This window comes from Methylobacterium sp. A49B, assembly GCF_053346215.1.
This window is the reverse complement of record NZ_JBKFBO010000100.1, coordinates 55,778-110,670: the sequence shown is the minus strand read 5'-3', so window position 1 is coordinate 110,670 and position 54,893 is coordinate 55,778. Positions and strand designations below refer to the sequence as shown.

Annotated in this window: 51 protein-coding genes (1 of these 51 cut by a window edge); 28 read left to right on the top strand and 23 right to left on the bottom strand. The window is 71.3% G+C overall.

All coding sequences use genetic code 11. The annotated features are described in order from the left end of the window. Window positions 1–1,236: the 5' portion of an MFS transporter gene (locus ACLBX9_RS17315; protein ID WP_447719821.1), read on the bottom strand. Its footprint begins 69 nt before the window's first position; the window shows 1,236 of its 1,305 coding nt (coding positions 1–1,236); its start codon is at window positions 1,234–1,236; its stop codon lies off the left edge, out of view. A gap of 142 nt (window positions 1,237–1,378) precedes the next feature. Further along, complete coding sequence (locus tag ACLBX9_RS17310; protein ID WP_447719896.1) at window positions 1,379–1,864, bottom strand: hypothetical protein; 486 nt, start codon at window positions 1,862–1,864, stop codon at window positions 1,379–1,381. A 211-nt stretch (window positions 1,865–2,075) separates the two neighbouring features. On the opposite strand from ACLBX9_RS17310, the gene ACLBX9_RS17305 reads away from it, so the two are divergent. Continuing rightward, on the top strand, window positions 2,076–2,837 hold the full coding sequence (locus ACLBX9_RS17305) for a phosphodiester glycosidase family protein (RefSeq protein ID WP_447719820.1): 762 nt from the start codon (window positions 2,076–2,078) through the stop codon (window positions 2,835–2,837). A gap of 9 nt (window positions 2,838–2,846) precedes the next feature. On the opposite strand, the gene ACLBX9_RS17300 is transcribed toward ACLBX9_RS17305, so the two are convergent. Continuing rightward, the gene (locus tag ACLBX9_RS17300; protein ID WP_447719819.1) at window positions 2,847–3,977 is read right to left on the bottom strand and encodes an NADH:flavin oxidoreductase/NADH oxidase; all 1,131 of its coding nucleotides are present in this window, start codon (window positions 3,975–3,977) and stop codon (window positions 2,847–2,849) included. Between the two features lie 198 nt (window positions 3,978–4,175). On the opposite strand from ACLBX9_RS17300, the gene ACLBX9_RS17295 reads away from it, so the two are divergent. Then, window positions 4,176–4,646, top strand: coding sequence for a hypothetical protein (locus ACLBX9_RS17295; RefSeq protein WP_051072284.1), 471 nt, complete (start codon window positions 4,176–4,178; stop codon window positions 4,644–4,646). A gap of 186 nt (window positions 4,647–4,832) precedes the next feature. Here ACLBX9_RS17295 and ACLBX9_RS17290 read toward each other — a convergent pair whose 3' ends face one another. From ACLBX9_RS17290 to ACLBX9_RS17275, 4 genes are all read right to left on the bottom strand, one after another. Then, window positions 4,833–6,116, bottom strand: a complete 1,284-nt coding sequence (locus tag ACLBX9_RS17290; protein WP_447719818.1) for an extracellular catalytic domain type 1 short-chain-length polyhydroxyalkanoate depolymerase — start codon at window positions 6,114–6,116, stop codon at window positions 4,833–4,835. Window positions 6,117–6,171: 55 nt separating this feature from the next. Next, on the bottom strand, window positions 6,172–6,591 hold the full coding sequence (locus ACLBX9_RS17285) for a CopG family transcriptional regulator (RefSeq protein ID WP_447719817.1): 420 nt from the start codon (window positions 6,589–6,591) through the stop codon (window positions 6,172–6,174). 291 nt (window positions 6,592–6,882) lie between these two features. Beyond that, complete coding sequence (locus tag ACLBX9_RS17280; RefSeq protein ID WP_447719816.1) at window positions 6,883–8,811, bottom strand: propionyl-CoA synthetase; 1,929 nt, start codon at window positions 8,809–8,811, stop codon at window positions 6,883–6,885. Between the two features lie 217 nt (window positions 8,812–9,028). After that, window positions 9,029–9,211, bottom strand: coding sequence for a YdcH family protein (locus ACLBX9_RS17275; RefSeq protein WP_010686300.1), 183 nt, complete (start codon window positions 9,209–9,211; stop codon window positions 9,029–9,031). 131 nt (window positions 9,212–9,342) lie between these two features. On the opposite strand from ACLBX9_RS17275, the gene ACLBX9_RS17270 reads away from it, so the two are divergent. The 4 genes from ACLBX9_RS17270 to ACLBX9_RS17255 all read left to right on the top strand — a co-directional run bounded on the left by ACLBX9_RS17270 (window position 9,343) and on the right by ACLBX9_RS17255 (window position 12,519). Then, window positions 9,343–9,603, top strand: a complete 261-nt coding sequence (locus tag ACLBX9_RS17270; protein WP_010686301.1) for a YdcH family protein — start codon at window positions 9,343–9,345, stop codon at window positions 9,601–9,603. Window positions 9,604–9,681: 78 nt separating this feature from the next. Beyond that, window positions 9,682–10,179, top strand: coding sequence for a 5-(carboxyamino)imidazole ribonucleotide mutase (gene purE / locus ACLBX9_RS17265; protein ID WP_010686302.1), 498 nt, complete (start codon window positions 9,682–9,684; stop codon window positions 10,177–10,179). 16 nt (window positions 10,180–10,195) lie between these two features. After that, the gene (locus tag ACLBX9_RS17260; RefSeq protein WP_447719815.1) at window positions 10,196–11,293 is read left to right on the top strand and encodes a 5-(carboxyamino)imidazole ribonucleotide synthase; all 1,098 of its coding nucleotides are present in this window, start codon (window positions 10,196–10,198) and stop codon (window positions 11,291–11,293) included. Between the two features lie 353 nt (window positions 11,294–11,646). Next, entirely contained in the window at window positions 11,647–12,519 is an 873-nt protein-coding gene (locus ACLBX9_RS17255) for a tetratricopeptide repeat protein (protein ID WP_010686304.1), read from the top strand. Window positions 12,520–13,049: 530 nt separating this feature from the next. Here the strand turns inward: ACLBX9_RS17255 and ACLBX9_RS17250 are convergent. From ACLBX9_RS17250 to ACLBX9_RS17235, 4 genes are all read right to left on the bottom strand, one after another. Continuing rightward, the gene (locus ACLBX9_RS17250; protein ID WP_010686305.1) at window positions 13,050–13,772 is read right to left on the bottom strand and encodes an NUDIX hydrolase; all 723 of its coding nucleotides are present in this window, start codon (window positions 13,770–13,772) and stop codon (window positions 13,050–13,052) included. Continuing rightward, window positions 13,765–14,649, bottom strand: a complete 885-nt coding sequence (locus ACLBX9_RS17245) for a PhzF family phenazine biosynthesis protein (protein ID WP_447719814.1) — start codon at window positions 14,647–14,649, stop codon at window positions 13,765–13,767. Before ACLBX9_RS17245 ends, ACLBX9_RS17250 begins: the two co-directional genes overlap by 8 nt. 244 nt (window positions 14,650–14,893) lie before the next feature. Beyond that, window positions 14,894–16,279 carry a hypothetical protein gene (locus tag ACLBX9_RS17240; RefSeq protein WP_447719813.1) on the bottom strand — a complete coding sequence of 462 codons (1,386 nt, stop codon included), beginning with the start codon at window positions 16,277–16,279 and terminating at the stop codon, window positions 14,894–14,896. Between the two features lie 14 nt (window positions 16,280–16,293). Continuing rightward, window positions 16,294–17,310 carry a tetratricopeptide repeat protein gene (locus ACLBX9_RS17235; protein WP_447719812.1) on the bottom strand — a complete coding sequence of 339 codons (1,017 nt, stop codon included), beginning with the start codon at window positions 17,308–17,310 and terminating at the stop codon, window positions 16,294–16,296. Between the two features lie 27 nt (window positions 17,311–17,337). On the opposite strand from ACLBX9_RS17235, the gene ACLBX9_RS17230 reads away from it, so the two are divergent. After that, a complete protein-coding gene (locus ACLBX9_RS17230; RefSeq protein ID WP_447719811.1) occupies window positions 17,338–17,793 on the top strand; it encodes a hypothetical protein in 456 nt (151 codons plus the stop codon). Window positions 17,794–17,998: 205 nt separating this feature from the next. On the opposite strand, the gene pdxY is transcribed toward ACLBX9_RS17230, so the two are convergent. Continuing rightward, window positions 17,999–18,847, bottom strand: coding sequence for a pyridoxal kinase PdxY (gene pdxY, locus ACLBX9_RS17225; protein WP_447719810.1), 849 nt, complete (start codon window positions 18,845–18,847; stop codon window positions 17,999–18,001). 125 nt (window positions 18,848–18,972) lie between these two features. Here pdxY and ACLBX9_RS17220 point away from each other — a divergent pair, with 125 nt between their 5' ends. The 4 genes from ACLBX9_RS17220 to ACLBX9_RS17205 all read left to right on the top strand — a co-directional run bounded on the left by ACLBX9_RS17220 (window position 18,973) and on the right by ACLBX9_RS17205 (window position 22,713). After that, window positions 18,973–19,494, top strand: a complete 522-nt coding sequence (locus tag ACLBX9_RS17220) for a DedA family protein (protein ID WP_447719809.1) — start codon at window positions 18,973–18,975, stop codon at window positions 19,492–19,494. A gap of 16 nt (window positions 19,495–19,510) precedes the next feature. Continuing rightward, a complete protein-coding gene (locus tag ACLBX9_RS17215; RefSeq protein WP_447719808.1) occupies window positions 19,511–20,287 on the top strand; it encodes a cobalamin-binding protein in 777 nt (258 codons plus the stop codon). A gap of 104 nt (window positions 20,288–20,391) precedes the next feature. Further along, window positions 20,392–20,904, top strand: coding sequence for an MmcB family DNA repair protein (locus tag ACLBX9_RS17210; RefSeq protein ID WP_447719807.1), 513 nt, complete (start codon window positions 20,392–20,394; stop codon window positions 20,902–20,904). Window positions 20,905–21,108: 204 nt separating this feature from the next. Beyond that, window positions 21,109–22,713 (top strand): Na+/H+ antiporter, encoded by a 1,605-nt coding sequence (locus ACLBX9_RS17205; RefSeq protein ID WP_010686311.1) that lies wholly within the window; start codon window positions 21,109–21,111, stop codon window positions 22,711–22,713. A 15-nt stretch (window positions 22,714–22,728) separates the two neighbouring features. Here the strand turns inward: ACLBX9_RS17205 and ACLBX9_RS17200 are convergent, their stop codons facing one another. Together ACLBX9_RS17200 and ACLBX9_RS17195 are read right to left on the bottom strand one after the other, a co-directional pair. Then, window positions 22,729–23,007: a hypothetical protein gene (locus ACLBX9_RS17200; RefSeq protein WP_010686312.1), complete on the bottom strand. Its 279-nt coding sequence runs from the start codon at window positions 23,005–23,007 to the stop codon at window positions 22,729–22,731. 147 nt (window positions 23,008–23,154) lie between these two features. Next, the gene (locus tag ACLBX9_RS17195; protein ID WP_010686313.1) at window positions 23,155–23,613 is read right to left on the bottom strand and encodes a GNAT family N-acetyltransferase; all 459 of its coding nucleotides are present in this window, start codon (window positions 23,611–23,613) and stop codon (window positions 23,155–23,157) included. Between the two features lie 146 nt (window positions 23,614–23,759). On the opposite strand from ACLBX9_RS17195, the gene ACLBX9_RS17190 reads away from it, so the two are divergent. The 4 genes from ACLBX9_RS17190 to ACLBX9_RS17175 all read left to right on the top strand — a co-directional run bounded on the left by ACLBX9_RS17190 (window position 23,760) and on the right by ACLBX9_RS17175 (window position 29,619). Then, entirely contained in the window at window positions 23,760–24,668 is a 909-nt protein-coding gene (locus ACLBX9_RS17190) for a glycine--tRNA ligase subunit alpha (RefSeq protein ID WP_447719806.1), read from the top strand. 232 nt (window positions 24,669–24,900) lie between these two features. Then, complete coding sequence (locus tag ACLBX9_RS17185) at window positions 24,901–25,344, top strand: hypothetical protein (RefSeq protein WP_010686315.1); 444 nt, start codon at window positions 24,901–24,903, stop codon at window positions 25,342–25,344. Window positions 25,345–25,395: 51 nt separating this feature from the next. After that, the gene (gene glyS, locus ACLBX9_RS17180; protein ID WP_447719805.1) at window positions 25,396–27,579 is read left to right on the top strand and encodes a glycine--tRNA ligase subunit beta; all 2,184 of its coding nucleotides are present in this window, start codon (window positions 25,396–25,398) and stop codon (window positions 27,577–27,579) included. Window positions 27,580–27,831: 252 nt separating this feature from the next. Further along, entirely contained in the window at window positions 27,832–29,619 is a 1,788-nt protein-coding gene (locus tag ACLBX9_RS17175) for a methanol/ethanol family PQQ-dependent dehydrogenase (protein WP_447719804.1), read from the top strand. Here the strand turns inward: ACLBX9_RS17175 and ACLBX9_RS17170 are convergent. Further along, window positions 29,573–30,502 (bottom strand): LysR family transcriptional regulator, encoded by a 930-nt coding sequence (locus ACLBX9_RS17170; RefSeq protein ID WP_447719803.1) that lies wholly within the window; start codon window positions 30,500–30,502, stop codon window positions 29,573–29,575. The genes ACLBX9_RS17175 and ACLBX9_RS17170 overlap by 47 nt on opposite strands. A 92-nt stretch (window positions 30,503–30,594) precedes the next feature. On the opposite strand from ACLBX9_RS17170, the gene ACLBX9_RS17165 reads away from it, so the two are divergent. Then, a complete protein-coding gene (locus tag ACLBX9_RS17165; protein ID WP_447719802.1) occupies window positions 30,595–31,464 on the top strand; it encodes an aldo/keto reductase family oxidoreductase in 870 nt (289 codons plus the stop codon). 158 nt (window positions 31,465–31,622) lie between these two features. Here the strand turns inward: ACLBX9_RS17165 and ACLBX9_RS17160 are convergent, their stop codons facing one another. From ACLBX9_RS17160 to ACLBX9_RS17135, 6 genes are all read right to left on the bottom strand, one after another. Continuing rightward, window positions 31,623–32,852 (bottom strand): ABC transporter substrate-binding protein, encoded by a 1,230-nt coding sequence (locus ACLBX9_RS17160; RefSeq protein WP_447719801.1) that lies wholly within the window; start codon window positions 32,850–32,852, stop codon window positions 31,623–31,625. Between the two features lie 306 nt (window positions 32,853–33,158). Next, complete coding sequence (locus ACLBX9_RS17155; RefSeq protein ID WP_447719800.1) at window positions 33,159–34,043, bottom strand: 3-keto-5-aminohexanoate cleavage protein; 885 nt, start codon at window positions 34,041–34,043, stop codon at window positions 33,159–33,161. A gap of 18 nt (window positions 34,044–34,061) precedes the next feature. Further along, complete coding sequence (locus tag ACLBX9_RS17150) at window positions 34,062–34,820, bottom strand: SDR family NAD(P)-dependent oxidoreductase (protein WP_447719799.1); 759 nt, start codon at window positions 34,818–34,820, stop codon at window positions 34,062–34,064. Next, a complete protein-coding gene (locus ACLBX9_RS17145; RefSeq protein ID WP_447719798.1) occupies window positions 34,817–35,767 on the bottom strand; it encodes a 3-hydroxyacyl-CoA dehydrogenase family protein in 951 nt (316 codons plus the stop codon). The genes ACLBX9_RS17150 and ACLBX9_RS17145 overlap by 4 nt, the downstream gene beginning before the upstream one ends. Before the next feature lie 185 nt (window positions 35,768–35,952). Beyond that, window positions 35,953–36,978, bottom strand: coding sequence for a cyclase family protein (locus tag ACLBX9_RS17140; protein WP_447719797.1), 1,026 nt, complete (start codon window positions 36,976–36,978; stop codon window positions 35,953–35,955). 201 nt (window positions 36,979–37,179) lie between these two features. Then, the gene (locus tag ACLBX9_RS17135; protein WP_447719796.1) at window positions 37,180–38,151 is read right to left on the bottom strand and encodes a transporter; all 972 of its coding nucleotides are present in this window, start codon (window positions 38,149–38,151) and stop codon (window positions 37,180–37,182) included. 319 nt (window positions 38,152–38,470) lie between these two features. Between ACLBX9_RS17135 and ACLBX9_RS17130 the strand changes: the two genes are divergently transcribed. The 9 genes from ACLBX9_RS17130 to ACLBX9_RS17090 all read left to right on the top strand — a co-directional run bounded on the left by ACLBX9_RS17130 (window position 38,471) and on the right by ACLBX9_RS17090 (window position 49,199). Next, window positions 38,471–39,760 (top strand): ABC transporter substrate-binding protein, encoded by a 1,290-nt coding sequence (locus tag ACLBX9_RS17130; RefSeq protein ID WP_010686326.1) that lies wholly within the window; start codon window positions 38,471–38,473, stop codon window positions 39,758–39,760. Window positions 39,761–39,778: 18 nt separating this feature from the next. After that, complete coding sequence (locus tag ACLBX9_RS17125; RefSeq protein WP_010686327.1) at window positions 39,779–40,654, top strand: branched-chain amino acid ABC transporter permease; 876 nt, start codon at window positions 39,779–39,781, stop codon at window positions 40,652–40,654. Window positions 40,655–40,859: 205 nt separating this feature from the next. Next, a complete protein-coding gene (locus ACLBX9_RS17120; protein WP_010686328.1) occupies window positions 40,860–41,780 on the top strand; it encodes a branched-chain amino acid ABC transporter permease in 921 nt (306 codons plus the stop codon). Then, a complete protein-coding gene (locus ACLBX9_RS17115) occupies window positions 41,777–43,282 on the top strand; it encodes an ATP-binding cassette domain-containing protein (RefSeq protein WP_447719795.1) in 1,506 nt (501 codons plus the stop codon). Before ACLBX9_RS17120 ends, ACLBX9_RS17115 begins: the two co-directional genes overlap by 4 nt. Before the next feature lie 189 nt (window positions 43,283–43,471). After that, on the top strand, window positions 43,472–44,707 hold the full coding sequence (locus ACLBX9_RS17110) for an acyl-CoA dehydrogenase family protein (RefSeq protein ID WP_447719794.1): 1,236 nt from the start codon (window positions 43,472–43,474) through the stop codon (window positions 44,705–44,707). After that, window positions 44,704–45,762 (top strand): phosphotransferase family protein, encoded by a 1,059-nt coding sequence (locus tag ACLBX9_RS17105; protein ID WP_447719793.1) that lies wholly within the window; start codon window positions 44,704–44,706, stop codon window positions 45,760–45,762. The genes ACLBX9_RS17110 and ACLBX9_RS17105 overlap by 4 nt, the downstream gene beginning before the upstream one ends. Window positions 45,763–45,764: 2 nt before the next feature. After that, window positions 45,765–46,559, top strand: a complete 795-nt coding sequence (locus ACLBX9_RS17100; RefSeq protein WP_447719792.1) for an SDR family NAD(P)-dependent oxidoreductase — start codon at window positions 45,765–45,767, stop codon at window positions 46,557–46,559. 100 nt (window positions 46,560–46,659) lie between these two features. Beyond that, window positions 46,660–47,430: an SDR family NAD(P)-dependent oxidoreductase gene (locus ACLBX9_RS17095; RefSeq protein ID WP_447719791.1), complete on the top strand. Its 771-nt coding sequence runs from the start codon at window positions 46,660–46,662 to the stop codon at window positions 47,428–47,430. Beyond that, the gene (locus tag ACLBX9_RS17090) at window positions 47,427–49,199 is read left to right on the top strand and encodes a class I adenylate-forming enzyme family protein (RefSeq protein WP_447719790.1); all 1,773 of its coding nucleotides are present in this window, start codon (window positions 47,427–47,429) and stop codon (window positions 49,197–49,199) included. The genes ACLBX9_RS17095 and ACLBX9_RS17090 overlap by 4 nt, the downstream gene beginning before the upstream one ends. On the opposite strand, the gene ACLBX9_RS17085 is transcribed toward ACLBX9_RS17090, so the two are convergent. Next, window positions 49,166–49,753, bottom strand: coding sequence for a hypothetical protein (locus ACLBX9_RS17085; RefSeq protein ID WP_010686335.1), 588 nt, complete (start codon window positions 49,751–49,753; stop codon window positions 49,166–49,168). The genes ACLBX9_RS17090 and ACLBX9_RS17085 overlap by 34 nt on opposite strands. Window positions 49,754–50,047: 294 nt before the next feature. On the opposite strand from ACLBX9_RS17085, the gene ACLBX9_RS17080 reads away from it, so the two are divergent. The 3 genes from ACLBX9_RS17080 (at window position 50,048) to ACLBX9_RS17070 (ending at window position 52,908) form a co-directional block, all read left to right on the top strand. After that, complete coding sequence (locus ACLBX9_RS17080) at window positions 50,048–50,293, top strand: ferredoxin (RefSeq protein ID WP_010686336.1); 246 nt, start codon at window positions 50,048–50,050, stop codon at window positions 50,291–50,293. Beyond that, the gene (locus ACLBX9_RS17075) at window positions 50,293–51,564 is read left to right on the top strand and encodes an NAD(P)/FAD-dependent oxidoreductase (protein WP_447719789.1); all 1,272 of its coding nucleotides are present in this window, start codon (window positions 50,293–50,295) and stop codon (window positions 51,562–51,564) included. The genes ACLBX9_RS17080 and ACLBX9_RS17075 overlap by 1 nt, the downstream gene beginning before the upstream one ends. A 90-nt stretch (window positions 51,565–51,654) precedes the next feature. Further along, a complete protein-coding gene (locus ACLBX9_RS17070) occupies window positions 51,655–52,908 on the top strand; it encodes a cytochrome P450 (RefSeq protein WP_447719788.1) in 1,254 nt (417 codons plus the stop codon). Between the two features lie 163 nt (window positions 52,909–53,071). On the opposite strand, the gene ACLBX9_RS17065 is transcribed toward ACLBX9_RS17070, so the two are convergent. After that, window positions 53,072–54,811, bottom strand: a complete 1,740-nt coding sequence (locus ACLBX9_RS17065) for a methyl-accepting chemotaxis protein (protein ID WP_447719787.1) — start codon at window positions 54,809–54,811, stop codon at window positions 53,072–53,074. Between the last annotated feature and the right edge of the window lie 82 nt (window positions 54,812–54,893).

Below are 54,893 nucleotides of genomic sequence, written 5' to 3'. Positions count from 1 at the left end.
GTAGGCGACGGCGGCGAAGATCGCGATGGCGGAGGCGAGGCCGGCGCGCTCCGCGAGGTAGCCGACGAGCGCCGGGAACAGGGCGCCGATGCCGCGTCCGAAATTGTAGCAGAACCCCTGCCCCGAGCCGCGCAGGCGCGTCGGGTACAGCTCGGTCAGGAAGGCGCCCATGCCGGAGAAGTAGCCGGAGGCGAAGAACCCCAGCGGGAAGCCCAGCACCCAGAGCACGCCATTCGAGAGCGGGATCTGCGTGTAGGCGACGATCACCGCGATGGCGCCGAGCGAGAAGATCAGGAACAGCGGACGGCGCCCGAGCCGGTCGGCGAGCCACGCCCCCACGAGGTAGCCGGTGAACGAGCCGATGATCAGCGCCGCGAGGTAGCCGGTGGAGGAGACGATCGACAGGTGGCGCTCGGTGGTGAGGAAACGCGGCACCCAGGTGGTGATCGCGTAGTAGCCGCCCTGGCACCCCGCCGCCGCCAGGGAGGCGAGCAGCGTGGTCTTGAGGATCGGCCCGGAGAAGATCTGCCAGATCTGCGGCCGGTCGCCGGAGGCCGCGGCGCGGGCGCGGCTCTCGGCGGCGACCTGCGGCTCCTCGACGTAGCGGCGCAGGTAGAAGATCAGCAGGGCCGGGAGCGCGCCCACGGCGAACATCCAGCGCCACGCCGTCTCGGGCGGCAGAATCGAGAACAGCACCGCCTGCGACAGGACTGCGAGCCCCCATCCGATCGCCCAGCCGGACTGCACGGAGCCGACGGCGCGGCCGCGATACTCGGCTCGGATGGTCTCGCCGATCAGCACGGCACCGGCCGCCCACTCGCCGCCGAAGCCGAGGCCGAGGATCGCCCGGGCGATCAGGAGCTGCTCGAAGTTCTGCACGAAGGCGCAGAGCAGGGAGAAGAGCGAGAACCACAGGATCGTGATCTGGAGGGTCAGCACCCGGCCGATCCGGTCGGCGATGAAGCCCGCGAGCCAGCCGCCGATCGCCGAGGCCAGCAGCGTCACGGTGGCGGCGAGCCCGGCCGTGCCGGAATCCACGTGCCACAGGGCCATGATCGTCCCGATCACCAGCGGGTAGATCATGAAGTCCATACCGTCGAGGCACCAGCCGGCCGCGCACGCCCAGAAGGTGTGCCGCTCCGATGGCGTCATCGATCGGTAGAAGGCGGTGAGGCTGGCATCGCGGATCTCGACCGCATCCACCCCGGAAGGCCCCTGCCCGGTTGCCGTGCTCATGACCGTCTCCCGCCGTTCGATACCAGTATCGGCGTCCTAGTCTGAGCTGTCCAACGCCGGGAAGGCGGCAGGCAAGGAAAAGGCCGCCCGGAGGCGGCCTCTCCCGTTCTTTCTCGCTGTCGGTCTTGCTGCCGGGCGCGGCTCAGTAGCAGCGCTCGACCAGGACCCGGCGGTATCCGTACGGCGTCCAGCGCACCCGCGGGACCGTGTAGCAGCCGCCGCCGTAGCCGTAGTCGCCGCCGTAATAGCCGACCGGGGCGTAGCCGCCCCCATACCCGTAGCCGTAGCCCGGGTAGCCGTAGCCGCCGTAGCCGCCGTAGAGGCCGCCGGCCGCGAGGCCCAGCCCGACGCCGAGACCCAGGCCGCCGAGGCCGTAGCCGTAGCCCCGGCCACCGTAGAAGCCCCGGCCGCCGTAGAAGCCCCGGCCGCCGTAGAACCCACCACCACGGAAGCCGGCGCCGCGGAAGCCGCCGCCGAATCCGCCGCCTCGGAAGCCGCCGAAGCCGCCGCCGTGGAAGCCACCACCATGGAAACCGCCGCCGCCGAAGCCGCGCGCGTCGGCGCTGGCCGGCGCCAGCGCCAGGGCACCTGCAGCCAGCAGGGCCGAGCCGAGCACTGCACCCTTCATCACGTCATCTCCGTGGAATACCGCCCTCTGGCTGTACAAACGTTCGAGCAGCCAAAACGGTCCAGTCTTGCTCCGCGGCGCGCCGCCGCTGGCGTGTGCGCAAGCTCCAGGCCGGCTTCGGACACGAAAATCGCCGCTTTCCCGGGCGAGACGCGCCGCCCACACCTCTCGGCGCCGCTGTCCGGCGCCTTCGAGCGGCACGGAACGAGTGATGACGATGCGTCCGGCTCACGCCCTGTTGATCGCGCTGCTCGCGCTGCCCCTGCCCGGCCGCGCCGAAGCAACCCCGGCCCCCCCGACCGCGCCCGAGACCTGCCGGGCCGTCCAGGCCCAGGGCGAGACGTTCACGGTCTGCGCGATCGACCTGCGGCGGCAACGGCTGCGCCTGTTCTGGCTCCAGGGCGACGGCCGGCCCTATGGGTCCCTCGGCACTCTGGCCGAGAAGCAGGGTGGCCGCCTGAGTTTCGCGATGAATGCCGGCATGTACGACAAGGATCAGGCGCCGGTGGGCCTCTACGTCGAGGACGGCCGCGAGATGCGGCACGTCTCCACGACGGACGGCCCGGGGAATTTCCATCTCAAGCCCAACGGCGTGTTCTGGGTGAAGGGCGACAAGGCCGGGGTGCTCGACACGACCCGCTACCTGCGCACGAAGGTCCGGCCGGACTACGCCACGCAGTCCGGCCCGATGCTGGTGATCGACGGCCAGATTCACCCGAAGATCTCGGCCGACGGGCCGAGCCAGAAGGTCCGCAACGGCGTCGGCGTGACGGCGGACGGGCACGTGGCGGTGTTCGCGATCTCCGAGCGGCCGGTGACGTTCGGGGCCTTCGCGCGGCTGTTCAAGGACGACCTCGGCTGCCGCAACGCCCTGTTCCTCGACGGCTCGGTGTCGAGCCTCTACGCGCCGGGGATCGGGCGCTCGGACATCAGCCGGCCGCTGGGACCGCTCATCGGGGCGATGGCCCGGTGAGGCATCGCCTCACCGCTGCCCGAACGCCGTGTCCTTGAACAGGTCCTTGTACTCCCGCGGCTGCGAGCGCCAGTACTGCTTCGGCGCCCGCACCCGGGCGCCGAGTTCGGCCGCCGCGTGCCAGGGCCAGCGCGGATCGTACAGCATCGCCCGCGCCAGCGAGATCGCGTCCGCCTTGCCCTCCTGCAGGATCGTCTCGGCCTGCCGCGCCTCGGTGATCAGGCCGACCGCGATCGTGGTCAGGCCGGTCTCGGCCTTGATCCGCTCGGCGTAGGGCACCTGATAGCCTGGTCCGAGCTTGATCGCCTGCTTGGGTGAGACGCCGCCCGTGGAGACGTGGATCGCCGGCGAGCCCGCGCGCTTCAAGGCCTTGGCCAGCTCGACCGTCTCGTCCAGGTCCCACCCGTCCTCGACCCAGTCGGTGGCCGAGACGCGCAGCCAGACGGGGCTGCCCGCGGGGACGACGTCGCGCACCGCGTCGTAGACCTCCAGCGGGAAGCGCATGCGGTTCTCGAGGCTGCCGCCGTACTGGTCCGTGCGCTTGTTGGCGATCGGCGACAGGAACTGGTGCAGCAGGTAGCCGTGGGCGCCGTGCAGTTCCACCGCCTCGATGCCCAGCCGCACGGCGCGCTTGGCCGTGGCGACAAACTGGTCGCGGACGCGCTTCAGGTCGGCGGCGTCGAGGGCGTGGGGCGGGACCTCCCCCTCCCCGTGGGGCACGGCCGAGGGCGCCTCGGTGCGCCAGCCGTAGGCGTGCTCCGGCGGGATCTGCTGGCCGCCGGCCCAGGGCGCGTCGCTCGAGGCCTTGCGGCCGGCATGGGCGATCTGGATGCAGACCGGCACCGGCGCGTACTCGCGCACCGCGTCGAGCACGCGGGCCAACGCCCGCTCGCAGCCGTCGTTGTAGAGCCCGAGGTCCCAGGCGGTGATCCGCGCCTCGGGAGAGGCCGCGGTGGCCTCCAGGGTGAGCAGGCCGGCCCCCGACATGGCGAGCTGGCCGAGGTGCATCATGTGCCAGTCGGTGGCCTCGCCGTCCCGGGCCGAATACTGGCACATCGGCGCGATCAGAATGCGGTTCTCCAGAGTGAGCCCATCGAGCGTCATTGGCTCGAACAGGCGTGCGGTATTCGGCGATGTCATGGACGGCTCCGGCATGCTGCCGCCACTCTGGCGCAGGATCGCCCGGCCCGCCAGCCTGCCCGGCCGTGACGTGCGGCAGGTCAGCCCTGCGATCGCGGCGCGGGAACTTGCGGTGGCAGCCGGCCGTTTTTCGCGCTGTCGCCGCATCGCGGCATCCGACGCGAACCACCTGAGGGGGTGAGATCGCCCGAGGTCCTGATGATGCTCACGAGACTGGCCGCCCCGTTCCTTCTCGCCGCCGGCTGTGCCGCTTTCGCGGCACCGTCCCACGCGCAGCCCGCCGCCTTTGGCGGGCCCAAGATGCTGATCCACGGCAATTACTGTGGGCCGGGCAACAACGCCCCACTGCCGCCGATCGACGCCCTCGACGCGGCCTGCGCCCGCCACGACGCCTGCACGCCGCAGGGCGGCCTGCCCTCCCAAGCCTGCAACCTGCGCCTGCAGCGGGAGGCCGAGCAGATCTCGCGCGACCCGCGCCAGCCCCGGAACGTCCGTTCGCTGGCCGGCCTCGTGGCCGCCACCGCGACCCTGATCCCCTCCGAGCCCGATGCGCAGAGCATGCCGGCTTCGGTGACGACGAACCCGGCGCCGGGAGGCTACGCACCGGCCCTCGACCGGTCGGCCCCCGCCGACATGGACGAGGATACCGACGAGCCGGATGCGGAGTGAGCAGGGCCTGACATCGTCCTGAGGTGCCGGAGCGCAGCGCAGGCCTCGAAGGAGCCCTCCTCCGAGGCCCGCTGATGCGGTCAGCTCAGGATGAGGCGTCAGGATGGGAATCACCGGAACGCCGTCCCGCGGGGTTTCGTCGTGCACCGCGCGGGCCGTATTGCCGCCCATCCTGCTTTCACACCCTCAGGCTTCTGTCGCCGGAGCCGCTCCCTGCGCCAGGAAGAAGTCGATCAGCGCGCGGCTGGCGTCCGGGCCGCGGGGATCGGTGTAGGAGCCTTCCGGGTCTCCGCCCGACCACGCGTGCCCGGCCCCGTGCAGGACCCACTGCTCCAGCACCGGCCGGCCCGACGCGTCCGCGCGGACTGTCCGGGTATAGGCCATGCCGCCCGGGCTCGTGCCCCGGGTGACCGTCTCGGCGAGGCCCGAGTCCGGCGCGGCCTGGGCCGCGACCCGGTCGCCGTTGACGGGATGCACGGTGCGATCGCCGTCGCCGTGGAACACGATGGTCGGGACCGCCCGCCGGTTCCGCTCCGGCGCCGCGCCCTGCCCCTTCATGGCCGCGAAGGCGCCGGGCAGGTCCCGGGCCGCCCCGCAGGCCAGCCCGGAATGGACGCCGACGGCTGCGAACAGGTCCGGATAGGTCGCCGCCAGGATCGCCGCCGCCGCGCCGCCGGCCGAGAGCCCGGCCGCGTAGACCCGGCCGGGATCGGCGGAGAAGTCCGCGACGACTGCCCGGGCGATCCCGGCGATCAGCGCCGGCTCGCCACCCTCGCGAACCTGATCATCGGCCGCGTACCAGTTCCAGCAGCGCTGCACATGCGCCGATTGCGGCTGCTCCGGGTAGGCGACCAGGAAGCCCTGCTCCTCGGCGAGGGCATTCATCCGCGTGCCGGCGGCGAAATCGTCGGGGTTCTGCGTGCAGCCGTGCAGCATCACGACGACGGGCTGGCCAGGGCCCCGGTCGCCGCTCGGCACGTAGACCTTGTAGCGCCGGCTGCCGGCCGCGTTCGAAAACACCCGCTCCTCGAACCGCGCCCCAGGCGGGACCGCAACGGTCGCGCGCCGCGCCGGAGCGGTCTTCGGCAGATGCGTCCGCAGGGCGCGCATCATCGCCGACAGGTCCGGTGCTCCGCTGTCCGGGGTCGCCGCGTCGGGACCGTCGTCCCGGCCCGGCGCCGTCCAGGCGCCGCCGGCCGCCCTCGGCGCCTCCATGTCGAGGGTCGGTCCATCGTGGCCGCCGGTCTCCGACCGACCGCCAGTGCTGCGACGCGCCTCGGTCCACCGCGTGAAGGCAGCTTCCTGCGCCTGACGGAACCGCGCCATCGCGTCCCGCATCCCGGCCGCGCGGTCGCCTGCTCCGGCCCCCCGTGCCTTCTGCGCCGCCGCGAAGGCGCGCGGATCGAGGTGCGGCATTCCGAGCGCGGAGAGGTCGAGCTTCGACGGGTCGATGTGGGGGAAGCGGAACATGGAAAATCCTTGTGCAAGGTGTCGGGGCGGATGGCGCGGCCGGCGCGCGGATTGATCAGACGGTGCGGTCGGCCAGAGCGGCCTTGACGGCGGGGCTTGCCTGGAAGGCCCCCAGCACCTCCACGGAGGCGATGGCGGCCCGCGCCAGCTCCGGGGTGACGTCGGCGGCGATCGTGGCGAGGCCGAGGACCTGGATGTGCAGCGGCGTGCCGGCATCCCGGGCCGCCTCCAGCTCCGCCCGCGAGTAGTGCGACAGCCCGAGGCGGAGCTGGCGCCGCGCCACCGATTGCCGGACGGCCTCCTCCTGGCGGTCCAGCTGGTTGCGCACGGCCGTGCGGATGAAGTCGGCCCGGTTGGCGTAGAAGCCGTCGCGGACCATCAGGTCCACGCGCCCGAGATCGACGAAGCCGAGATTGATCGTGATCTTCTCGCTGTCCGGCACCTTGGGCCGGAGGTCACGCACGTTGTCGGTCATCCCAGCGCTCCGGACCATCCCGTTGGATGGTCTGGAGATGGTGATGGGAATGTCGAACGCAAGGGCCGTTCGCGCGCGCCGCCCTGTCCCGGGCGCACGGAACGTCAGCGGGACGCGGCCCGGGATCCGGCGCACGACGGCGCACGACGGCGCGAAGCGTCCGTGCAGATCGCTCGGAGCCGACTGCGCGGCGCTTCCCGCGCCGGAGCCCGGATCAGTTCCGCTGTCGCTCCGCCTGTCCGGGAGCGGGCGGCCGGTTGTGAGCGGCGTCGGCGGGACGCGGTGCGCTGTTCAGGGCGCCGCGCCGATCCCCCGCCCCTTGAGGCTCTCGCCGATCTCGTCGAGGGCTGCGGCGTCGTCGATGGTCGCCGGCATCGTCCAGGGCTCGTCGTCGGCGATGCGCTTCATGGTGGCCCGCAGGATCTTTCCCGAGCGGGTCTTGGGCAGCCGCGGCACGGTGAGCGCGAGCTTGAACGCCGCCACCGGTCCGATCTCGTCGCGCACCTTGGCGACGAGTTCGCGCTCGATCTCGCCGGTCGGCCGGTCGACACCGGCCTTGAGCACCACGAAGCCGCAGGGCACCTCGCCCTTCAGGGCGTCGCGGATGCCGATCACCGCGCACTCGGCCACGTCCGGGTGGCTCGACAGCACCGCTTCCATGCCGCCGGTGGAGAGGCGGTGGCCCGCGACGTTGATGATGTCGTCGGTCCGCCCCAGGACCGTGATGTAGCCGTCCGCGTCGATCACCCCGGCGTCGGACGTGTCGTAGTAGCCCGGGAAGGTGGCGAGGTAGCTCGACCGCATCCGCTCGTCCGAGCCCCAGAGGGTCGGCAGGCAGCCGGGGGGCAGGGGCAGGCGAATCGCGATGGTGCCCATCGTGCCGGCCGGGACGGGCTTGCCGCCCTCGTCCAGCACCTCGACCCGGTAGCCCGGCATCGGCACGCAGGTGCTGCCGTGCTTCACCGGCAGGAGGCCGAGCCCCATCGGGTTGCCGGCGATCGGCCAACCGGTCTCGGTCTGCCACCAATGGTCGATGACCGGCCGGTTCAGCACCCGCTCGGCCCAGGCCACCGAGTCCGGATCGGCGCGCTCGCCGGCCAGGAACAGGCTGCGGAAGGCGGAGAGGTCGTAGTCGGCGATCCGGGCGCCCTTGGAATCCTCCTTCTTGATCGCCCGCAGGGCCGTCGGCGCGGTGAACAGGCAGACCACCCCGTACTCGGCGACGACCCGCCAGAAGGCGCCGGCATCGGGCGTGCCGACCGGCTTGCCCTCGTAGAGGACGGTGGTGCAACCGTGCAGGAGCGGCGCGTAGACGATGTAGGAATGGCCCACGACCCAGCCGATGTCGGAGGCGCAGAAATAGGTCTCGCCGGGCTGCACGCCGTAGAGGTTCGGCATCGACCACGCGAGGGCGACGAGGTAGCCGCCCGTGTCGCGGACCACGCCTTTCGGCTTCCCGGTCGTCCCGGAGGTGTACAGGATGTAGAGCGGATCGGTGGCGGCGACCGGCACGCAGGCTGTGCCCTGCCCCGCCGCCCGGGCGGCCGCGACCGCCTCGGCCCAGTCGCGGTCCCGCTCCGGCACGAGCGCCGCGGCGCATTGCGGCCGCTGCAGGATCAGGCACGCGTCGGGCTTGTGGCGCGAGGCGGCGAGCGCCGCGTCGAGAAGAGGCTTGTAGGCGACCACGCGGTTCGGCTCGATGCCGCAGGAGGCGGCGAGCACCACCTTGGGCGCCGCATCCTCGATCCGCACCGCCAGCTCGTTCGCCGCGAAGCCGCCGAACACTACGGAATGGACCGCGCCGAGCCGGGCGCAGGCGAGCATGCCGAACAGGGCCTCGGGCACCATCGGCATGTAGAGGATGACCCGGTCGCCCTTGCCGACGCCGAAACCGGCCAGCACGGCGGCCAGCGTCGACACTTCATCGCGCAGCGCCCGGTAGGTGACGGCGCGCTTCGTGCCGGTGACGGGCGAGTCGTAGCGGATCGCCACCTGCTCCGCCCGCGCCCCGTCGGCGTGGCGGTCGACCGCGTTGTGACACGCATTGAGCGACCCGTCCGGGAACCAGCGGCCGTAGGGACCGGAATCCGGCGCGAAGGCCTGGCCGGGCGCCCGCGTCCAGTCGATCGCCCGGGCTGCGTCCAGCCAGAAGGCGTCCGGGTCGCGGCGGGCCGCGTCGTAGAGCTCGGGATAGCGGCCCGGAAGGCTGGCGGTGGTCATCGGTTCGGCGTTTCCCCGCGGGCCGCTCTCCGGCGGCGACGGGCAGATTAGCGCATTCTCGCGCGGGGGCGAGGCCGGTCCGTGCCCGAAGGCGGATCCCGACGGGGACGGGAGTGCCGCCGGCGCGGCGGGTGGACCACAACAAAACCGCCGCACCGGGGCTCCCGATGCGGCGGCTGTCAGCCTGGATCTGCTGTCGGTCTGGACGTCGGACGGCTCAGTGCAGCGTGTCGTTGCCCGCCTGGAGCCGGTTCATCTCGTCCTTGAGAAGGAGTTTCCGTCGCTTCAGCTCGGCGATGTGGAGGTCGTTTGCCGATGGCCTGTGGATCGCTTCCTGAATCTCGCGCTCGAGGGCTTCGTGCTTCCGGGCGAGTTGGCTCAGATGCGTCTGCAGCGACATGAGTCGAATCTCCTGTCATCGTTTCGACCCGCCGAGACTGACACAGGATGCCACAGCAGTTGAAGCGTTTTCTCCGGTCAAGCTTGGTGAATGCTTGCCGGGCCCGCTTGTCCGGCGGGAGGGCGTGACGCATGCTCTCCGGCGATGAGCGATCCTTGGTCCCGCAGGTGACGATGGCGGACGAGTCGGGTGAGAATGCGCAGGCCGACCTCCTCGGCGAGCTGGCGCGGCTGCGCGAGGAGCACCGCGACCTCGACAGCGCCATCGAGGCGCTGGAGCGCAGCGTCGCGGGGGACCAGCTCCAGATCCAGCGGCTGAAGAAGCGCAAGCTGACGCTGCGCGACCGCATCTTCCACATCGAGGACGCGCTCACCCCCGATATCATCGCCTGATGCCGGTGGACGCCTCCGGGCATCGTCTTGCCGCGGGCCCGCGCCGCCTGTAAGCGCCGTCTTTTGCCGGGATCAACGATGGCGTCGCCTCCGGTCGCGATCATCATGGGCAGCCAGTCCGATTGGGCGACCATGCGGCATGCCGCCGAGACGCTCGACGCGCTCGGCGTGCCCTACGACGCGCGCATCGTCTCGGCCCACCGCACGCCGGACCGCCTCGTGGCCTTCGCCAAGGGTGCGGTCGCGGCCGGTCTCAAGGTCGTGATCGCCGGCGCGGGCGGCGCCGCGCACCTGCCCGGCATGGCGGCGGCGATGACGCGCCTGCCGGTCTTCGGCGTGCCGGTGGAATCGAAGGCCCTGTCCGGACAGGACAGCCTGCTGTCCATCGTGCAGATGCCGGCGGGCATCCCGGTGGGGACGCTGGCGATCGGCCGGGCCGGAGCGGTCAACGCCGCTCTGCTGGCCGCGGCGGTTCTGGCGCTCTCCGATCCGCAGCTGGCGGAGCGCCTCGACGCGTGGCGCGCGGCCCAGACCGCGTCGGTGGCCGAGCGCCCGGAGACGGAAGCACAATCGTGACGAACGAGTGTCTCGCGTGACGGACAGGATCCTCGGCCCCGGCTCCACCCTCGGCATCGTCGGCGGCGGGCAGCTCGGGCGCATGATCGCGCTGGCGGCGGCCAATTACGGCCTCAAGGTGCACGTCTACGCACCCGATCGGGACAGCCCCGCCTTCGACGTGGCCGCCCGCACCACCTGCGCGGCCTACGACGATGCCGAGGCGCTGGCGGCGTTCGCGCGCAGCGTCGACGTCGTCACCTACGAGTTCGAGAACATCCCGCACGCCACGGCCGACATCCTGGCCCGGCACGCGCCCCTGCACCCGAACGCGCGGGCGCTCTCCACGACGCAGGACCGCCTGTCCGAGAAGGAATTCATCAACGGGCTCGGCATCCCCACGGCGCCGTTCCGGGCGGTGGACACGCCCGACGACCTCGACCGCGCGATCGAGGTGATCGGCCTGCCGGCGGTGCTCAAGACCCGCCGCTTCGGCTACGACGGCAAGGGCCAGCGCATCCTGCGCGAGCGGGCCGAGGGCGACCGCAACGCGCTGTTCGCCGAGTTCGGCGGCGCGCCGCTGATCCTGGAGGGATTCGTGCCCTTCGAGCGCGAGGTCTCGGTGGTGGGCGCCCGCGCCCGCGACGGCAGCTTCGCGGCCTTCGACCTCTGCGAGAACGAGCACCGCGACCACATCCTGGCGCTGACCCGGGTGCCGGCGCCGGGCCTGACGCCGGAGACCGGCTGCGCGGCCCTCGACATCGCCGAGCGCATCGCCGACGCGCTGGACTATGTCGGCGTGCTCGCTGTGGAGATGTTCCTGGTGCGGGCGGACGGGGCGGAGCACCTCGTGGTCAACGAGATCGCGCCCCGGGTCCACAATTCCGGCCACTGGACCATCGAGGGGGCTCTGACCTCGCAATTCGCCCAGCACGTCCGCGCCGTCTGCGGCTGGCCGCTCGGGGACCCGGCCCGGACGGGGGGGCTGCCGGTGGAGATGCGCAATCTGATCGGCGCCCAGGCCGACGACTGGCACGCGCTGCTGGCGGAGCCCGGCGCCCATCTGCACCTATACGGCAAGGGCGAGGCCCGGCCCGGCCGCAAGATGGGGCACGTGACCCGGCTGGGGGTCTGACCGGGCCGGTTTCTGCGGCTTCGGGAACACACCTGCGGCCCCACGGAGGGGCGGGCGGCGCGAACCCGGTGCCGGGGCGCCGTCGAGCCATACCTTCGCCACATCCCGCCGCTTCCACCAAGCCGTAGCCGGTGCCGAATGCGGTCGGTCGATTCTCCCCGCGCTGCCGGCCTAGGGCCGACACGGGCGGCGGACCGGATCGCGACGCGGCGCTTCTTAAGCCGGCCTTCACCGTGATGCGCGACCGTGCCCCCCATCGGGTGTTCCGGCCGCGCGGCGCGGTGCAGGAGACGGGAACTGAGAGGGCGGGGTGGGCTGCGCGGAGCGCGCCGCGCCTCGGGGAGAGTGGGGCGATGATCGTACGTAACGGGCTGGCACGGAAGTCGGCACTGATCGGCGCGGCCGCGCTCTCGGCCGCGGCCCTGGCCGGCTGCGAGACCGTCGGGAGCGCCGCCGGCCCGCGGCAATACGCGGTGCTGGAGACCGACACCACCGGCGCCACGAACGTCAACATCGCGTCGCTGACCGAGGTCGTGCAGCGCAACCCGAACGACGCGGCGGCCTACAACACCCGCGGCGCCGCCTACGCCCGGGCGGGCCAGTTCAACGACGCCATCGCGGACTTCACCAAGGCGATCCAGATCGACCCGAACTCGGCCTCGGCCTTCAACAACCGGGCGCTCGCCAGCCGTCAGGTCGGCCGCGACGGCCCGGCCCTGCAGGATTTCAGCAAGGCGATCCAGATCGATCCGAATTACGGTCCGGCCTATATCGGCCGCGCCAACGTCGAGCGCGCCCAGGGCAGCCTCGACCAGGCGCTCAACGACCTCAACGTCGCGATCCGGCTGATGCCTGAATCGGCCGAGGCCTACCATGCCCGCGGCCTCGTGCGGCAGAAGCAGGGTCAGGACACGCAGGCGATCGCCGATTTCGACGCCGCCATCGACCGCAACCCGTTCGTGTCCGCGCCCTACGCGGCCCGCGGCCAGAGCCTCATCGCCACGAACCAGTATCCGAAGGCGATCGAGGACTACAACGCGGCCCTCAACGTCAACAACAAGGACGCCACGTCGTGGGCGTATCGCGGCTTGGCCTACGAGAAGTCGGGCCAGCGCAAGGAAGCGCTGGAGAATTACCAGCGCGCCTCGACGATCGATCCCAACAATTCCGTCGCGCGCGCCGGTCTCGGCCGCGTGCAGGGTGGCGTGGGCTCGCTGTTCAACTGAAGGTCGCGGCCGCGGGGCTGGGTTCGATCCGCCCCGCGTCGTGAGTTGAGGAGCGGTCTCTCGGGCGAGGCCGATGTCTGATCTTCTCTTCTGAATCGCCGCGGCTCCGCTTCACTCCGTCATCCCGGGGCCGCGCAGCGGAGCCCGGGATCCAGACACGCCGACCTGCCATAGCCCTGCGATGTCGGCGGTTCTGGGTTGCCCGCCTCCGGCGTGCGCCTTCGGGTCCGGGCTCGCCTGCGGCGCCCCGGAACGACGGGGCCGCTCGACAGGAGCAAGCCCAAGGTAGGACGATAAATCTTCTCCAGCGTCGAGCCCTGAGCCCGCAGAGGAGAGGAAGCGCGCGCCTTGCTCGGCACGGGTTCAGCCATCGATTTTGTTTCACGTCGATCGGGAGCAGCGCTCGAGCGCCAAAATCCCAGTTCTGCCAGCGTTTTGATGCAGGTTTCTCGCGTCACGGTAGAGCCAGGGGGTTAGGCCAGCGCATCGGGGCGATCGGACACCCGGTCGACGCGGCTCGCTCGGGCGCGTCAGGAACCGGCCGGGAAGGCGTGCGCGAGATAGGCCCGGACGAAGGCCGGCATCCGCGCCGGATCGATGTCCGCCGCCCCGCGCACGATCTGCATCCCGGCGAGTTCCGGCTCCGCCTCGCTGCGAAGATGGGCCGCGATGCGCGCGTCCAGCAGATCGGCCGGCTCCGGGAAGTGCACCGGGCGCAGGAAGGCGAGCTGGCCTTCCCCTTCCAGCAGCACCCAGTCGGTGCCGGCATCCTCGGGCAGCGCGAGGCCGGTCTCCTCGGTGAGTTCCCGGCCGGCGCTCCCGGCGAGGTCGACGCCGTCCCCGCGCACGTCGTCCGGATCCGGGGTGCCGCAGGGGAAGTAGAGCTGGCCGGCATTGGCCGTGTGGGCGCCCATCGCGCCGAGCAGGACGGCGCCGTCCGCGGTCCAGGGTACGATCGCCGCGAAGGCGTTGGCGATGCGCGCGTCGGCGTGCCGGACGTCCCGGTAGTAGGTGAAGGTCGCGTAGCGCGTCGCGAACAGGTCGAGCTGGGCGATGCCGTCGGCGATCGCCCAGGCGGAGCACAGCAGGACGGTGCCGTCGAACATGCCGGGGCTGCGGGCGATCCGGGCCTGCCAATGCGCCGCGATCGCGGCCGCGTTCTCCCTCGGGAAGGCCCAGTCGTGATCCACGAACCGCGCCGTGACGCCGGCGAGCCGCGTGAGGCGGAAGCCCTCGAAGAACCCGTCAGACATGCAGGACGCCGTCCGAGACCACCACGGCGCCGCCGCCGATCTCGACGCCCTGGAGGGCACCCGCCGCGACGGTGATCTGCAGGTCGATCGTGCTCGGCCGGCCCATGGCCTGCCCCTGGCGGATCGCCACGTCGTGGGTGCCGTCGCCGAGCGCCTCGAACTGCATCAGCACCCCCGCGAAGGCGGAGGCTGCCGAACCCGTGGCCGGGTCCTCCGGGACGCCGAAATTCGGCGCGAACATCCGCACCCGCCAGCTCTGGCCGGTGCGCTCGGGATCCGGGGTGTAGAGGTAGAGCCCGTCCGCCGGATCCGGGGCCTGCGCCGGACGGGCGGCGTCGAGGGCGGCGACCGAGGCGACCGGCACGCAGGTGAAGCTCGGCCCGACGCCGTGGCGGCTCGGCGCGTGCCGGCCGGTGCCGATGTCGCCGGGTTTCAGGCCGAGGAGCGGCGCCAGCACCGCGGGATCCGGCCCGGGGCCGAGATATTCCGGCAGGACCGGAAGCCGGAACCGCGCCCGCCCGCCGCCGCCGTCCGCGCGGGTCTCGACCACGCAGGGCACGATGCCGATCCCCTCCTCCAGGCCGAAGGCCCGGGCATCGCCGCGGGCCGGATCCTGGAGGGCCAGGAGCACCGCGGTCCCCACCGTCGGATGGCCGGCGAACGGCAGCTCGCGTCCGGGGGTGAAGATGCGCAAGCGCGCCCGGTGCCGCGCCTCCGCGGGCGGCAGCACGAACACCGTCTCGGACAGGTTGAACTCCCGGGCGATGGCCTGCATGGCGGCGGTGTCGAGCCCCTCGGATTCGAGCACGACGGCGAGCGGGTTGCCGGCGAGCCGGTCCTCGGTGAACACGTCCAGGGTGACGAAGCGGCGCGCCATCGGGTCGTTCCTTGCTGCTCCGGCTGCCTCCCGGCGGCCGTCGACGAGCGGCGGCTCGACCCGTAGTCGAAGGTCCAGGCCAGGTCACCTGAGGCGGCCATATCGCAGCGGTGTCGCGGCCGCCCGCAAACGGGAACGGACGGCGGTGCACGTCACAGTCGTGCGGGCGGCTACCCGTCCAGTGTCGAGGAGCGGGCGACCGACCCGGCAGGCGTCCGGGCGGATTGCGGCCCTCGTCTTCGATTCAGAAATCCGATGTCGAGGCGGCCGCCCCTGCCCCCACGGGCGCGGCGGCCGGCGCGCCGGCGCCGGTCCGGTCCGCGGCCGAACTGGGCTGGGCACCCTGCTGCCTCATCCGCTGCTCGGCCGCACCCATGGCCCGGTCGACGGCATCGGAATCCTTCGCCCACCGCTGGCTCCAGGCGACAGCCACGACCTGCATCTTCGCCTTCGACCAAGGATGCTCGCCGCGCCACGCCAGGATCTCGGCGGCACCCTTCAACTGCAGATCCGCGGCCTGGGCCCTGACCGCCTCGGTGTAGGTTCCGAGATTGAAGCTTTGGATCGAGCCGTCGCTCATGCCGCGCGACTCGTAGGCATCCTTGCTCATTCTGTTCGCCACGACCCGCTCGCTGACGAATTGCTGGATGGCCGCCATCGCGGCCAAGCCTGCCCGGCTCCGGTCGGCGGGCATCAGGTTGGTCTGCGGAGTGACACCGAAGCCCACCACCACGCGTTCGCCGTTCTCGTCGGTGAAGACGCGGGCGCCCGTTGTGTAGGCAAGCCAATCCGGGTTCCCGGCCTTGATGGCCTCGAATTGCTGGCGGATCGGTAGCTGGGCGGCTTCCCGCTGGAGGGTCAGCGTCGTGTTCCAGATGGTCTCCGCGATGCCGGCGAGCTTCGGCGACCAGATGAGACCGGTCAGGACGTGGTACTTGCCGCTGTCCTCCGCGCTGGGGCCTTCACATTGGACCACCGTGAAGGCACCGGCGGCGACCATGTCGGCGCCGCTCGCGATGCTCTGCTCGATCCGCAGCTGTTGCGTGGCGATGGCGTCGCGCTGCTGGGCCTCGGTCCCACCCGACCATTTCGGATCGAACTTCTTGATCTCGGCGTCGAGCGCCTTGTCCGCGAGCACGCGGGACTTGTCGACGATCGAGAGCTGCTCGACCATGGGCCGGAGGGACGGCGGTGCATCGCTCCCGCCAAACATCTGCACCGCGGCCGACCGGCTAGATTGCAGCGTCGTGCGCATCGACTCCGCGAGCGCCTTCCGGGCGCTGATCTCCGCGTAGGTGAAGGCCGCGTTGCGCCCCACCAGCCAGTTCCGTGAGCCCGGAGCCTCATCGACCGAAGCCTGCTCATGGGCGACGTAGACGAAGTAGCCGTTCTTCTTCTCGTTCTTGCCGTCCTGAAGGTTCTCCTTCGCCTTCCAGTTCGCCCAACACTGCTCCACCGAGGTGGCTTGCGTCCCCGCGACGGGATGAGCGCCGCCGTTGAGAGCCACCGCCGCTTCCGCGGATCCGACCGAGCCGGGCGACTGGGCGAAGGCGGCCCCACTCACGGATGCGAGCATCAGGCCGGCCACGCTGAAGGATCGGCCGGAGAATCGGCGGCGGGTTGCAGTCATCTCGTTTCTCCCAATCAGCGCCGGCCGAGACCGCCGATGGCGCCCCCGAGGATTCCCATGAAGGCGCGTGCCGCCTGCTCGTTTTGGAGGCGCTGCTGCTCGGCCTGGCGCTGGCCTTCCATCAGGCGGTCGACTGCGTCGGCCGCCTCGCGGTGTCCCATCCCCGCGGCGCGCTTGAAGAGCCGGTAGGCCTCATCCGGACCGGCGCCCTCGACGCGGCCCTTCGAGATCATCGTCGCGAGGCTGACCATCGCGTCCGGATCGCCGAGATTGGCGCCCTGCCGGAAGCTCGCGACGGCGCCGGCCAGATCGTTGCGCCCGACCCGGGTATCCAAGAGCGCCCAGCCGAAATTGTCGTAGGCCGCCCGATAGTTCTGGCGCATCAGGACCTGCAGCAGAGGCAGGGCCTTCCTGGGGTCGGACGTCTGGTAGGCCCGAGCGAGCTGGTATCGGTAGCGTCGCTCCTCCGGATATTGCCGCACGGCGATCTCGCAGGCCTCGATCGCCTCGGCGCCGGCCCCTTTCAAGACATCCCAGGGGACCCCAGTCGTCGTTTGCGGGCGATCCGGGTCGTACGGACCCGCCGCATTCCGGTCGCAGGACTCGCCCGCTCGCGCGATCTTCGCTTGGCGCTGAGCGTCCGCCTCCCGCTGGAGTGCCTCGCGCTGGACGCGCTCCACCGCCTCTCGCTTCGCCCGTTCGACGCTCTGCCGCCAGTCGGCGACAACCTTGCGGTCGACGATCTGAAGCTTGTCGCCGGTCCGCGGATGGAACCCGGAATTGTCGAAGAACTCGTAGGTCTGGCCTTCACGCCAGTACCAGACCCTAGGCTGCCCCGTGACGGGGTCGAACCAGGCCGCGCTCGTCGGATCGACCGGCTTCGGCGGTCGCAGGCGCCGATCCGCGCGCTCCTGCTCCTCCTTCTTCAGAGCTTGAGATTTCGGCACGCAGACAGTCACGTCAGACTTGATCGAGAGCGCCCCGCCGGCATCCGCGTCCTTACGAGTCTCCTCGAGGATCTTGACACGCACGAGTCCGGAAAGGTTGATCTGCTCCAATTGTCTGAAGCGCTGCTCGGCGTCGCTGTTGACGATTTCCGCGCGATTTTCGCGCGAAGACTTAACTTCAAAGCCTATAACTTGACCGATGGCGATCTGATTGATGCGGTCCAGGGCTCGCTTCCGGGCCGCATCCATGTCGGACCACGTTCCGAAGGCTTCATCGACGGCGACCGGTACGGTCTCCTGACGGACGCAATCGCTGTCATCATAGGCGTGAACTGGTCCCATCATCAGGATCAACGTCCCGACGCAAGCCAGCATCGGCGTGACGATGCGGCAGAGCTTTACCGAAGATTCGTCAGACGACAGCGCGGTGAGCCTTGCATTGGCCTGCGGTCGGAGTTTGAGCACGTTCGAGCAGCCATCAACGAAAAGCCGTGTCCGTCATCCTTGCCACAGATCTATTCCCGTATACGACACGTAGTTCGCGTTGAAATTGCAATTTCCCCATGAATTTCCTTAAGGTTTATGTGGGGCCGAGCCGATGCAGCCGCCTCGGCGTCCAAAGCGTTCAGCCTTGGCGCGGCGTGTTGCAGCCGCGTCGTTAGCGTCGACCGAAACATCCCAATCGCGCTGGCTTGGGGCCCGCAGCCTATGAGTGGCAACAGCCCTTTGGCGGAGTTGCGACGGCCATCCTCGCAGGTTTCGTCTGACCGGCTCAAACCACCTCGACCGGAAACCGCACGCTCGGAGTCACGTATTCCTCCTGCGCCGCCACCGTCAGGATCTCCCGGGATCCCGCCTCGGCGGTGCGCTTGAGCAGCCCGTAGACCGAGGCCGCCGCCGCGCCGAGCGCCGCTTCGGCCGAGCCGGTCCGCGCGTAGTGCACCAGGAACAGGGCCGCGATGCAGTCGCCCGCCCCGTTCACCGCGATGGCCAGCCGCGGGGTGCGGACCCGGAACAGCCGGCCCTCTGTGCCGGCGAGCAGGTCGATCCGGTCGGACGGCGTATCGGCGCAGAGCGCCGAGGTCACCAGCACCACCCGTGGCCCCCGGGCCTGAAGCGCCGCGATCGCCGCGCCGGCCTCCGCCAATGTGCTGTTCGGCAGCCCGGTGAGGCGGCCGAGTTCGAACTGGTTGGGGGTGAGGATGTCGGCTTCCGGAACGGCGCGCTCGCGCAGGAACGCCTCGATCCCCGGCCGGACGTACACCCCCTCCTCGACGTCGCCGATCACCGGGTCGCAGCAGTAGAGTGCTTGGCGGTTCGCCGCCCGCACGGCACCAACCGCCTCCAGGATCGCGGCGCCGATCTCGGCCGAACCCATGTAGCCCGACAGCACCGCGTCGCAGGTGGGCAGCACCCCGCGCTCGCCGATGCCCTCGACCACCTCGCGGATCATCGCGGCGTCGAAGACCGGACCGCGCCACGCGCCGTAGCCCGTGTGGTTCGAGAACTGCACCGTGTGGACCGGCCAGACTTCGACGCCGAGCCGCTGCATCGGGAACACCGCCGAGGCGTTGCCGACATGGCCGTAGGCAACGTGGGACTGGATCGACAGGACGTTCAACGCGGGACTCGCTCGTAGTCACGCCAGGGTTAGCCGGTTCCCGCTCCGGCCGCACCCCCATCCCTTGCCGCCCTCCCCCGCGCGCCTCAGATGGGAGCGACCCCCCCCGTCTGAAGCTGAGCCCCATGGACCTCGAAGCCCTGCGCACGACGACCCTCGCCTTCGTGGAGGCGCACAAGGCCTGGACGCCGCTGATCGCGGGCGGCCTCGCCTTCTGCGAATCGATCGCGATCCTCTCGCTGTTCGTGCCGGCGACCGTGATCCTCATCGCCGTCGGCGCCCTGGTGGGCGGCGCCGACATCCCGTTCTGGCCGGTCGTCCTCGGCGGCGCCCTCGGCGCGGCGCTGGGGGACTGGATCTCCTACGAGGCGGGGCGCTGGCTCGGGCCGGGGGCGAAGACCAAGTGGCCGCTGCGGCGCTATCCCGCGCTGATGGCCAAGGCCGAGGCCTTCATCGGGCGCTGGGGCATCGCCGCCGTGGCGCTCGGGCGCTTCTTCGGCCCGGCCCGCGCCCTGGTCCCGCTGTTTGCCGGCATCCTCGGCCTGTCGAGGCTGCCGTTCCAGCTCGCCAACGTCGCCTCGGCCCTGGTCTGGGCCTTCGTGCTTTTAGCCCCCGGGGCCGGGCTGCTGACATGGCTCGACCGATGAAGGGGCGCGACCGCTGATGCGCCGCTTCCCGCCGGAGCGGATCGTCTGCCTCACCGAGGAGACCGTCGAGACCCTGTACCTGCTGGGCGCGGAGGATCGCATCGTCGGCGTCTCGGGCTACGCGTTGCGCCCACCCCGGGTCCGGAAGGAGAAGCCGCGCGTCTCGGCCTTCACCAGCGCCGACATCCCGAAGATCCTGGCCCTGGTGCCGGATCTGGTCCTCGCCTTCTCGGACCTCCAGGCCGACATCGTCGCCGACCTCGCCCGCGCGGGGGTGGCGGTCCACCTGTTCAACCAGCGCGACGTGGCGGGCTGCCTCGCCATGGTGCGCACGCTGGGCGCGCTCGTGGGCCTGCCCGAGCGGGCCGAGATCCTGGCGGCCGGCTTCGAGGCGCGGCTGGCGGAGGCGGAAGCAGCTGTGCGGGACCGTCCGCCCCTGCGGGTCTACTTCGAGGAGTGGGATGCGCCGATGATCTCCGGGATCGGCTGGGTCTCGGACCTGATCGGCCTCGCGGGCGGCCGCGACGTCTTCCCGGCCCTGAGCCGGCAGCCGGCCGCGAAGGACCGGATCGTCACCGCCGAGGCGGTGGTCGCGGCCGCGCCCGACGTGATCCTCGCCTCCTGGTGCGGGAAGCGGGTCAACGTCGACCGCATCCGGTCGCGGCCCGGCTGGGACGCGATCCCGGCCGTGCGCGACGGGCGCATCCACGAGATCAAGTCGCCGCTCATCCTGCAGCCCGGCCCGGCCGCGCTCACCGACGGGTTCGACGCGATCCGGGCGTGCCTCGGATGAACGTCCCGGGGTGATCCCGCGCCGCAGGTGACGGACGGCGCCGGGATTGGCAGGATGTCCCGATTCGGTACAGACGCATCCCCCAGACGCATCCCCCAAGAGTGATGTCCGCTTCCCTCGGCCTTCCCGATTCCGCCGCCTCGATTGCCGAGGCGTTGCTGCCGCCCGACCGGCGGCAGTCGCCGACAGCCCTCAGGATCCAGCGCGGCGTGCGCCGGCTGTTCTCCGAGATGGGCTGCGTCACGCTGCCGGAATTCTCCCTCGTCAACGGCCGCCGGGCCGACGTCATCGCCCTTTGCGGGGCCGGGAAGCTCACCATCGTGGAGATCAAGTCGAGCGTCGCGGATTTCCGCGCCGACCGGAAATGGCCGGATTACCGCGATTTCTGCGACCGCTTCTTCTTCGCGATCCCCGAGGACGTGCCGGAGGCTCTGATCCCCGAGGAATGCGGGCTGATCGTCGCCGACGCCTACGGGGCCGGGATCCTGCGGGAGCCCCCCGAGCACCCGCTGAGCGGCGCCCGCCGCAAGGCCGTGACGCTCCGCTTCGCCCACAGCGCCGCGCGCATCCTGCACGCGCTGGCCGATCCCGGCGCGGTGCGGGAGGGGGCGCTGTAGCGCCTCAACCTGAGCGCTTCTCCCGGGGCCGGCAGGCTGCTGCGAAGCGCGCAGAGACGCGGACGCCGCAACGGCTTCGGCATCCGGCGATCGACAGGCCAGCCCGGCGAACAAGCCATGCCGGTGTTCATGGTGTTCATACAGGCGGAAAACGTCCTAGAACGGCCGAGCTTGCCGGAGTTCCGGCGCGAAAGCGGTCGATCCATGACATCCGTCGCCCTGTTCGAGCTGATCCTGGGCCTGCTCGGCGCTGCCCTGCTGCTGTCGCTGGCGGCCGGGCGCCTGGGCTTTCCGCCGGCCGCGGCCCTGGTCGTCGGCGGCATGGCGCTGGCTCTGGCGCCGGGCCTGCCGGCCTTCGACCTCGACCCGGACCTGATCATGGTCCTGTTCCTGCCGCCGCTCCTGCTCGAATCCGCCTACTTCACCGTCTGGCGCGACTTCCGGGCGAGCCTCGGCCCGATCCTGTCGCTCTCGCTCGGGGCGGTCCTGTTCACGACCCTGGTGGTGGGGCTCGTCGCGCACATGCTCGTGCCCGCCCTGCCCTGGGCCGCCTGCTTCGCGCTGGGCGCCATCGTCTCGCCGCCGGACGCGGTGGCCGCCAAGGCGGTCCTCGCCCGCGTCGCCCTGCCCCGCCGGATGATCACGGTCCTGGAGGGCGAGAGCCTCGTCAACGACGCGTCGGGACTCGTGCTCTACCGGTTCGCCGTGGCGGCCGCGCTGACGGGCAGCTTCAGCGCCTGGGCGGCGGCCGGCAGCTTCGCGTGGCTCGCGGTGGCCGGCGTCGCGGTCGGGATCGCCTGCGGGCTGGCGGTGAACGCCGTGATGCGGCGGCTGCACGATGCCAACGCCATCACGGTGCTGAGCTTCCTCGCCGCCTACGTCGCCTACCTCGCGGCCGAGGAGGTCCACGCCTCCGGCGTCCTCGCCGTGGTCGCCTGCGGCCTGATGATGGGCGGCCGGGAGCACGAGACCTTCGACGCCCATGCCCGCCGCCATTCCGTGGCGGTGTGGGAATTCGTGGTGTTCGTCCTGGAGGCCCTGGTCTTCGTGCTGATCGGGCTGGCGCTCCGCGGCGTGCTGGCGCGGAGCGGCGGGCAGGTCGGCGCGCTCGCGGCGGACCTGCCCCTGGCGCTCGCCGTCACGGCGGCCTGCGTGATCGCCCGGCTGCTCTGGGTGTTCCCGGCCGTCTACCTGCGGCGGCTCGTGTCGCCGCGGCATCGCGCGCGGGAACCGGCTCCGCGCCCCGCCGTGCCGCTGATCGTGGGCTGGGCCGGCATGCGCGGAGTCGTGACCCTCGCGGCCGCCCTGGCCCTGCCGGTGGATTTCCCGGGCCGCGACGCGATCCTGATCGCGGCTTTCGTGGTGATCCTGTTCACCGTGCTGGTCCAGGGCACCACGCTGGGCCCGCTGATCCGCCGGCTGCGCCTCGACCCGATCGCACATCTGCCCGACGGTCATCTCGACGCGCCGATGGCTCGCGTGGTCGTCAACGAGGCCGGTCTGACCGCCCTGGAGGGACTGGTGTTTCCCGAGAGCGGCGCGCTCCAGCACCCGCGCCTCGTCGAGGAATACCGCCGCCGGGTCCGGGCGACGTCCCGCGACCGCGACGAGCGGAAGGCCCTGGAGGCCGAGAAGAACGAGCACTTCGCCGCCGCGCTGCTCGCCGTGCGGTCAGGCCGGTCGGCGCTGATCGGCCTGCACCGGGAGAACCGGATCCACAGCTCGGTGCTGCGTCAGCTGGAGGCGGAGATCGACCTGGAGGAACTCCACCTCAAGCGGCTGGCCGGGGCCGCGCCGGCCCACGGCTGAGCCCGACCACGACGGTCAGTGGGCGGCGCAGCCGTCCGCGGGCTGGCCGTAGCCGCTGTAGACTACGCGCACCTTGCGCAGGCAGGTTCCTTCGGACTTCGGCGCCGCCGCCACGGGGGCGACCTCCACCGGCTCGACCCGCAGGGTGGCGGCCACCGGCTGGTCCTCCGACGTCGCCAGGGCGCGGCTGGCGCTCATCACGAACGGCGTGGCGACGAGCGACGAGATGGCGAGCGCGGCGAAGACGGCGATGTTCTTGCGGCCGAAGGTATTGAGCGTGCGGGCAGTGCGCATGACTGGTCGTCCGATGTCGTCTGTTCGGCAGCGCTGAGGTGCCGAGATCCCCTGTTGCGGCGATAACTTGGCCGTTGCCTTGACGGTTCCCGGTATTGCCCAAAAACCGCCACGCTTGCGTGTCCCGCCGCACGTCGGAGCCCGGTCTCAGAAGATCTTGCGGTACTGCACGAAGCCCGACTTGTCGGCGATCCGGTCGTAGAGCTGCATCGCGTCGGCGTTGGTCTCGTGGGTCAGCCAGTGAACGCGGGAGCAGCCCGCCGCCTCTGCGGCCGCGTAGACGTGCTCGATCAGCCGCCGCCCGATCCCGAGACCCCGTGTGCCGTCCGCCACGAACAGGTCCTGCAGGTAACAGTAGTCGCCGATCGTCCAGGCCGAGCGATGGCGGATGTGGTGGACGAGGCCGACGGCTTCGGCCCCGCGCCAGGCCAGGGCGCCGTCGACCGGCTCGGCTGGGTCGTTGAGGCGCCGCCAGGTCGTGTCCGTGACGGCCGCCGGCAGATCGACCTTGTAGAAGGCCTGATAGCCCCGCCAGAGCGGCAGCCAGGCGTCCCGGTCGCCTGCGCCGATCGGGCGGATCGCGATGCCGGCCGTGTCCCCGTCCATGATGTCCTCCGCGTGCCGTCGGGCGGGATCGGATCACCAACCGCCCCGGTCGCGCAAGCCGCTCCGCCTTGCACCCCTGCCCGCCGGCACCTAAACCGGCCGGCCGGCGGCCCGATCCGCCGTACGAGCCCGAGCCTCCGAGAGCGATGTCCCAGACGAAATCCTTCCAGGGTCTGATCCTGACGCTTCAGGAATTCTGGGCGGCGCAGGGCTGCGTGATCCTCCAGCCCTACGACATGGAGGTCGGCGCCGGCACCTTCCATCCGGCCACGACCCTGCGGGCGCTCGGCCCGAAGCCCTGGAAGGCGGCCTACGTGCAGCCCTCGCGCAGGCCCAAGGACGGCCGCTACGGCGAGAACCCCAACCGGCTGCAGCACTATTACCAGTTCCAGGTGATCCTGAAGCCGAACCCGTCGAACCTGCAGGAGCTCTATCTCGCCTCGCTGGCCGCCATCGGCGTCGACCTGAAGCTCCACGACATCCGCTTCGTCGAGGACGACTGGGAGAGCCCGACGCTCGGTGCCTGGGGCTTGGGCTGGGAGTGCTGGTGCGACGGGATGGAGGTCAGCCAGTTCACCTATTTCCAGCAGGTGGCGGGCTTCGAATGCGCGCCGGTGGCGGGCGAGCTGACCTACGGGCTGGAGCGCCTCGCCATGTACGTCCAGGGCGTCGAGAACGTCTACGACCTCGACTTCAACGGCGCCGAAGGTCCCGACCGGATCACCTACGGCGACGTGTTCCTGCAGGCCGAGCAGGAATATTCCCGCCACAACTTCGAGTCGGCCGACACCGCGATGCTGTTCCGCCAGTTCACCGACGCGGAGACCGCCTGCCGCTCCTACCTCGACGCGGGCGCGCCGAACGCGGAGGGCGCGCGCCACCGGATGGCCCAGCCGGCCTACGACCAGTGCATCAAGGCGAGCCACGTCTTCAACCTGCTCGACGCGCGCGGCGTGATCTCGGTGACCGAGCGCCAGAGCTACATCCTGCGGGTGCGGGAACTCGCCAAGGCCTGCGGCGCGGCGTGGCTGAAGACGGCGGCCGGGGGGGCTTGAGGCTTCTCCAAGAAGGCGGTGCGGGCCGCGATCGGCGCGGCCCGGATCGTTGCGAGCCGAGCGAAGCCATCCGGCGACGCTCCGCACGGGAGGGCCAACGCGCAGTCCTGACCTGCCGCGTCGCGCTCACGATGACGGCATGTGGGCCCGGCGGAGCCCCTGGCCCCCTCGCGCGTTGCAACCCCCGCCAACCGGCGCGCTTCGGCGCGTCCGCAGACGCGGGAACACGCCTATGAAGAAGACCCTCCTCGCCCTCAGCCTCGTCGGGCTCGGCCTCGCCCCCGCGCTGGCGGCCGATCCCGGTCCGGAGGCCGTGGTCAAGAAACTCTACGCCGAGCCGCACCCGAATCACTCGGCGGTCTACACGAAGCGGCTCCAGGGCCTGTTCGACGCCGATGCCAAGCAGGCCAACGGTGCCACCGGCAACCTCGATTTTGACTTCCGCCTCAACGGCGAGCCGATGAAGCCCGACACGGTGAAGAGCCTGACCTTCCGGGAGGCCACTGAGGGCAAGGATCAGGCGAAGGTCACGGTGGAGCGCAAGGGCGGCGACGGCTCGAAGTCGATCGTCTACGACCTCGTGCGCGAGGATGGCGGCTGGAAGGTCTCGGACGCCCACGCCATCGGCGACCGCAAGTGGCAGCTCTCGACGATCCTCAAGGGCGAGGCGCGCTGACGCCGTCAGGCGGCCCTCGACAGGGGTGCGGCGCGGCGATATGGCCGCGCCATGCCCGACCTCCTGCTCGAACTCCGCTCGGAAGAGATCCCCGCCCGCATGCAGCGGCGCGCCGCGGAGGATCTGAAGAAGCTCGTCACCGACGCCCTGGTGGCGCGCGGCTTCCTGTACGAGGGCGCCAAGGCGTTCTCCACGCCGCGCCGGCTGGCGCTTCAGATCGCAGGCCTCCCCGCCCGGGGCGAGGCGGTGCGCGAGGAGCGCCGCGGGCCACGGGTCGGCGCCCCCGAGGCGGCCGTCCAGGGCTTCCTGAAGGGCGCGGGGCTGACCAGCCTGGATCAGGCCACGACCGTCACCGACCCGAAGAAGGGCGCGTTCTACCTCGCGGTGATCGAGCGCCCCGGCCGCGAGACGCTGGACGTCCTGGCCGAACTCCTGCCCGAGATCATCCGGACCTTCCCCTGGCCGAAATCCATGCGCTGGGGCGCGGCCTCGGCCGAGCCTGGATCCCTCCGCTGGGTGCGCCCGCTGCAATCGATCGTCGCCACCTTCGGGCCGGAGACCGAAACGCCCGAGGTGGTGCCGTTCTCGGTCGGCGGGATCGCGGCCGGCACCACGACCTACGGCCACCGCTTCCTCGCCCCCGAGGCGATCGAGGTGCGCCGGTTCGACGACTACATCCAGGCCCTGGAGCGGGCGAAGGTCATCCTCGACGCCGACCGGCGCAAGGACGTGATCCTGCACGACGCCCGCGACCTCGCCTTCGCCCAGAACCTCGACCTCGTGGAGGATGAGGGCCTGCTGGAGGAGGTGGCCGGCCTCGTCGAATGGCCGGTGGTGCTGATGGGCTCGTTCGACGCGAGCTTCCTCGACATCCCCGCCGAGGCGATCCGGGCGACGATCCGGGCGAACCAGAAGTGCTTCGTGCTGCGGACATCCGGCTCGGAGGATCTGGCCCCCGCCTTCATCCTGGTCTCGAACCTCGTGGCCTCGGACGGCGGGCAGGCGATCACCGCCGGCAACGAGCGGGTGGTCCGGGCGCGCCTGTCGGACGCGAAGTTCTTCTGGGAGACCGACAAGGCGACCCGCCTGGAGGATCGGCTCCCGAAGCTCGACAGCATCGTGTTCCACGAGAAGCTCGGGACGCAGGGTGAGCGGATCGCCCGCATCGCCGCACTGGCGAAGGACCTCGCGCCGTTGGTGGGCGCAGATCCGACCCTGACCGAGCGCGCCGCGCGCCTTGCCAAGGCCGATCTCGTCACCGAGATGGTCGGCGAGTTCCCCGAGCTGCAGGGCCTGATGGGGCGCAAGTACGCGGCGCTTCAGGGCGAGCACGCAAGCGTCTGCGCGGCCATCGAGGAGCATTACAAGCCGCTGGGGCCCTCCGACCGGGTTCCGAGCGATCCCGTATCGATCGCGGTGGCGCTCGCCGACAAGCTCGACACCCTGGTGGGGTTCTGGGCCATCGACGAGAAGCCCACGGGGAGCAAGGACCCGTTCGCCCTGCGGCGGGCAGCCCTGGGCGTGATCCGGTATGTCCTTAGCGGACTCCGTCTCAAGCTCGTTGGTATTGTCGACGCTCACCTCGCGCCAGTTTCGCAAGCAATCATCGCGACCGAGGTCGCACGAGCACCTTCTGGAGGACATGCCTTAGGAGCAGGACGCAGTCTCATCGACTGGGGGGGCGGGAAAGCTGACGTCAAAAGTGTTGACCTTCTCGCTTTCTTCGCCGACCGCCTGAAGGTTTACCTCCGCGACCAGGGTGCCCGTCACGACCTGATCGACGCCGTCTTCGCCCTCCCCGGCCAGGACGACCTGCTGATGGTGGTCCGCCGCGTCGAGGCGCTCGGAAAATTCCTCGACACCGAGGACGGGAAGAACCTGCTCGCGGGCTACAAGCGCGCGGCCAACATCCTGCGCATCGAGGAGAAGAAGGACGGCCGCGCCTACGACGCCGCGCCCGATGCCGCCCTCGCCGCCGCGGGCGAGCCGGCCGAGCGGGCGCTGGCCGAGGCCCTGGCCAGGGCGCGGGAGACCGCCTCGGCCGCCATCGCCCGGGAGGATTTTTCCGCCGCCATGCAGGCGCTCTCGACGCTGCGCGCGCCGGTGGACGCGTTCTTCCAGGACGTGACCGTCAACGCCCCCGACCCGAAGCTCCGCGAGAACCGCCTGCTACTCCTCAACGCGCTGCGCGCCGCGACCCGGGAGGTGGCGGAGTTCTCGAAGATCGAGGGTTGATACGGTCTCCGGGTGGTCGCTTCGGTCGGTGCAGCCCGCTCCGTCATCGCGAGCGGAGCGAAGCGGTCCAGGGTCGCGCGGCATCGGTCAGCTCTGGCGCGACACGGCCTTGCGTCTTTCGCGAGGACGGCGGCACCGACGTGATCAGCCGGAATCGGTATGAGACGCGCCTCGCCCACCCGATCGGTGTATGAGGCCGGCGGCGACCGGTCCGCCGGCCGGAACGGCTCAGCTCGAACGAAGATCCTCCCGATGCGCGCGCGACTCCTCGCCTGCCTGCCGCTCGCCTTCTTCGCCGGCCCGGCCACGGCGCAGGAGGGGCCGGTCCTCCAGACCCTGGACTACGCCAACACGCGCTATTCGACCCTCGACCAGATCGACGCCGGCAATGTCGGGCGCCTGAAGGTCGCCTGGACCTTCTCCACCGGCGTCCTGCGCGGCCACGAGGGCGCGCCGATCGTGGTCGGGCACGTGATGGTCGTGCACACGCCGTTTCCCAACGTGGTCTACGCCCTCGACCTCGACCGGGGCGGAAAGATCCTGTGGCGCTACGTCCCGCGGCAGGAGGCGGGGGTCATCGCCGTGATGTGCTGCGACACGGTCTCGCGCGGACTGGCCTACGCGGAGGGGCGGCTGTTCCTGCAGCAGGCCGACACCACCGTGGTGGCCCTCGATCCGGAGACCGGGCGGGTGCTGTGGTCGGTGAAGAACGGTGATCCGGGCCGGGGCGAGACCAACACCGCCACGGTCCTGCCGGTCCACGGCAAGCTCATCGTCGGGCTGGCGGGGGGCGAGTACGGGGCGCGCTGCCACGTCACCGCCTACGACCAGGCGACGGGCCGGCGTCTCTGGCGCGCCTACGCCACCGGTCCCGATGCCGACATGCTGGTCGATCCGGCGGCGACGACCGAGCTCGGGCACCCGATCGGCAAGGATTCCTCCCTGACGAGCTGGGAGGGTGACCAGTGGCAGACCGGCGGCGCCTGCAGCTGGGGCTGGTTTTCCTACGATCCGGACCTGAACCTCGTCTATTACGGCACCGGCAATCCCTCGACCTGGAACCCGAACCAGCGCCCGGGCGACAACCGGTGGGCCCAGGCGATCATCGCCCGCGACGCCGATACGGGCATCGCCCGCTGGGTCTACCAGATGACCCCCCACGACCAGTGGGACTACGACGGCGTCAACGAGATGATCCTGACCGAGCAGGTGATCGGCGGGCGCCCCCGCAAGGTGCTGACGCATTTCGACCGCAACGGCTTCGGCTACACGCTGGACCGGGCCACGGGCGAGTTGCTGGTGGCGGAGAAGTTCGATCCCACGGTGAACTGGGCCAGCCGGGTCGAGATGGATCCCGCCGCGCCGGGCTATGGCCGGCCGGTGATCGACAAGCGCTACGCCCCCGGCGAGGCCGACGAGGACGAGACCACGAAGAACATCTGCCCCGGAGCGCTGGGCGCCAAGAACCAGCAGCCGGCGGCCTACTCGGCCAGTACGCGGCTGTTCTACGTGCCGACCAACCACATGTGCATGGATTACGAGGCGTTCCGGGTCACCTACACGCCCGGCCAGCCCTATGTCGGCGCGACGCTGACCCTGCACCCGCCGGAGGGCACCGACCGGACCGGGGCGTTCATCGCCTGGGACGGGGCGAAGGGCCGGATCGCCTGGACGATCCCCGAGCCGTTCTCGGTCTGGTCGGGGGCGCTCGCCACGGCTGGCGACGTGGTCTTCTACGGCACTCTGGAAGGCTACCTGAAGGCGGTCGATGCCCGGGACGGGCACGAACTCTACCGGTTCAAGACGCCGTCCGGCATCGTCGGCAATGTCACCACCTACCGGCACGACGGGAAGCAGTACGTGGCGGTGCTGTCCGGGGTCGGCGGCTGGGCCGGGATCGGTCTCGCGGCCGGACTGACCGACCCGGCCGACGGATCGGGGGCGGTGGGCGGCTACGCGGCCCTGTCGCAGTACACGGCGCCGGGCGGGCAGCTCACGGTGTTCGAACTGCCGGATCCGGTGCCGCCGGCCGCGCACTGACGAAGTCCACGAAGGCGCGCAGGGGGGCCGGTACAAGGCGCCGGCCCGGGTAGTACAGGAAGGGGCCGGAGAAGACCTGCCACCAGGGCTCCAGCACCGGTTCCAGGGCGCCGCTGTCGAGGAGCGGACGCAGCCAGTCCTCGAACAGGTGGATGATCCCCGTTCCGGCGACCGCCGCCGCCACCGCGAGGTCGCTGGCGCCGACGCGCACGATCAGCGGCCCGGACGGATCCACCCTGACGACCGCGCCGTCGCGCTCGAATTCCCAGGGCGCCGTCAGGGCTCCGCTGGGAAACCGGCCGAGCAGGCAGGCATGGTCCAGGAGGTCCCGCGGATGGTCCGGGCGCCCGCACCGGTCGAGATAGGCCGGGGACGCCGCGGTGGCGAAGCGCTGCCGCCGCGGGCCGATCGGCACGGCGATCATGTCCTGCTCCAGCCGCTCGTCGTAGCGGATGCCGGCGTCGCAGCCCGCCGCCAGCACGTCCACGAACCCGTCCTCGACCACCACCTCCAGGCGGATCTCGGGATACGCCGCCAGGAAGGACGGCACGAGCGCCGGCAGCACCAGTCGGGCGGCGCTCAGCGGCACGTTGAGCCGCAGCGTCCCGGCCGGCCGGTCGCGGAACCCGTTCACCACGTCGAGGGCGGATTCCACCTCGGCGAGGGCCGGGCCGAGCCGTTCGAGTAGGCGGGCGCCGGCCTCGGTCGGCGCGACGCTGCGGGTGGTGCGGTTCAGGAGGCGCACGCCCAGGCCCGCCTCCAGCCGGCGCACCGCCTCACTGAGGCTCGACGCGCTCCCGCCGCAAGCCCGGGCGCCATCGCGAAAGCCGCCGGCCCGCGCCACGGTCACGAAGGCGGCAAGGTCCGTGAGATCCTGGGTCATCGTTCGAGAATCCGCACAGGCCGTGCCGATTGTCACGGCTTATCGGCCTGAACGCGGCGATCTACATCCGGCGCGCCAACAGGAGATTCGCCATGACCGATCTTGTGCAGGCCGGGACCTTCCAACTCGGCGATCGCCGGGTGAAGCGGCTCGGCTACGGGGCCATGCAGCTCGCCGGGCCCGGCGTGTTCGGGCCGCCCAAGGACCGCGCCGCCGCGGTCGCGGTTCTGCGCGCGGCCGTGGCCGCAGGCGTCGACCACATCGACACCAGCGACTTCTACGGGCCGCACGTCACAAACCAGATCATCCGCGAGGCGCTCCACCCCTACCCAGACGACCTCGTGATCGTCACCAAGGTCGGCGCCAGGCGCGGGGCCGACGCCTCGTGGAACCCGGCCTTCTCGGCCGAGGACCTCACCCAAGCGGTCCACGACAACCTGCGCAACCTCGGCGTCGACGTCCTCGACGTAGTCAACCTGCGCTTGATGTTCGACGTCCACGGCCCCGCGGAAGGGTCGATCGAGGCGCCGTTGACGGTGCTGGCGGATCTCCAGCGCCAGGGGCTGATCCGCCGGATCGGCCTGAGCAACGCGACGCCGCGGCAGGTCGCGGACGGGCGCCGAATCACCGACATCGTCTGCGTGCAGAACCAGTACAACCTCGCGCACCGGGGCGACGACGCCTTCATCGACGACCTCGCAGCCGCCGGCATCGCCTACGTGCCGTTCTTCCCGCTGGGCGGGTTCAGCCCGCTCCAGTCGGGCACCCTGTCGGAGGTGGCGGCCGGGCTCGGCGCGACGCTGATGCAGGTGGCGCTGGCGTGGCTGCTGCGCCGGTCGCCCAACATCCTGCTGATCCCGGGGACGTCCTCCCTCGGCCACCTGCGCGAGAACCTCGCGGCGGCCGCGCTCAGCTTGCCGGCGGAGTCGGTGGCGTCGCTGGATCGGATCGGGGCGGCGTGAACGGTTTTCGTTCGGACGCTTCGATTGCGGTCTCCCTCACCGTCATCACGAGCGTAGCGAAGTGACCCAGGGCAGCGCGACGACGGTCGGCGTCGCGCTGTCTGGATTGCTTCGCTCCGCTCGCAAGGACGGCGGTGCCGAAAGGAGCGGCCCGACGCCTACTTCGCCGTCATGCCCGCCACCATCGGGCAGCCGCCCTCGCTCATCGGGCGGAACGCCTGCTCGGCGGGGATCGTCTCCAGCACCTTGTAGAGGTCCCACTCGCCCTTCGACTCGGACGGCGCCTTGGCCTCGAACAGGTACATCGGGTGGATCTTGCGCCCGTCCGGCCGGATCGTGCCCTTCCCGAACAGGGGGTCGTCGGTGGGCATTTCCTTCATCTTGGCGACCACGGCGGCGCCGTCCTTGGCCGAGTGGAGGGCCGCCACCGCCTTCAGGTAGTGCAGCGTGCTGGCGTAGACGCCCGCTTGGTAGGAGGTCGGCTTCTTGCCGGGCATGCGCTTCTCGAAGCGCTCCGCGAAGGCGCGGGTGCCGTCGTTGAGGTCCCAGTAGAAGGAGGCGGTGAAGTCGAGCCCCTGCGCCACCTCCAGGCCCAGCGAGTGGATGTCGGTGATGGCGATCAGCAGGGCCGCAAGCGACTGGCCGCCCTGGCGGATGCCGAACTCGTGCGCCTGCTTGATGGCGTTGGCGGCGTCTAGGCCGGCATCGGCGAGCCCGATGACCTGTGCGCCGGAGGCCTGGGCCTGGAGGAGGAACGACGAGAAGTCCGGGTTCGGGAACGGCGTGCGCACGCCGCCGACGACCTTGCCGCCGTTCTTCTCCACCACCGCCTTGGTGTCGCGCTCCAACGCGAGGCCGAAGGCGTAGTCGGCGGTGATGAAGTACCACGTCTTGCCGCCGCGCTTGAGCATCGCCTTGCCGGTACCGTTGGCGAGCGCCGCGGTGTCGTAGGTCCAGTGCACGGTGTTGGGGGTACAGGCCGGGCCGGTGAGGTCGGCGGTGCCGCCACCCGAGTTGATGAAGGCCTTGTTCTTCTCCTTGGTGATCTGCGCGATGGCGAGCGCCACCGAGGAGGTCGGCACATCGAACACCGCGTCGACGCCGTCGCGGTCGTACCATTGCCGGGTGATCGAGGCGCCGACATCGGGCTTGTTCTGGTGGTCGGCGGCGACGACCTCGACCTTCAGCCCGTGCTCCTCGGGCTTGAAGTCCTCGACCGCCATGCGGGCGGCGACCACCGAGCCCTCGCCGGTGGAGTCGAAGTAGACGCCGGAGCGGTCGTTGAGCACGCCGATCTTCACCGGCACGAGGTCGGCCGCGAGCGCCGCGCCGGCACCGAGCGCGCACAAGCTCCCGAGCAGCGCCGCGGCGCGGTGGCGGAGCGTCATGTCTCTCTCCCTGTCGTATCCACCCGGCGGCGTTGATCGCCGCTCGCGGTCTGCGCAGACAGAGTATCCGCGGGCGTTAGCGGCTGATACCGGCGCGGGTGAGGATGCCGCTAATCCGTAAGCGCTATGGCCCCTCCCTCCCCCCGCAGAGCTACGATGTTCACACATCGCTGGCCGGGGCGCGCTCTCCTCCCCCTTGCGGGGAGGAGTTAGAGGTGGGGGTAGCTCAGGATCGAGCCCGGCGGTCCCTTCTGCACCACCCCCACCCCTGGCCCTCCCCACAAGGGGGAGGGGAAACGCGGGTCATCACCCACGCGGCGCCAATCCAAACATCGCCCGCGCCTGATCGGGCGTCGCCGGCTCCCGGTCAATGTGGGCCAGCAGGCTCACCGCCTTCTCCACCAGGGCGGCGTTGCTCGGCGACAGCGTGCCGCGGGACAGGTACAGGTTGTCCTCGAGGCCGACGCGGACGTTGCCGCCCATGCCGGCCGCCACCGCGAGGATCGGGAACTCCGCCCGGCCGATGCCGAAGGCCGACCAGATCGCGTCCTCCGGCAGCCGCGCCCGCATCGCCACCAGCGCCTCCGGGGTCGCCGGGGCGCCCCATGGGATGCCGAGGCAGATCTGGAACAGGGGCGGGCGCGCCAGATGTCCGTCCGCGATCAGGTGCCGGGCCAGCTCGATCTGGCCGAGGTCGAACACCTCGATCTCGGGCTTCACGCCCGCGTCGCGGATGTGGCCCGCCATCGCCCGCAGGTGGCCGGGGGTGTTGAGGAACAGGTGCTCGCCGAAGTTCATCGTGGCGACATCGAGGGTGCAGATCTCAGGCCGCAGCGCCGACACGTGCCGGGTGCGGACCTCCGGGCTCACGAAGGTCGTGCCCGGGCCGGCGACCGCCGGGTCGGGCTCGCCCGGCACGAACCGGCCGCCCGCCCCCGTGGTCAGGTTGAGGATCACGGCGTCGTTCCGCTCGCGGATCCGTTCCACCACCTCGCGATAATGGGCGAGTTCCATGCTCGGCGCGGCAGTCTCGGGATCGCGGACGTGGATGTGCACCACGGCGGCCCCGGCGGCGGCGGCCTCGAGCGCCGACTCGGCGATCGCCTTCGGGCTCACCGGCACGGCCGGGTTCTTCCGGGGCGTGTCGAAGGAGCCCGTGAGGGCGCAGGTGATGACCGTGATGCTCGACATCCGTGTGCTCTCCAAGCGTCAGATCGCCCCGCCGTCGACCGTGATCGTCTCACCGGTGATGTAGGCCGCGCCCGCGGCCAGGAAGAAGATCGTCTCGGCGATGTCCTCCGGGCGGGCCATGCGGCCGAGCATGGTGCGCCCCACGGTCGAGGCCTTGCGCTCCTCCGACCAGGGTTCGGTCCAGGGCGTGGCGACGAGGCCCGGCGCCACCGCGTTGACGCGCACGTCCGGCGCCAGAGCCCGGGCGAGGCTGCGGGTCAGATTGATCAGCCCAGCCTTGCTGGCCGAGTAGGCCACCGAGGAGCCCCGCCGCCCGAGACCCGCCACCGAGGCGGTGTTGACGATGGCGCCGTGGCTCGCCTTGAGCGTCGCGGCCGCCGCCCGGGCGCAGCGGAACGGCCCGAGCAGGTTCGTCGCCAGGATCGTGGCCCAGAAGTCCTCGGTCATCGCGTCGAGGTCCTCGAACGCGATGGGTGTGGTCGTGCCCGACGTCCCGGCATTGTTGACGAGGACATCGAGGCCACCGAGCCGGTCGATGCCGGCCGCCACCATCGCCTCGGCCTCGGTCGGCACGGACACGTCGCCGGCCAGCGCCACGACCGACAGCCCTTCCCCGGTAAGCCGTGCGGCCTCCGCGGGGCCGCGGGGATCGTCGGGCAGGTGGTTCAGCGCCACGGCGGCGCCGTTGCGGGCGAAGATCTCGACCGTCGCCAGCCCGATGCCCGACGAGGCTCCGGTGACGAGGACGCGCCGTCCCGACAGATCCGCCCCGATCATGTTCCCTCCATCCGGCCGATCCCGGCCATCGCCGCCTTGAGCGCCAGGAGCTTGCGGTCGCGCTCGCGGAACAGGTCCGCCGGCGCCCGTCCGCCCCAGTCGAAATAGCCTTGGCCAGCCATCACCCCGGTCCGGCCCGCGGCGCAGAGGGCGTCGAGGGTCTCGGAGCGGGTGCGCGGGGGCGGCGGCTCGTAGCTGCCGTTGGCGAGCGCCCGCTGCGTCAGCTCCAGGCCGGTGAAATCGGCCTTGGCGAGGTGGCCGAGGATCGGGATGCGCAGGGCGAGCCCATGGATGATCGCGTCGTCGATGTCCTTCGGGTCGGCCACGCCCTCGTCGAGGAGCCGGAACACCTCGGCGCTGATCGCCTGCTGGATGCGGTTGGCGATGTAGCCGGGAATGAAGCGCTTCAACACGATCGGGACCTGGCCCAGGCCGCGCACGAGATCGGCCATCGCGGCGACCACCGCCGGGTCCGTGCCGGGCCCCGGCACCACGTCGACGAGGTCGACGATGTAGGGCGGCGTGTACCAGTGCAGGATCAGCGCCCGCGCCTGCCGCGCGTCCGGGATCAGCGGGAAGACGTCCAGGTAGCTGGTGTTGCTGGCGAGGATCGCGTCGGCCGGGCAGAGGCGGTCGAGGTCGGCGAAGAGCGCGCGCTTGGCCTCGGGGTTCTCGGTGATCGCCTCGATGACGAGGCCGGCGCCCGCCACGGCCGGTTCCAGCTCCGCCTCGACGCGGACGGCCCGCGCCAGCCGGTCGGCATCCCAGCCCTCCGGGGCGGCGCCCGCCTCCCGCAGGGTCTCCAGCGCCGAAGCCATGAGGGCCGGCACCCGCGCGCGGGTCTCGGGCGCCGTATCGGTGATGCGCACGGCGTGCCCGTGGAGCGCCAGCACCAGGGCGATGCCGTGCCCCATCAGGCCGCCGCCGACGATCGCGATCTCGGTCATGCGGTCAGCTCCTGGCCCCGGTTCGGCATCCTGTCAGATCCCCTCATCCTGAGGTGCGGCGCAGCCGCCTCGAAGGAGGGATCCACGGATCGCGCGGCCGGCTGGAAGCCTCTTTCGAGGCCTTCGCTGCGCTCCGGCGCCTCAGGATGAGGGCACGGGTGAAAAGCATTGTGCACGGCGCTCCCTCACACCGTGGCGATGGGCGTCGTCGGCGAGCCGACCGCGCCGGGCAGGCGCAGGGGCGGGGCGGTGAGCAGGAAGCGGTTCCGGCCGTGCGCCCGCAGCCAGTCGGCGAGCGGCGTCAGGTGCCACAGCTCGCCGAGATTGACCCCGAGCTTGAACAGGCAGTGCTCATGGAGCGGCAGCGTCGCGCAGCAGGCCGGTCCCGGCCCGGCCGGGTAGGCCTCCACGGCGTAGTTGTCGGCGATCAGCGCGCACAGGCCGGAGCGGGTGATCCAGTCGAGGAGGCGCGGGTCGCGCCCGTCGAGCCCGGCGCAGAGGTTGTGCACCTGCTGCGGGTCCGGATCGCCGCCCATGGCGATCAGCCGCTCGGCGAAGCCCGTGTGCAGGCAGACCATATCGCCGGGCTCGACCACGACGCCGTCGGCCTCCAGGATCCGGGCGAGCTGGTCGTAGCCGACCTTCGCCTTGGCGTCGCCGAGATGCGCGCGCAGGTCGATCATCACGGCCCGGCCCTGCATGCCGCGCTGGGCCAGGCGCTCGATCCCGAGGCGCTTCGCGCGGGACGGCTGGTCCACCGCATCCGGGGTGCTCGGCCCGACGATGTCGTGGCCGCCGCGGAACCCGTTGTAGAAGGTGGGCGCCGCGCCCCGGCCGTCCGGGTCGAACAGCGAGCCGACATGGGCGAGGGAATCCCACTGCGTCGAGTATTGCAGGTGGATCAGCGCGCGGTCGTCGCAGATCACGTCGGTGGCGCCGTCGACCTCCTCGCAGACCGGGAAGTTCATGTTCGGCCGGCCGTTGGCGCGGCGGGTCGGGGTGATCTGCGGCGGGTGGCGGCGCGGATTGAGGACGTTGCCGCCCGGCAGGTCGAGGGGCAGGCTGAGGCAGAAGGTCAGGCCCTCGCGCACCTCGGCGACGCCCTGGCGTACCTTCTCGGGGGTGAGCAGGTTGAGGCGCCCGAACTCGTCGTCGGGGCCGAAATCCCCCCAGGTCGAGCCCTCGGGACGCCGAGTCCAGCGCAGGCTCACGGTGTCGATTCCCGCGAGGGCCGGGCGCTGCGGCCCGGGATGGTCCCGGGCGCGATCGTGGTTGCGTTCCTCACCTGTCCGCGCCCTTCTGAGGAGGCTGTCGGTCCGCTTGTCGCAGATCCGCCCGGAGCCTAGGCCCGCGCCCCCGAGCCCGGAAGCCCGCGGGCGGACAGCGCGGGCTCCGTGAAACCCGCTGCGGCTTCAGTTCTTGCTGACCAGCGGCTCCGGCGCGGCGGCGGCGAGGGGGAAGGGCAGGATCACCCGAAACCAGCCCCGCGTCTCCTCGTTGTGCTGGCGATGTCCGGCCACGTTGAGGGTGTCGCGGGCGATGATCTCGCGCGTCACGACGCTCTGCAGGACGAAGCGCCCGAAATTGTAGCCCACGAGTCCGCCGGCGGCGACGGACCCGTCCCGCTGGAACCGGGAGAACAGGCGATCACGGCGATTCACCGGCAGGTCCGTGTAGCCGTACGCCACGGCGCCGATCTCGAAGGCGCCGAACTTCTTGGTCGCGGTGAGGTCGAGGTTGATCTGGTCGGCCGCCGGGATCGGTCCGATCGCCGCCCCGACCGCGCCGCCGAACCGGCCATGCGCGTCGAACGGACGGTTGTAGGTGAGGATCGCCGAGAGGTTCAGGCTGCCGTCGCCCACATAGGTGGCGGCGACGCGCTGGGTCAGGGTCGCCGATGCGGATTGCGTGAGCAGCGGCGTGCCCCGCACTCCCAATCCCAGCGAGCCCCGGTCGCCGTAGGGGAGGTATGCGCCCGCGATGTACGACACGCCGAAGCCGCCGCCGAGATTCCAGGCGAAGATATTGCCCAGGAACGGGGTGTAGAAGGTGCTGATCTCCTTGTTGGGGATCGGCGCCGGGAAGTGGGTGTTGATGAACACCGACGGGAACGCCACCACCGGCTCGATCTGCGCCCCGAAGATCTTGAGCGGCGACGAGTAAATCACGAACGGGATGTTGACGCCGACCTCGGCGGCGTCGCGCCGGCCGGCCCGCCCCCAGCTGAACGTATCGAAGGCGTAGAAGCCCTCTGGCAGCGGCAAGCCCGGTGCAAGGCCCACCTGTTCTCCTGGCTGGGTGACGGCGGCGGCGCGGGCCTGGCCCATCGCGCCCAGCAGCAGGGCGCCCGCCGTCAGAGCCGCGGTGGTGAAACGTGTGTGCATGGCGTCCCCCGATCCGATGCCGCTCGGCGCACCTGCGTCCGGGCTCGGTCGGGAGGGGAGGCGACACCATCGCGCTGGGCCGAAGCTGGACTCCGGCGGACCGACGCGTGCGGCACGCGGCGACGGGCATGCGGCGCCGCGGGAATCGAAGTGCGTGTTGCCGAGGTGCAACGTTTCGGGCGCGGCCCTGCACCGCCAACGACTGGCCGGAAACGTCACCCACCCCGCGCCGCCAGCCCCTTGTGATCCGGCAGGCGCCGGATAGAGTCGTCGCCAAGCCTGCGAATAAAGAATGCGGGCAGGGTGAGAGGAAACGCCGATGTCCAAGACCGCGCGCGCCGTCGCCAAGCGCGTTCAAATTCGGCGCGTTCAAATTCGGCGCGTCCAGATCAGGCGCATGCTGCCCGCGCTCCTCGCGGCGGGCTCGATGCTGGCCGGGCCCGCGCGGGCGGCCGACCCGATCAAGATCGGCGTGATCGCCGAGGCGCAGTCGGTCGCCGGAGCCTCGATCCCGCAGGCGGTGCAGCTCGCCGCCGACGAGATCAACGCGAAGGGCGGCATCGACGGGCGCCAGATCCAGGTCGTCACCTACGACGACAAGTCCTCCGCCTCCGACGCGGTGCGCGCCTTCCAGCGGGCTGTCTCGGAGGACAAGGTCAACTTCGTCATCGCCAGCTACATCTCGGAGGTCGTGCTCGCGCTGATGCCTTGGGCCGCCCGGCTCAAGACGCCGATGATCACGCCCGGCGCCGCCTCCAACGAGATCAGCGTCGCGGTCCACAAGGACTACGCGCGCAACAAGTACACTTTCCACGGCTACCTGACCTCGCACGCCCTGGCGCAGGCGGTCTGCGACTCGGCCAAGGAGGTGCTGGTCGAGAAGCTCAAGGCCAAGACCGCCGCGATCATGAGCGAGGACGCGGCCTGGACCCGGCCGCTGGACGCCGCGTACCAGGAGTGCCTGCCGAAATCCGGGCTGAAGGTGGTGGAGCATGTCCGCTTCTCGCCGGACACGGGCGACTTCACGCCGATCTACAACAAGATCGAGGCGGCCAAGCCCGACCTGATCGTCACCGGCATCGCCCATGTCGGCGTTCAGCCGACCGTGCAGTGGCAGAACCAGCAGGTTCCGATCGCCATGACGGGGATCAGCGGCCAGGCCACCTCCTCGACCTTCTGGGCCAACACCAACGGCGGCACGCAGGGCGTGCTGTTCGACAGCGTGGCGCTGCCGGGCGTGGCCCTCACCGAGAAGACGATCCCGTTCTCGGAGGCCTTCACCAAGCGCTTCGGCGGGGCGCCCTCCTACGCGGGCTTCATGGCCTACGACGCCGTTTACTACACCGCGGAGGCGATCAAGCGGGCGGGCTCCACGGAGGCCGACAAGCTCGTCGACGCCCTGGAGAAGACCGACTACGTCGGCACGGTCGGGCACCTCAAGTTCTACGGCAAGGACGATCAATTCACCCACTCGATCCAGTACGGGCCCGGCCTGATGACCAGCGTCCTCGGGCAGTGGCAGAACGGCAAGCAGGTGGCGATCTGGCCGGCCGCGACCGCCAACGGGGCCATGATCCTGCCCCCCGCGGTGAAGGCGGCGGTCCAGTAGCCGGGCGGGGAGAGCGCGGTGATCGGCCTCCAGATCCTCGTCGACGGTTTCGCGATCTCGGCCCTCTACGCGCTCGGCGCGATGGGCTTCACCCTGATCTTCGGGGTCTCGGGCGTCCTCAACCTGACCCACGGCGCCCTGATGGTCATGGCCGCGGTGGCCGCCTGGGCGGCCTCGGCGCTGTTCGGGCTCGGCTCCTACGCGGGCGCGGCGATCGGCGTCCTGTGCGGGCTCGCCGGCGCCCTCGTCACCTACTTCGCGGTGGTCGCGCCGATCGAGCGCAGCCGCGCCATTCCGCGGGAAGAGAAAGAGATCTTCGTGCTCACCGGGACGCTGCTCTGGGGGATCATGATCCAGGAGCTGGTGGCCTACTTCTTCACCGACAACCCGAAGACCGTGCTGCCGATCGTGGAGGGCGTGGTCGAGATCGCCGGCGTGCGCACGCCGAAGAACGAGTGGTTCACCGCGGTGATCTGCTGGGTGGTGATCGGCCTGCTCTGGCTGTTCGTGAACCGGGCGCGGGCCGGCAAGGTCCTGCTCGCCGCCTCCATGAACCCGCGCGGCGTGACGCTCCTCGGCCACGACATGGGCAAGATCTACGTGGCGGTCTGGGCGATCTACGGCCTGCTCGCCGGCATCGCCGGGGTGCTGCTCGGGATGTTTCTGGGGGTATCCTCGTATTCGGTGGGGCCCCTCACCGCGAGCGCCTTCTCGATCGTGGTGCTGGGCGGCTTGGGCAGCGTCACCGGCTCGCTGATCGCCGCCTACGTGGTGGGGTATCTGGAGACCGCCACCGCCTACCTGATCTCCCCGGCCTACCGGGTGATCCCGGCGCTGCTGCTGCTGGTCGCCGTCATGTACCTGCGCCCGCAGGGCCTGCTGGGGCGGCGGTGATGGTTGTCTTTACACTTCGGGTCTCCAACCCGCGCCCTCATCCTGAGGTGCGGCGAAGCCGCCTCGAAGGAGACCTCCAGCCGGCCGCGCGATCCCTGGAGGCCTCCTTCGAGGCCGCTGGCGCGGTACCTCAGGATGAGGGGGGTGGACGGGAGGGAACTCCTCGCGGAACGACTCGGATCGCTGCCGTGTGCGAGGCAACCCCATGAAGCTCCTCACAACCCCCGGCTTCTGGATCGCGATCCTCGCCGTCCTGGCCGCCGCGACGCTCCCCTGGTGGGTCTCCGGCTACATCCTCGGCCTCATGACCATCGCCTATTATTTCGGCGTGTTCTCCATGGCCTGGGACCTGCTCTTCGGCTTCGCCGGCGAGGTGAATTTCGGACCGACCTTCCTGATCGGGCTCGGGGCCTACGGTGCCGGCATCCTCAACAACCGCTACGAGTTGCCGATCCCCTACTGCCTCGCAATCGGGACCGTGCTCGCCGTGGTCGGCGGCCTCGCCCTGGCGCTGCCGGCGCTGAAGGTGCGCGGGCCCTATTTCGGACTTATCACCCTGGTGGCGGTGCTGCTCCTGCAGAACATGATCGTGGTCTTCTCCGGCCTCACCGGCGGCGAGATCGGCCTGACCGTGCCCGACGTCATCTCCATCGACGCCGACACCAATTACTGGCTGGCGCTGGGCTTCATGGCTGTCTCCGGCCTGATCCTCACGGCCATCGCGCGCTCGCCCGCGGGGCTGATCCTCCAGGCCGCCGGCCAGGATCCGGTGGTGACCGGGGCGCTCGGCTTCAACGTCGCCAAGCACAAGCTCGCGGCCTTCGCGATCAGCGCCGCCTTCTCGGGCCTCGCGGGCGGGCTGGTGGTCTTCTACATGGGCACCGCCTCGGTCGGCACGCTGATCAACACGTCGGTGGGAGTGCAGGTGATCATCGCGGCGGTGCTCGGCGGAAGGCGCACCATCGTGGGCGCGGCGCTGGGCGCCGTGTTCCTGATCGCGGCGGGGGAGCTGCTGCGTCCCCTCGGCGGCCTCTCGACCTTCGTGGTCTCGGCGGTGGCGCTCCTCGTGATCCTGTTCGTGCCGTCGGGGCTGCTCGGCCTCGGATCGCTCCGGAGAGCCCGATGACCGTCGCCGTCGCGCCCCCGCCGACCGTGTCGCCCGTCCTGGCCGAGCCCTGCCTCACAGTGCGCGGCCTGACCAAGCGCTACGGCGGCCTCGTCGCCGTCAAGGAGATCGACCTCGACCTCCGCCCCGGCGAGATCCTCGGCCTGATCGGCCCGAACGGCTCGGGCAAGTCGACCGTGATGAAGCTGATCATGGGCCTGGAGCGGCCGAGCGCCGGCTCGATCCGCCTCGACGGCACGGAGATCGGCGGGATGCCGGCCCACCGGGTGGCGCGCTCCGGGATCGGCCTCGTGTTCCAGCATGCGCGGCCGCTCCAGCGGCAGACCGTGCTGGAGAATATCAGCCTCGCGCTCCTGCCCGACAGCCTGATCCGGCTGGCGGCCGACCCGCACGTGGCGCGCCGCGCGAGGGAGATCGCCGAGCGCGTCGGCCTCGGGGCCGTCGTCGACCGGCGGCCCGGCACCCTGCCCTTCGCGGATCTGCGCCGGCTGGAGCTCGCCAAGGCCATCGCCCGCGACCCCCGGGTCGTGCTGGTCGACGAGCCCTTCGCGGGCCTGACCGGGGGCGAGGTCGCGGCCTTCTCGGAGCTGATCCGCGGCTTCCGCGACGAGGGCAAGGCCGTGCTCCTCGTCGACCACAACGTGAAGAGCGTCTCGGCCCTCGTGGACCGGGTGTTCGCCATGTATCTCGGCGAGCGCATCGCGGAGGGCTCGGCCGAGTCCGTGATGGCCGACCCGACCGTGCGCCGGGTCTATCTCGGCGGCAGTATCGAGACGGCGGCCCGGCCCGAGGCGGCGTTCAAGCCCGACTCGCTGCTCACCGTCGAGGGCGTCGACGTGCTCTACGGCAAGGCGCAGGCCCTGCGCTCCGCCTCGATCCACGTCCACGAGGGCGAGTTCGTCTCGGTGGTGGGCCTGAACGGCGCCGGCAAGACCACCCTGTTCAACGCCATCTCGGGCCTCGTTCCGCATGCCGGCACGATCCGGTTCGACGGCCAGGATCTCGCGCGGATGAAGCCCGCCGCCATCGCGCGCGCCGGCATCGTGCAGGTGCCAGAGACCCGCGAGCTGTTCGGCGATCTCAGCGTGCGCGAGAACCTCGATCTCGGCGGCCAGCACTTCCCGAAGGCCGAGAGCGCCAAGCAGCGCGACTGGCTCTACGAGCTGTTCCCGATCCTCAAGGACCGCGAGGGCCAGAGCGCCCGCACCCTCTCGGGCGGCGAGCAGCAGATGCTGACCATCGCCCGGGCGCTGATGATGCGCCCGCGCCTGCTGATCCTTGACGAGCCGACGCTCGGCCTCGCGCCGGTGATCCTGGAGCTGCTGTCGAAGGCGCTGGAGAAGCTGCGGCAGACCACGCCGATCACGGTCCTGCTCGGCGAGCAGAACGTCACCTTCGCGCTGCCGCACGCCGACCGGGTCTACGTGCTGGAACAGGCCCGGATCGTCTGGGAAGGGCCGCCGCAGCGCTTCGCCAGCGAGATGGGATCGGCCTATCTGTGAGGGGCGCTTCCCCTCCCCTGGCGATCCCGGGCTTGCCCGGGATCGCTCGAGCTTGCGGGGAGGGGTCAGGGGTGGGGGTGGTCCAGAAAGCACCGCAACGCCTCATTCTGCGCCACCCCAACCTCCAACTCCTCCCCGCATGGGGGAGGAGAGAAGCCCGCAGCGACGGATGTGAGCGGAGCGGACAAAGTGGATTTCACCCTCTCCCAGTCCCAGACGCACTGGCTGACCCGCGTCCGCGGCTTCATCGCCGACGCGATCCTGCCGGCCGCCGCCGCGGTCGCGGCCGAGCGCGCGGCGAGCCGTGAAGCCTCCCCCACCATGGAGCGCCTGAAGGAGAAGGCCCGGGCCGAGGGCCTGTGGAACCTGTTCCTGCCGCCCTCCCCCGAGCACGACACCGACGATTTTCACGGCGCCGGCCTGACCAACCTCGATTACGCGCTGTGCGCCGAGGAGATGGGCCGGGTCGGGATCGCCTCGGAGGCGTTCAACTGCGCGGCGCCCGACACCGGCAACATGGAGGTGCTGCACCGCTACGGGACCGCGGCCCAGAAGGACGCGTGGCTGAGGCCCCTGATGGCGGGTGAGATCCGCTCGGCCTTCCTGATGACCGAGCCGGAGGTCGCCTCCTCGGACGCCACCAACATCAGCACGTCGATCCGCCGCGACGGCGACCACTACGTCGTCGACGGCCGCAAATGGTGGTCGACCGGCGTCGGCGACCCGCGCTGCCGGATCGCCATCCTGATGGGCAAGACCGACCCGGAAGCGCCCCGCCACCGCCAGCAATCGCAGATCCTCGTGCCCATGGACACGCCGGGGGTACGGATCGAGCGGCTGCTCCCGGTCTTCGGCTACGAGGACGCGCCCAAGGGCCACGGCGAGGTCGTGCTGGAGAACGTCCGCGTCCCGGCCGGGAACCTGATCCTCGGCGAGGGGCGCGGCTTCGAGATCGCGCAGGGGCGTCTGGGACCGGGCCGCATCCACCATTGCATGCGCACCATCGGTGCGGCCGAGGTGGCGCTGGAGGCCATGGCGCGTCGCCTCGTGTCCCGGGTCGCTTTCGGCAAACGGATCAGCGACCAGTCGGTCTGGGAGCAGAGGGTCGCCGAGGCGCGGATCGACATCGAGATGACCCGCCTTCTCTGCCTGAAGGCCGCCGACATGATGGACAAGGTCGGCAACAAGGGCGCCAAGCTCGAGATCGCCATGATCAAGGTCGCGGCGCCCCGGGTCGCCCTCAAGGTGATCGACGACGCCATCCAGGCCCATGGCGGGGCCGGCGTCTCGGAGGATTTCGGGCTGGCGAAAATGTACGCCCATATCCGCACCCTGCGGCTCGCCGACGGGCCCGACGAGGTCCACAACCGCTCGATCGCCCGGCTGGAATTCGGGCGCTACACCAATGCCCGCGAGGGCGCATGAGCGACGCCGATGTCTTTTCCGGCGTGAAGCCGGTCGAGCCGCGCCACCGGATCGACGAGGCGAAGCTCGCCGCCTGGATGGAAGGCCACGTCCGCGGCTTTGCCGGCCCGCTCATTGTGCAGCAGTTCCGCGGCGGCCAGTCGAACCCGACCTACCGGCTCGACACGCCCGCCCAGGCCTATGTGCTGCGGCGAAAGCCCTTCGGCCAGCTCCTGCCCTCCGCGCACGCGGTGGAGCGCGAATTCCGGGTGATCGGCGCCCTCTACGGCGAGGGTTTCCCGGTGCCGCGGCCCTTCGCGCTGTGCGAGGACTCCGAGATCATCGGCGCGGCCTTCTACGTGATGGAGGCGGTCGACGGCGCCGTGCACTGGGACGGCGCCCTGCCGGGTCTCGATCCCCACGCCCGCCACCGGCATTATGCCGGCATGATCGCCACGCTGGCGCGCCTCCACGCGATCGACCCGGAGGCGGCGGGGCTCTCCGATTATGGCCGGCCCGGCAACTATTTCGCCCGGCAGGTCGACCGCTGGACCCGCCAGTACCGCGCCGCCGAGGACGGGCGGCTGGAGGATGTGGAGCGCCTGATCGCGTGGCTGCCCCGGACGGTGCCGGAGCAGCAGGGCGCCTGCGTGGTCCACGGTGATTACCGCCTCGACAACCTGATCTTCTCCCGCGACGGCGGCGTCAGCGCCGTCCTCGACTGGGAGTTGTCGACCCTCGGAGACCCGCTGGCCGATTTCAGCTACCTGCTGATGCAGTGGGAACTACCCGCCGACGGGCGCAGCGGGCTCGGTGGCCTCGACCTGTCGGCTCTGGGCATCCCCACCAGGGACGAGGCGGTGGCGCTGTATTGCCGGGCGGCCGATCGGAAAAACCTGCCCGCTCTCGACTGGTACTTCGCCTACAACCTGTTCCGGCTGGTCGGCATCCTCCAAGGCGTGGCCGCCCGCGCCAAGGCCGGCAATGCCGCGAGCGAGCACGCCGCCGCCATGGCGGCGCGCGTGCCGAAGCTCGCCGCCGCGGCCTGGGGCTTCGCCGAGCGGGCGGGGGCCTGAGCATGGAGTGCGTCGGCCGCGTCGTCGCCGTCACGGGGGCCGCCCGGGGCATCGGCCGGGCGCTCGCGGTGGCGGCCAAGGCAAGGGGCGCGACGGTCGTGGCCCTCGACCGCGACGGCGCCGGGGCGGAGGCCGTGGCGGCGGAACTCGGCGGGCGGGCCTTCGCGCTCGACGTGGGCGACGCGGCGGCAGTCGCCGCGATCCTGGGGCGCATCGAGGCTGAGATCGGCCCGATCGCGCTCTATTGCTCCAATGCCGGCATCCTGGAGCGCGACCCCGATCCGGATCTCGCCACCTCCGCCGACCCGGAGAGCTGGGCGCGCGCCTGGGCGGTGAACGTGATGGGCCACGTCCATGCGGCGCGGGTGCTGGTCCCGCTCTGGCGCGCCCGGGGCGGGGGCGCGTTTCTCGGCACGGTCTCGGCGGCGGGGCTGCTCAGCCAGATCGGCAGCGCCACCTACTCGGCGACCAAGCACGCGGCGCTCGCCTTCCTGGAGCATCTCGCCATCGCCCATGAGGCGGACGGGATCCGGGTCGCGGCCCTGTGCCCGCAGGGCGTCGACACCGCCATGCTGGGGGCCGCCAGCGCCGCGTCGCGCGACGGTGTACTGGCGCCGGACGTCGTGGCCGAGGTCGCCTTCGACGGACTGGCGGGGGGGCGCTTCCTGATCCTGCCGCATCCGCAGGTGGCGGAATACGCCCGCCGCCGGGCCGAGGATCCCGAGCGCTGGCTCGCCGGCATGGCGCGGCTGCGCCGGTCGATGCGGGTCGAGCAGGGGGCGGCCGATGATCTGTGACCCGCCCCCTCCCAGCCCGTCATCCCGGCCTCGCCTGCCGCGCCCCGGGACGGCGGGGCTGGTGCGGGATCCGCGCTTCTCCGGTGAGAAGGTCTAGCCCATGTCCCTGTTCGACCTGACCGGCAAGGTCGCCCTCATCACCGGCTCCTCCCGGGGCATCGGGCGGGCGATCGCCGTGCGAATGGCCGAGCATGGCGCCCGGGTGGTGATCTCCTCGCGCAAGCGCGAGGCCTGCGACGCGGTCGTCGCCGAGATCGAGGCCGCGCACGGCGCGGGTCGGGCGGTGGCGATTCCCGCCAGCATCTCGGTCAAGGAGGAGCTGGAACACCTCGTCGCCGAGACCGAGAGCCGGCTCGGCCCCGTGGACGTGCTGGTCTGCAACGCCGCCAGCAACCCCTATTACGGGCCGCTGGCCGGCATCTCCGACGCGCAGTTCCGAAAGATCCTCGAGAACAACGTCCTGTCGAACCACTGGCTGATCCAGATGGTCGCCCCCGGCATGGTGGCGCGGCGGGACGGCGCGATCGTCATCGTCTCCTCCATCGGGGCGCTGAAGGGTTCGCCGGTGATCGGCGCCTACAACGTCTCGAAGGCCGCCGACCTCCAACTCGCCCGCAACTACGCGGTGGAGTACGGCCCCGCCAACGTGCGGGTGAACTGCCTCTGCCCGGGGCTGATCCGCACCGACTTTGCCCGGGCTCTGTGGGAGGATCCCGCGATGCTGGCCGCCACCACGGACGCTGCGCCCCTGCGCCGGATCGGCGAGCCCGACGAAATCGCCGGCGCGGCGGTGTTCCTGGCCTCGGCGGCGGGCCGGTTCGTGACCGGGCAGGCGCTCGTCGTCGACGGCGGCGTGACCATCGCCCGATGAGCCCCGATCCCCGCATTCCCGCCGGCTGGCCGGCCCTCCCCTTCCGCGAGGCCGAGGCGCGGCTCACCGCCTCAGGGGCGCCCTTCGCCGTCGGCACGGTGCCGATCCGGGGCGTGCCGACCCGGATCTGGGAGAAGGCCCCGCCGACGCTCGTCGACCTGTTCCGGATCGCCCGGGGCCATGGGGACAAGACCTTCGTGGTCTACCAGGACGAGCGCGTGACCTTCACGGGCTTCGCCCGCGCCGCCACCGCCGTGGCGCGGGCTCTTGTCGAGGCCGGCATACGCAAGGGCGACCGGGTCGCCATCGCACAGCGCAACCTGCCCGAATGGCCGGTGAGCTATTTCGGCGCGCTGCTCGCCGGGGCGATCGCGACGCCGCTCAACGCGTGGTGGACCGGGCCCGAACTAGCCTACGGCCTTCAGCATTCGGGGGCGCGGGTGCTGATCGCCGACGCCGAGCGCTTTGCCCGGCTCGCACCTCACCTGCCCGAATGCTTGGCCCTGGAGCGGGTCCTCACCACCCGGATGGCGCCGGATCCGCGGGCGACGCCGCTGGCCGACATCATCGGGCCGGTCCGGGACTGGGGCGGCCTGTCCGACCTGCCCCTGCCGGATGTCGCCCTCGACCCGGAGGACGACGCGACCCTGTTCTACACCTCGGGCACGACCGGCAAGCCCAAGGGAGCGGTCGGCACGCACCGGGCGGCCGCCACTACGGTGATGGCCTACCCCTACTCGGCGGCGCGCAGCGCCCTGCGCCGGGGCGAGGCGCCGCCGAAGCCCGACCCGACCGCGCCGCAGCGGGCCGCGCTGCTCGTGATCCCGCTGTTCCACGTCACCGGCTGCCACGCGAGCCTGGGGGCCGCCCTCTACGGCGGCCACCGGCTGGTGATGATGCACCGCTGGGACGCGGGCGCGGCCCTCGATCTGATCGAGCGGGAGGGCTGCACCAGCGCGGGTGGCGTCCCGACCATAGCGTGGCAGCTCGCCACCGCGGCCCGGGAGGCCGGCCGCCCCCTGCCCACCCTCGAGGGCGTCACCTACGGCGGCGCGCCGGCCGCCGGCGACCTCGTCCGGGCGCTGGGCGAGGCCCTGCCGCGGGTCGTCCCGGGCACCGGCTGGGGGATGACCGAGACCTCGGCGACCTTCACCCATCACCAGGGCGAAGATTACCTCGCCCACCCGGACTCCTGCGGACCGCCCCTGCCGGTCTGCGAGGTGCGGATCGTCGACCCCCTCGGGGACGCGCTGCCGCCGGGCCAGGTCGGCGAGCTCTGCGTGAAGGGTCCGAACGTGGTCCGCGGCTATTGGGACGACCCCAAGGCTACCGCGGAGGTTCTCTCCGAGGGCTGGCTGCGCACCGGCGACCTCGCCCGCGCCGACGAGGAGGGCTTTCTGACCATCGTCGACCGGATCAAGGACATGCTGATCCGCGGCGGCGAGAACATCTACTGCTGCGAGGTCGAGAACGCCCTCTTCGCGCACCCGGACGTGGTCGACGCCGTGGTTCTGCCGGTGCCCCATCCGACGCTGGGCGAGGAGCCCGGCGCGATCGTGACCCTGGCGGAGGGCGCGGGCACCAGCGCGGCCGATATCCGCGCCTTCGCGGCGGAGCGGCTCGCGGCGTTCAAGGTGCCGGTGCGGATCGTGATCTGGGACGGACTCCTGCCGCGCAATCCGGCCGGGAAGATCCTGCGCACGCCCCTGCGCGCGGTGTTCGCGGAGACGTCAGATCAGAACGGCTCGCCCTCGTCGTCCGGGCGGTAGACCCGGAGCGTCCGCCCGTCGGGGAACTGGACCGTCCGGCGGCGCACCACGAGGTAGCCGGCTGCCTGCGCGCTGCTCAGGCGATCCAGGCGCTCGTCGCCGTAGCCCGGTGCATAGCCGTAGCCCGGCCCGTAGCCGTAGGCCCGGTACCGCGCGTAACCCTCCACGGGTGCGACCGGGGACGGCGCGTCGGCGACGATCTGCGGGCTGTTGCGGAGCGGCCGAGCCGGCGCCGCCGCGAGGCGGGCGCGGCGTGGCGCGCTGGCGAGTCGCTTGGCGGCCGGTGACGGGCGGCGCGCCGCGCTCCGCTCCGGCGCGCGGCGCGCGGCAACGGCCTTCCGAACCGCGGGCGCCGGACGGGTATCGGAGGCGGCGGGCGTCGACGCAGTCGGCGTTGATGCGGCCTTCCGATCCGCGGCCGGAGCCTTCTCGGCAGCCGGCTTGTGCGCGGGAGGATCCGTCCAGGTGGTGCCGGGTGCCGGTTCGGCGGATGCGCCGCCGAGCCCGAGGGCCAGGATGAGGGCGACGAGGCTCGTTCGCACACCGTACGGCATGGTGCCCTCCTGGGATCGCGGCGTTTCGGACAGGTCCGCGGGGCGAATGGACAATAGATCGAACCGCCCCGGAGGGGAATTCCGCCGCTTCTTTTCCCCGCGAAAGAGCGAGACACGTTTAATACCGGTGTCGCCCCGCCCTTCTTCATCAGCGCGCCAACCCGCGGCGCGCGGAAGCCCCGACGGATCCTGGCCAAAAGGCCAGACCGAAGCCTGCGCCCTTCGGATGCCTCCCCGCCGGCCGGGCGGATCCGCCGCCCCGGAACTCGCGGCCCCCCGGACGGTTGCCTCGCCATGTCCATCCCTGCCGATGCGTCCTCCGGCTCCCCGCCCGGCCTGCGGGTGAGCGTCGATCTCAACCTGTGCCAAGCCTACGCCCAGTGCTGCTACGCGGCGCCGCGGCACTTCCGCATCGAGGGACACGAGGCCCTCTTCTACGACCCCGCGCCTGCCGCACAGGATCGCGACGACATCGAGCGGGCGCGCGTGGCCTGCCCGGTCCAGGCGATCCGGGTCGAGGATCCGGGGCGGGGCGCCTGATGGCGCAGACGTCTGGGCGCGTCCTGATCGTGGGCGCCGGCCTCGCAGCGCTCCGCGGCGCGGAGGCGCTGCGGGAGACGGGCTTCTCCGGCACGCTGACGATCGTCGGCGACGAGCCCTACCACCCGTACGACCGGCCGCCGCTCTCGAAGCACGTCCTCACCGGCGCGACACCTGCGGACGCCACCACCCTGCCGGGCAGCCACGGGCTCGATGCCGACTGGCAACTCGGCAGCGCAGCCGTACGCCTCGACCGGGAAGCCCACGCCGTTCATCTCGCGGACGGGCGCAGCCTTCCCTACGATCGCCTGCTCATCGCCACCGGCACCCGCGCCCGTCCCTGGCCAAATCCACATGAAGGACGCCTCGCCGGCGTCTTCACCCTGCGCGGGCGCGACGACGCCAGGGCCCTGCGGCAAGCCCTGGCGGCGGGCCCGCGGCGCGTGCTGGTGATCGGCGGCGGCTTCATCGGCTGCGAGGTCGCAAGCCTGTGCCGGCAACTCGGTCTGCCGGTTACCCTGGTCGAGCCCGGCCCCACGCCCCTGGCCCGCGTCCTCGGCCGCACCGTCGGAGCGTTCATCGGGGCGATCCACGAAGGACACGGGGTGGAGCTGCGCTGCGGCAGCGAGGTCGAATGGCTGGAGGACGAGGGCGGCCGGCTGGTGCGCGCCCACCTCGTCGATGGCGGACGGATCGACGCCGATCTCGCCGTCATCGCGCTCGGCGCCGTGCGCAACACCGAGTGGCTCGACGGGTCCGGCCTGTCGGCGGATCCGGGCGGCGTCGATTGCGACGCGGACGGCCGCGTCCTCGACACGGAGGGACGGCCCGACCCGCACATCACCGCGGCAGGGGATGTCGCCCGGTTCCCCCATCCGCTCTACGAGGGCCGGCGCGTGGCGCTGGAGCACTGGAGCCACGCGGTGGCGCAGGGCGTCCATGCGGGCCGTCTGCTCGCCGGGACGCCTTCCAATGGGCCCTACGGGGCCCTGCCGACGTTCTGGTCGACGCAGGGCGAGCTGGTCGTGAAATCCGCCGGCCTCACCGAGGGCGCCGACACGGTGGCGATCACTCAGGGCGATCCGGCCGCCGGCCGCTTCGTCGCCCTCTACGGCCGGGCCGGGCGGTGCATCGCGGCGGTGTCGGTGGATTCTGCCCGCTGGCTGCCGGCCCATGCCGAACTGGTCGCCGCCGGCGCGCCGTTCCCGCCCCGCGGCACCGCCACGGACCGGCCGAAGGGCATCGAGATCTATGAACCCGGTTTCCCTTAGCGCCGGGCCCGGCTCTCAGTTCTTGTTGCGATGCGCCCTCTTGCACCGAACCGACATCTACATCGGCGGAGAGCGCTTTAAGGAGACCGCATGCCCGACGCCACGCTCCTCGACCAGGTCAAGGATTTCGCCAACCGGGCGAACCCCTACCCGGTCTATGCCAAGCTGCGGGAAAACCCGGTCTCACGCCAGGACGACGGCACCGACGACGGGACCTGGGTGGCTGCAACCCACGGCACCATCGCGAGCCTGCTGCAGGATCCGCGGGTCAGCTCCGACACCCTACCTCCGGCCGACCGTCCGCGCACCGGCAACCCGCTCACCGACCTGATCGTCAAGCCGCTCAAGGACTGGATGATGGACCGTCATCGGGTCTTCATCTTCCGCGACCCGCCGGACCACGACGCCCTGCGTTCGGCCGTGATGCACCAGTTCAGCCGCGAGCGCGTCCAGGCGATGCGGGCCCGCTCGGACCGGCTCGTCGCCGATCTGCTCAACGAGAAGTGCGGCGCCCGGGAGATCGACGCCGTCGACGACCTCGCCTACCCGCTTCCCGTCACCGTGATCTGCGAGCTGTTCGGCGTCCCGCGGGAGGACGAGCCGAAATTCCACGGCTGGGCGACGCAACTCGCCACGGCCCTCGAGCCCGACAGCCTCTCCGATCCCGAGACCCGCGCGAAGAACAGCCGGACCTTCGACGCGATCGGTGGCTACATGGGCGACCTGATCCGGGAGAAGCGCAAGCACCCGCAGGACGACATGCTCTCGGGGCTCGCCAACCACGCCACCCCGGCGGGGGTGAAGATGGGCGATTACGACCTGATCGCCACCTCGATCCTCATGCTGGTGGCCGGTCACGAGACCACCGTGAACCTGATCACCAACGGCCTTCTCACCCTGCTGCGGCACCCGGGCGAACTGGAGCGCCTGCGCGGGGACCCGCTCCGCGCGCCGCGGCTGATCGAGGAATTGCTGCGTTACGAGCCGCCGGTGCAGTTCCGGACCCGCCGGACGCTGTCGCCCATCGACATCGCGGGGGTCACGATCCCCGAGGGCGCCGACCTCGTGCTGCTGCTGGCAGCCGGCAACCGCGACGAGGCGGTCTTTCCGGACCCGGACCGGTTCGATCCGGACCGCACGGGGATCCGCCATCTCGGCTTCGGCGGCAGCCTGCACTATTGCGTCGGGGCGCCGCTCGCCCGGTTCGAGGCCGAGGCGGCGCTCACCGCCCTGGCCGCGCGACTGAAGGCGCCGCGCCTCATCGAGGATCCGCCGCCCTACCGGCAGGGCGCAGCCTTGCGCGGGCCGGAGCACCTTCGGGTGGCGATCGACGGAATCGCCTAACGAGACGTCGCCCTGGCCGCTGACGCGTGGAAGCCGCCGCCCGGCCGGCCCGGTGGCGCTAGGAGACGGCCTTCGGCCGCCGCCGCGTTTCGGTTTCGGTGGCGCGGATCGTCGATCCCGCAATTCGGGCCGTCCGCCACTCCGGATTGGGCGTCGCTTCGGCTCAGGCGGCCTTCACCGCCGCCAGGAAGGTCGTCACCTCCTGGCCGAGGCTCGTGGAGCACCGCGCCAATTCCTGGGCCGCGCTCAGGACCTGGCCCGAGGCCGCACCGGTCTCGCCGGCGGCCGCCCGCACGTCGGCGATGTCGGTGCTGACCGCCCGCGTCCCCTCGGCCGCCTGCGTGACGTTCCGGACGATCTCGCTCGTCGCCGCGCCCTGCTCCTCCATGGCGGCGGCCACGCCCAGCGCGACCGTGCGCATCTCGTCGATCGTGCCCCCGATCGCCCGCATGGACTCGACGGCGTTGCGTGTCTCGCTCTGGATCGCCGCGATCTGGCCGGCGATCGTCTCCGTGGCTTTGGCGGTCTGCGCCGCCAGCGCCTTCACCTCGCCCGCCACCACGGCGAAACCCTTGCCGGCCTCGCCCGCCCGGGCGGCCTCGATGGTCGCGTTGAGGGCGAGCAGGTTGGTCTGGCCGGCGATCCCGGCGATCAGGCCCATCACCTCGCTGATCTGATCCGTCCCCCGGGACAGGACCTGCATGAGATCGTTCGTCCGGGCGACATCTGTGCTCGCCCGGTCGGCCATCATGGAGGATTGTGCCACGCGGGCCGCGATCTCGTTGATCGAGGCCGCCATCTCCTCGCTCGCCGCCGCGACCGTCTGGACGTTGCCCGAGGTCTGCTGCGAGACGGCGGCCACGCGCCCGGACTGCTCGGTGGTGCGCGCGGCCGTGCGGGTCATCTCCCGGGCGGTGGCCTCCATCTCGACGGAGGCCGATGACAGACCCTGCGTGAGCGTGCTCACCTGTGCGTCGAAGCGGGCGGTGATCTCGTCGAGCACCCGGGCGCGGCGCATCTTCGCGGCGTTCTCCGCGACCGCGGCCGCCTCGGCGTCGCGCTTGGCGATCAGCGCCTCCTTGAAGACCTGGACCGCGCGGGCCATGGCGCCGACCTCGTCGCCGCGCGCCCGGTCCGGGACGGCGGCCGACAGGTCGCCGCCGACGAGGCCGCGCATGGCCGCGGTGAGGCGCACGATCGGGCGCGACAGGCTGTTGCTGATGAGCGCGAGCAGGACCAGGACCGGGAGCGCGAGGCCCGCGGCCCAGAGGGCATTGGTCAGCGCGCGGGCGCGCACCGCCGCGTGCACGTCGTCGAGGTAGAGGCCCGTGGCCACGATCCAGCCCCACGGCTTGAAGAGCTGGACGCTGGCGATCTTCTCCACCGGCACCGTCCCGCCCGGGCGCGGCTTCAGGTACTCGACGAAGCCGGCCCCGTCGCGCTTGGCGGTCTCGACCATCTCGGCGAAGTAGCGCTTGCCGCCCGGGACGTCGGTCTGGTCCTGCACCTGCTTGCCGACATTCTTGGCGTTGAAGGCGTTGGCGACGAGCCGGCCCTCGGTATCGAGGACGAAGAAGTAATCCTCTTGGCCGAACCGGAGGGCGGTGATCGCCGACAGGGCGGCCTTCTGCGCCTCGGGCAGCGGCATCTGGCCCGCGGTCGCGAGCGCCTCGTAGTGCGCCAGCAGGCTGTGGGTGACCTCCGTCAGGCGCTTCGTCATGAGTGCGCGATCCTCGAGCGCCGACTCGCGGGTGTCGAAGAAGCTCAGGGCGCTCAGGGCGCCCACGGCCAGCACCACCAGGGCCATCACAGCGGCGAGCTTGTGGGACAGCTTCACGTGCGCGAGTTCGCGCCACGGCGCGCGGAGTCCGGCGGGCGGGCGGTGGTCTGATGTGGGGGTCATCCGGGTACCGAATGCGAGATGGCGTGGGCTGCCGACAGGGCGGCAGCGGATCGGGCAGCGGTCGATCTGCGTGTACGTCCCG

What these genes read in the sequence shown, in the direction of transcription:
- ACLBX9_RS17310 (WP_447719896.1), bottom strand. Translation starts at nt 1,864, where the DNA reads ATGAAGGGTGCAGTGCTCGGCTCGGCCCTGCTGGCTGCAGGTGCCCTG.
- ACLBX9_RS17305 (WP_447719820.1), top strand. Translation starts at nt 2,076, where the DNA reads ATGACGATGCGTCCGGCTCACGCCCTGTTGATCGCGCTGCTCGCGCTG.
- ACLBX9_RS17300 (WP_447719819.1), bottom strand. Translation starts at nt 3,977, where the DNA reads ATGACATCGCCGAATACCGCACGCCTGTTCGAGCCAATGACGCTCGAT.
- ACLBX9_RS17295 (WP_051072284.1), top strand. Translation starts at nt 4,176, where the DNA reads ATGATGCTCACGAGACTGGCCGCCCCGTTCCTTCTCGCCGCCGGCTGT.
- ACLBX9_RS17290 (WP_447719818.1), bottom strand. Translation starts at nt 6,116, where the DNA reads ATGTTCCGCTTCCCCCACATCGACCCGTCGAAGCTCGACCTCTCCGCG.
- ACLBX9_RS17285 (WP_447719817.1), bottom strand. Translation starts at nt 6,591, where the DNA reads ATGACCGACAACGTGCGTGACCTCCGGCCCAAGGTGCCGGACAGCGAG.
- ACLBX9_RS17280 (WP_447719816.1), bottom strand. Translation starts at nt 8,811, where the DNA reads ATGACCACCGCCAGCCTTCCGGGCCGCTATCCCGAGCTCTACGACGCG.
- ACLBX9_RS17275 (WP_010686300.1), bottom strand. Translation starts at nt 9,211, where the DNA reads ATGTCGCTGCAGACGCATCTGAGCCAACTCGCCCGGAAGCACGAAGCC.
- ACLBX9_RS17270 (WP_010686301.1), top strand. Translation starts at nt 9,343, where the DNA reads ATGCTCTCCGGCGATGAGCGATCCTTGGTCCCGCAGGTGACGATGGCG.
- purE (WP_010686302.1), top strand. Translation starts at nt 9,682, where the DNA reads ATGGCGTCGCCTCCGGTCGCGATCATCATGGGCAGCCAGTCCGATTGG.
- ACLBX9_RS17255 (WP_010686304.1), top strand. Translation starts at nt 11,647, where the DNA reads ATGATCGTACGTAACGGGCTGGCACGGAAGTCGGCACTGATCGGCGCG.
- ACLBX9_RS17250 (WP_010686305.1), bottom strand. Translation starts at nt 13,772, where the DNA reads ATGTCTGACGGGTTCTTCGAGGGCTTCCGCCTCACGCGGCTCGCCGGC.
- ACLBX9_RS17245 (WP_447719814.1), bottom strand. Translation starts at nt 14,649, where the DNA reads ATGGCGCGCCGCTTCGTCACCCTGGACGTGTTCACCGAGGACCGGCTC.
- ACLBX9_RS17240 (WP_447719813.1), bottom strand. Translation starts at nt 16,279, where the DNA reads ATGACTGCAACCCGCCGCCGATTCTCCGGCCGATCCTTCAGCGTGGCC.
- ACLBX9_RS17220 (WP_447719809.1), top strand. Translation starts at nt 18,973, where the DNA reads ATGGACCTCGAAGCCCTGCGCACGACGACCCTCGCCTTCGTGGAGGCG.
- ACLBX9_RS17215 (WP_447719808.1), top strand. Translation starts at nt 19,511, where the DNA reads ATGCGCCGCTTCCCGCCGGAGCGGATCGTCTGCCTCACCGAGGAGACC.
- ACLBX9_RS17210 (WP_447719807.1), top strand. Translation starts at nt 20,392, where the DNA reads ATGTCCGCTTCCCTCGGCCTTCCCGATTCCGCCGCCTCGATTGCCGAG.
- ACLBX9_RS17205 (WP_010686311.1), top strand. Translation starts at nt 21,109, where the DNA reads ATGACATCCGTCGCCCTGTTCGAGCTGATCCTGGGCCTGCTCGGCGCT.
- ACLBX9_RS17200 (WP_010686312.1), bottom strand. Translation starts at nt 23,007, where the DNA reads ATGCGCACTGCCCGCACGCTCAATACCTTCGGCCGCAAGAACATCGCC.
- ACLBX9_RS17195 (WP_010686313.1), bottom strand. Translation starts at nt 23,613, where the DNA reads ATGGACGGGGACACGGCCGGCATCGCGATCCGCCCGATCGGCGCAGGC.
- ACLBX9_RS17190 (WP_447719806.1), top strand. Translation starts at nt 23,760, where the DNA reads ATGTCCCAGACGAAATCCTTCCAGGGTCTGATCCTGACGCTTCAGGAA.
- ACLBX9_RS17185 (WP_010686315.1), top strand. Translation starts at nt 24,901, where the DNA reads ATGAAGAAGACCCTCCTCGCCCTCAGCCTCGTCGGGCTCGGCCTCGCC.
- glyS (WP_447719805.1), top strand. Translation starts at nt 25,396, where the DNA reads ATGCCCGACCTCCTGCTCGAACTCCGCTCGGAAGAGATCCCCGCCCGC.
- ACLBX9_RS17175 (WP_447719804.1), top strand. Translation starts at nt 27,832, where the DNA reads ATGCGCGCGCGACTCCTCGCCTGCCTGCCGCTCGCCTTCTTCGCCGGC.
- ACLBX9_RS17170 (WP_447719803.1), bottom strand. Translation starts at nt 30,502, where the DNA reads ATGACCCAGGATCTCACGGACCTTGCCGCCTTCGTGACCGTGGCGCGG.
- ACLBX9_RS17165 (WP_447719802.1), top strand. Translation starts at nt 30,595, where the DNA reads ATGACCGATCTTGTGCAGGCCGGGACCTTCCAACTCGGCGATCGCCGG.
- ACLBX9_RS17160 (WP_447719801.1), bottom strand. Translation starts at nt 32,852, where the DNA reads ATGACGCTCCGCCACCGCGCCGCGGCGCTGCTCGGGAGCTTGTGCGCG.
- ACLBX9_RS17155 (WP_447719800.1), bottom strand. Translation starts at nt 34,043, where the DNA reads ATGTCGAGCATCACGGTCATCACCTGCGCCCTCACGGGCTCCTTCGAC.
- ACLBX9_RS17150 (WP_447719799.1), bottom strand. Translation starts at nt 34,820, where the DNA reads ATGATCGGGGCGGATCTGTCGGGACGGCGCGTCCTCGTCACCGGAGCC.
- ACLBX9_RS17145 (WP_447719798.1), bottom strand. Translation starts at nt 35,767, where the DNA reads ATGACCGAGATCGCGATCGTCGGCGGCGGCCTGATGGGGCACGGCATC.
- ACLBX9_RS17135 (WP_447719796.1), bottom strand. Translation starts at nt 38,151, where the DNA reads ATGCACACACGTTTCACCACCGCGGCTCTGACGGCGGGCGCCCTGCTG.
- ACLBX9_RS17130 (WP_010686326.1), top strand. Translation starts at nt 38,471, where the DNA reads ATGTCCAAGACCGCGCGCGCCGTCGCCAAGCGCGTTCAAATTCGGCGC.
- ACLBX9_RS17120 (WP_010686328.1), top strand. Translation starts at nt 40,860, where the DNA reads ATGAAGCTCCTCACAACCCCCGGCTTCTGGATCGCGATCCTCGCCGTC.
- ACLBX9_RS17115 (WP_447719795.1), top strand. Translation starts at nt 41,777, where the DNA reads ATGACCGTCGCCGTCGCGCCCCCGCCGACCGTGTCGCCCGTCCTGGCC.
- ACLBX9_RS17105 (WP_447719793.1), top strand. Translation starts at nt 44,704, where the DNA reads ATGAGCGACGCCGATGTCTTTTCCGGCGTGAAGCCGGTCGAGCCGCGC.
- ACLBX9_RS17100 (WP_447719792.1), top strand. Translation starts at nt 45,765, where the DNA reads ATGGAGTGCGTCGGCCGCGTCGTCGCCGTCACGGGGGCCGCCCGGGGC.
- ACLBX9_RS17095 (WP_447719791.1), top strand. Translation starts at nt 46,660, where the DNA reads ATGTCCCTGTTCGACCTGACCGGCAAGGTCGCCCTCATCACCGGCTCC.
- ACLBX9_RS17090 (WP_447719790.1), top strand. Translation starts at nt 47,427, where the DNA reads ATGAGCCCCGATCCCCGCATTCCCGCCGGCTGGCCGGCCCTCCCCTTC.
- ACLBX9_RS17085 (WP_010686335.1), bottom strand. Translation starts at nt 49,753, where the DNA reads ATGCCGTACGGTGTGCGAACGAGCCTCGTCGCCCTCATCCTGGCCCTC.
- ACLBX9_RS17080 (WP_010686336.1), top strand. Translation starts at nt 50,048, where the DNA reads ATGTCCATCCCTGCCGATGCGTCCTCCGGCTCCCCGCCCGGCCTGCGG.
- ACLBX9_RS17075 (WP_447719789.1), top strand. Translation starts at nt 50,293, where the DNA reads ATGGCGCAGACGTCTGGGCGCGTCCTGATCGTGGGCGCCGGCCTCGCA.
- ACLBX9_RS17070 (WP_447719788.1), top strand. Translation starts at nt 51,655, where the DNA reads ATGCCCGACGCCACGCTCCTCGACCAGGTCAAGGATTTCGCCAACCGG.
- ACLBX9_RS17065 (WP_447719787.1), bottom strand. Translation starts at nt 54,811, where the DNA reads ATGACCCCCACATCAGACCACCGCCCGCCCGCCGGACTCCGCGCGCCG.